Source organism: Shinella yambaruensis (genome assembly GCF_050859155.1).
In the GTDB taxonomy this organism is placed as follows: domain Bacteria; phylum Pseudomonadota; class Alphaproteobacteria; order Rhizobiales; family Rhizobiaceae; genus Shinella; species Shinella yambaruensis.
In genome coordinates, this window is record NZ_CP150638.1 from 332,641 (window position 1) to 388,504 (window position 55,864).

Annotated in this window: 56 protein-coding genes (2 of these 56 running past the window's edge); 45 read left to right on the top strand and 11 right to left on the bottom strand. The window is 65.0% G+C overall.

Annotated features, from left to right (window positions below; translation table 11 throughout):
* The 20 genes from rhaS to visN all read left to right on the top strand — a co-directional run.
* Positions 1-201 carry the 3' end of a rhamnose ABC transporter substrate-binding protein gene (gene rhaS, locus WMC41_RS01660; protein WP_244767500.1) on the top strand. It extends 789 nt beyond the left edge of the window, so 201 of the gene's 990 nt are visible here — the last part of the coding sequence; the start codon falls outside the window, past its left edge; the stop codon is at positions 199-201.
* 220 nt (positions 202-421) lie between these two features.
* Complete coding sequence (locus WMC41_RS01665) at positions 422-1,918, top strand: sugar ABC transporter ATP-binding protein (RefSeq protein ID WP_244767630.1); 1,497 nt, start codon at positions 422-424, stop codon at positions 1,916-1,918.
* Positions 1,915-2,901, top strand: a complete 987-nt coding sequence (locus tag WMC41_RS01670) for an ABC transporter permease (protein ID WP_432348228.1) — start codon at positions 1,915-1,917, stop codon at positions 2,899-2,901. Before WMC41_RS01665 ends, WMC41_RS01670 begins: the two co-directional genes overlap by 4 nt.
* Positions 2,894-3,892, top strand: coding sequence for an ABC transporter permease (locus tag WMC41_RS01675; protein ID WP_288078107.1), 999 nt, complete (start codon positions 2,894-2,896; stop codon positions 3,890-3,892). Before WMC41_RS01670 ends, WMC41_RS01675 begins: the two co-directional genes overlap by 8 nt.
* Positions 3,893-3,895: 3 nt before the next feature.
* Positions 3,896-4,210 (top strand): L-rhamnose mutarotase, encoded by a 315-nt coding sequence (gene rhaM / locus WMC41_RS01680; protein WP_432346850.1) that lies wholly within the window; start codon positions 3,896-3,898, stop codon positions 4,208-4,210.
* A 4-nt stretch (positions 4,211-4,214) separates the two neighbouring features.
* Positions 4,215-5,576 carry an FGGY-family carbohydrate kinase gene (locus WMC41_RS01685; RefSeq protein ID WP_432346851.1) on the top strand — a complete coding sequence of 454 codons (1,362 nt, stop codon included), beginning with the start codon at positions 4,215-4,217 and terminating at the stop codon, positions 5,574-5,576.
* A 514-nt stretch (positions 5,577-6,090) separates the two neighbouring features.
* Positions 6,091-7,692 carry a globin-coupled sensor protein gene (locus WMC41_RS01690; RefSeq protein WP_432346852.1) on the top strand — a complete coding sequence of 534 codons (1,602 nt, stop codon included), beginning with the start codon at positions 6,091-6,093 and terminating at the stop codon, positions 7,690-7,692.
* Between the two features lie 141 nt (positions 7,693-7,833).
* On the top strand, positions 7,834-8,133 hold the full coding sequence (locus WMC41_RS01695) for an STAS domain-containing protein (RefSeq protein ID WP_432346853.1): 300 nt from the start codon (positions 7,834-7,836) through the stop codon (positions 8,131-8,133).
* Positions 8,130-8,495, top strand: a complete 366-nt coding sequence (gene cheY1, locus WMC41_RS01700; RefSeq protein ID WP_024270516.1) for a chemotaxis response regulator CheY1 — start codon at positions 8,130-8,132, stop codon at positions 8,493-8,495. Before WMC41_RS01695 ends, cheY1 begins: the two co-directional genes overlap by 4 nt.
* Positions 8,496-8,520: 25 nt before the next feature.
* On the top strand, positions 8,521-10,791 hold the full coding sequence (locus WMC41_RS01705; protein WP_432346854.1) for a chemotaxis protein CheA: 2,271 nt from the start codon (positions 8,521-8,523) through the stop codon (positions 10,789-10,791).
* Positions 10,792-10,797: 6 nt separating this feature from the next.
* Positions 10,798-11,265: a chemotaxis protein CheW gene (locus WMC41_RS01710; RefSeq protein WP_244767507.1), complete on the top strand. Its 468-nt coding sequence runs from the start codon at positions 10,798-10,800 to the stop codon at positions 11,263-11,265.
* Complete coding sequence (gene cheR, locus WMC41_RS01715) at positions 11,262-12,167, top strand: protein-glutamate O-methyltransferase CheR (RefSeq protein WP_432346855.1); 906 nt, start codon at positions 11,262-11,264, stop codon at positions 12,165-12,167. The genes WMC41_RS01710 and cheR overlap by 4 nt, the downstream gene beginning before the upstream one ends.
* Positions 12,164-13,222 carry a protein-glutamate O-methylesterase CheB gene (gene cheB / locus WMC41_RS01720; protein ID WP_432346856.1) on the top strand — a complete coding sequence of 353 codons (1,059 nt, stop codon included), beginning with the start codon at positions 12,164-12,166 and terminating at the stop codon, positions 13,220-13,222. Before cheR ends, cheB begins: the two co-directional genes overlap by 4 nt.
* Positions 13,222-13,611 (top strand): response regulator, encoded by a 390-nt coding sequence (locus WMC41_RS01725; RefSeq protein ID WP_023514236.1) that lies wholly within the window; start codon positions 13,222-13,224, stop codon positions 13,609-13,611. Before cheB ends, WMC41_RS01725 begins: the two co-directional genes overlap by 1 nt.
* A complete protein-coding gene (gene cheD / locus WMC41_RS01730; protein WP_244767510.1) occupies positions 13,608-14,162 on the top strand; it encodes a chemoreceptor glutamine deamidase CheD in 555 nt (184 codons plus the stop codon). Before WMC41_RS01725 ends, cheD begins: the two co-directional genes overlap by 4 nt.
* Before the next feature lie 98 nt (positions 14,163-14,260).
* Positions 14,261-14,650, top strand: a complete 390-nt coding sequence (cheT, locus tag WMC41_RS01735; RefSeq protein ID WP_244767511.1) for a chemotaxis protein CheT — start codon at positions 14,261-14,263, stop codon at positions 14,648-14,650.
* Positions 14,651-14,819: 169 nt separating this feature from the next.
* Positions 14,820-15,254 carry an IS200/IS605 family transposase gene (gene tnpA, locus WMC41_RS01740; protein WP_432346857.1) on the top strand — a complete coding sequence of 145 codons (435 nt, stop codon included), beginning with the start codon at positions 14,820-14,822 and terminating at the stop codon, positions 15,252-15,254.
* A 279-nt stretch (positions 15,255-15,533) separates the two neighbouring features.
* Positions 15,534-17,228: a flagellar basal-body MS-ring/collar protein FliF gene (fliF, locus tag WMC41_RS01745; protein WP_432346858.1), complete on the top strand. Its 1,695-nt coding sequence runs from the start codon at positions 15,534-15,536 to the stop codon at positions 17,226-17,228.
* A 73-nt stretch (positions 17,229-17,301) separates the two neighbouring features.
* The gene (locus WMC41_RS01750; RefSeq protein ID WP_432346859.1) at positions 17,302-17,487 is read left to right on the top strand and encodes a hypothetical protein; all 186 of its coding nucleotides are present in this window, start codon (positions 17,302-17,304) and stop codon (positions 17,485-17,487) included.
* Positions 17,488-17,794: 307 nt separating this feature from the next.
* Positions 17,795-18,538 carry a transcriptional regulator VisN gene (gene visN, locus WMC41_RS01755; protein ID WP_432346860.1) on the top strand — a complete coding sequence of 248 codons (744 nt, stop codon included), beginning with the start codon at positions 17,795-17,797 and terminating at the stop codon, positions 18,536-18,538.
* Here visN and WMC41_RS01760 read toward each other — a convergent pair.
* Complete coding sequence (locus tag WMC41_RS01760) at positions 18,535-18,726, bottom strand: hypothetical protein (protein WP_432346861.1); 192 nt, start codon at positions 18,724-18,726, stop codon at positions 18,535-18,537. The two genes, visN and WMC41_RS01760, sit on opposite strands and share 4 nt — an antisense overlap.
* Between WMC41_RS01760 and visR the strand changes: the two genes are divergently transcribed.
* Complete coding sequence (gene visR / locus WMC41_RS01765; RefSeq protein WP_272804403.1) at positions 18,725-19,468, top strand: transcriptional regulator VisR; 744 nt, start codon at positions 18,725-18,727, stop codon at positions 19,466-19,468. The two genes, WMC41_RS01760 and visR, sit on opposite strands and share 2 nt — an antisense overlap.
* Before the next feature lie 151 nt (positions 19,469-19,619).
* On the opposite strand, the gene WMC41_RS01770 is transcribed toward visR, so the two are convergent.
* The 6 genes from WMC41_RS01770 to motA all read right to left on the bottom strand — a co-directional run bounded on the left by WMC41_RS01770 (position 19,620) and on the right by motA (position 24,794).
* Entirely contained in the window at positions 19,620-20,063 is a 444-nt protein-coding gene (locus WMC41_RS01770; protein WP_244767517.1) for a hypothetical protein, read from the bottom strand.
* 5 nt (positions 20,064-20,068) lie between these two features.
* A complete protein-coding gene (gene flhB, locus WMC41_RS01775) occupies positions 20,069-21,202 on the bottom strand; it encodes a flagellar biosynthesis protein FlhB (protein ID WP_272804404.1) in 1,134 nt (377 codons plus the stop codon).
* 57 nt (positions 21,203-21,259) lie between these two features.
* Positions 21,260-22,300 (bottom strand): flagellar motor switch protein FliG, encoded by a 1,041-nt coding sequence (fliG, locus tag WMC41_RS01780; protein ID WP_244767519.1) that lies wholly within the window; start codon positions 22,298-22,300, stop codon positions 21,260-21,262.
* Between the two features lie 29 nt (positions 22,301-22,329).
* The gene (fliN, locus tag WMC41_RS01785; protein ID WP_244767520.1) at positions 22,330-22,908 is read right to left on the bottom strand and encodes a flagellar motor switch protein FliN; all 579 of its coding nucleotides are present in this window, start codon (positions 22,906-22,908) and stop codon (positions 22,330-22,332) included.
* 62 nt (positions 22,909-22,970) lie between these two features.
* Positions 22,971-23,918 carry a FliM/FliN family flagellar motor switch protein gene (locus WMC41_RS01790; protein ID WP_432346862.1) on the bottom strand — a complete coding sequence of 316 codons (948 nt, stop codon included), beginning with the start codon at positions 23,916-23,918 and terminating at the stop codon, positions 22,971-22,973.
* A 3-nt stretch (positions 23,919-23,921) separates the two neighbouring features.
* Positions 23,922-24,794, bottom strand: coding sequence for a flagellar motor stator protein MotA (gene motA, locus WMC41_RS01795; RefSeq protein ID WP_244767521.1), 873 nt, complete (start codon positions 24,792-24,794; stop codon positions 23,922-23,924).
* A 172-nt stretch (positions 24,795-24,966) separates the two neighbouring features.
* On the opposite strand from motA, the gene WMC41_RS01800 reads away from it, so the two are divergent.
* From WMC41_RS01800 to WMC41_RS01875, 16 genes are all read left to right on the top strand, one after another.
* Positions 24,967-25,746 (top strand): DUF1217 domain-containing protein, encoded by a 780-nt coding sequence (locus tag WMC41_RS01800; protein ID WP_272804406.1) that lies wholly within the window; start codon positions 24,967-24,969, stop codon positions 25,744-25,746.
* A gap of 1 nt (position 25,747) precedes the next feature.
* Complete coding sequence (flgF, locus tag WMC41_RS01805) at positions 25,748-26,473, top strand: flagellar basal-body rod protein FlgF (RefSeq protein WP_244767523.1); 726 nt, start codon at positions 25,748-25,750, stop codon at positions 26,471-26,473.
* 69 nt (positions 26,474-26,542) lie between these two features.
* Positions 26,543-27,886, top strand: a complete 1,344-nt coding sequence (gene fliI, locus WMC41_RS01810) for a flagellar protein export ATPase FliI (protein WP_398430410.1) — start codon at positions 26,543-26,545, stop codon at positions 27,884-27,886.
* Positions 27,883-28,449, top strand: a complete 567-nt coding sequence (locus WMC41_RS01815) for a flagellar protein (protein WP_244767525.1) — start codon at positions 27,883-27,885, stop codon at positions 28,447-28,449. Before fliI ends, WMC41_RS01815 begins: the two co-directional genes overlap by 4 nt.
* Positions 28,450-28,764: 315 nt before the next feature.
* A complete protein-coding gene (flgB, locus tag WMC41_RS01820) occupies positions 28,765-29,148 on the top strand; it encodes a flagellar basal body rod protein FlgB (protein ID WP_244767526.1) in 384 nt (127 codons plus the stop codon).
* 3 nt (positions 29,149-29,151) lie between these two features.
* A complete protein-coding gene (flgC, locus tag WMC41_RS01825) occupies positions 29,152-29,571 on the top strand; it encodes a flagellar basal body rod protein FlgC (protein ID WP_244767527.1) in 420 nt (139 codons plus the stop codon).
* Positions 29,568-29,906, top strand: a complete 339-nt coding sequence (locus WMC41_RS01830; protein ID WP_244767528.1) for a flagellar hook-basal body complex protein FliE — start codon at positions 29,568-29,570, stop codon at positions 29,904-29,906. Before flgC ends, WMC41_RS01830 begins: the two co-directional genes overlap by 4 nt.
* Positions 29,907-29,915: 9 nt before the next feature.
* A complete protein-coding gene (gene flgG, locus WMC41_RS01835; RefSeq protein ID WP_244767529.1) occupies positions 29,916-30,698 on the top strand; it encodes a flagellar basal-body rod protein FlgG in 783 nt (260 codons plus the stop codon).
* Positions 30,699-30,717: 19 nt separating this feature from the next.
* On the top strand, positions 30,718-31,227 hold the full coding sequence (gene flgA / locus WMC41_RS01840; RefSeq protein ID WP_244767530.1) for a flagellar basal body P-ring formation chaperone FlgA: 510 nt from the start codon (positions 30,718-30,720) through the stop codon (positions 31,225-31,227).
* Complete coding sequence (locus WMC41_RS01845) at positions 31,227-32,339, top strand: flagellar basal body P-ring protein FlgI (RefSeq protein ID WP_432348231.1); 1,113 nt, start codon at positions 31,227-31,229, stop codon at positions 32,337-32,339. The genes flgA and WMC41_RS01845 overlap by 1 nt, the downstream gene beginning before the upstream one ends.
* Positions 32,336-32,884, top strand: coding sequence for a MotE family protein (locus WMC41_RS01850; protein WP_244767531.1), 549 nt, complete (start codon positions 32,336-32,338; stop codon positions 32,882-32,884). Before WMC41_RS01845 ends, WMC41_RS01850 begins: the two co-directional genes overlap by 4 nt.
* The gene (gene flgH / locus WMC41_RS01855; RefSeq protein WP_244767532.1) at positions 32,881-33,591 is read left to right on the top strand and encodes a flagellar basal body L-ring protein FlgH; all 711 of its coding nucleotides are present in this window, start codon (positions 32,881-32,883) and stop codon (positions 33,589-33,591) included. Before WMC41_RS01850 ends, flgH begins: the two co-directional genes overlap by 4 nt.
* Positions 33,592-33,620: 29 nt before the next feature.
* Positions 33,621-34,124: a flagellar basal body-associated FliL family protein gene (locus WMC41_RS01860; RefSeq protein WP_244767533.1), complete on the top strand. Its 504-nt coding sequence runs from the start codon at positions 33,621-33,623 to the stop codon at positions 34,122-34,124.
* Positions 34,121-34,867 (top strand): flagellar type III secretion system pore protein FliP, encoded by a 747-nt coding sequence (fliP, locus tag WMC41_RS01865; RefSeq protein ID WP_244767534.1) that lies wholly within the window; start codon positions 34,121-34,123, stop codon positions 34,865-34,867. The genes WMC41_RS01860 and fliP overlap by 4 nt, the downstream gene beginning before the upstream one ends.
* A gap of 292 nt (positions 34,868-35,159) precedes the next feature.
* On the top strand, positions 35,160-36,347 hold the full coding sequence (locus WMC41_RS01870; RefSeq protein WP_244767535.1) for a flagellin: 1,188 nt from the start codon (positions 35,160-35,162) through the stop codon (positions 36,345-36,347).
* Positions 36,348-36,676: 329 nt separating this feature from the next.
* Positions 36,677-37,873, top strand: a complete 1,197-nt coding sequence (locus WMC41_RS01875) for a flagellin (protein ID WP_432346863.1) — start codon at positions 36,677-36,679, stop codon at positions 37,871-37,873.
* A gap of 78 nt (positions 37,874-37,951) precedes the next feature.
* Here the strand turns inward: WMC41_RS01875 and glf are convergent, their stop codons facing one another.
* The 4 genes from glf to WMC41_RS01895 all read right to left on the bottom strand — a co-directional run bounded on the left by glf (position 37,952) and on the right by WMC41_RS01895 (position 46,789).
* On the bottom strand, positions 37,952-39,109 hold the full coding sequence (glf, locus tag WMC41_RS01880; RefSeq protein ID WP_432346864.1) for a UDP-galactopyranose mutase: 1,158 nt from the start codon (positions 39,107-39,109) through the stop codon (positions 37,952-37,954).
* 12 nt (positions 39,110-39,121) lie between these two features.
* Positions 39,122-40,414 (bottom strand): hypothetical protein, encoded by a 1,293-nt coding sequence (locus WMC41_RS01885; protein WP_432346865.1) that lies wholly within the window; start codon positions 40,412-40,414, stop codon positions 39,122-39,124.
* Between the two features lie 47 nt (positions 40,415-40,461).
* Entirely contained in the window at positions 40,462-42,510 is a 2,049-nt protein-coding gene (locus tag WMC41_RS01890; protein WP_432346866.1) for a glycosyl transferase, read from the bottom strand.
* 199 nt (positions 42,511-42,709) lie between these two features.
* The gene (locus WMC41_RS01895; RefSeq protein ID WP_432346867.1) at positions 42,710-46,789 is read right to left on the bottom strand and encodes a beta strand repeat-containing protein; all 4,080 of its coding nucleotides are present in this window, start codon (positions 46,787-46,789) and stop codon (positions 42,710-42,712) included.
* A gap of 772 nt (positions 46,790-47,561) precedes the next feature.
* Between WMC41_RS01895 and WMC41_RS01900 the strand changes: the two genes are divergently transcribed.
* The 8 genes from WMC41_RS01900 to WMC41_RS01935 form a co-directional block, all read left to right on the top strand.
* Positions 47,562-48,746 carry a flagellin gene (locus tag WMC41_RS01900; RefSeq protein WP_244767541.1) on the top strand — a complete coding sequence of 395 codons (1,185 nt, stop codon included), beginning with the start codon at positions 47,562-47,564 and terminating at the stop codon, positions 48,744-48,746.
* Between the two features lie 312 nt (positions 48,747-49,058).
* Positions 49,059-49,712: a hypothetical protein gene (locus WMC41_RS01905; protein ID WP_432346868.1), complete on the top strand. Its 654-nt coding sequence runs from the start codon at positions 49,059-49,061 to the stop codon at positions 49,710-49,712.
* Complete coding sequence (locus tag WMC41_RS01910; RefSeq protein WP_432346869.1) at positions 49,709-50,932, top strand: MotB family protein; 1,224 nt, start codon at positions 49,709-49,711, stop codon at positions 50,930-50,932. The genes WMC41_RS01905 and WMC41_RS01910 overlap by 4 nt, the downstream gene beginning before the upstream one ends.
* Positions 50,933-50,936: 4 nt before the next feature.
* Positions 50,937-52,250, top strand: coding sequence for a chemotaxis protein MotC (gene motC, locus WMC41_RS01915; protein ID WP_432346870.1), 1,314 nt, complete (start codon positions 50,937-50,939; stop codon positions 52,248-52,250).
* Positions 52,247-53,668, top strand: a complete 1,422-nt coding sequence (locus tag WMC41_RS01920; protein ID WP_432346871.1) for a flagellar hook-length control protein FliK — start codon at positions 52,247-52,249, stop codon at positions 53,666-53,668. Before motC ends, WMC41_RS01920 begins: the two co-directional genes overlap by 4 nt.
* A complete protein-coding gene (locus WMC41_RS01925; RefSeq protein ID WP_272804421.1) occupies positions 53,592-54,170 on the top strand; it encodes a transglycosylase SLT domain-containing protein in 579 nt (192 codons plus the stop codon). The genes WMC41_RS01920 and WMC41_RS01925 overlap by 77 nt, the downstream gene beginning before the upstream one ends.
* 281 nt (positions 54,171-54,451) lie before the next feature.
* Positions 54,452-55,126, top strand: a complete 675-nt coding sequence (gene rem, locus WMC41_RS01930) for a transcriptional activator Rem (protein ID WP_244767547.1) — start codon at positions 54,452-54,454, stop codon at positions 55,124-55,126.
* A gap of 111 nt (positions 55,127-55,237) precedes the next feature.
* Positions 55,238-55,864: the 5' portion of a flagellar hook protein FlgE gene (locus WMC41_RS01935; protein WP_432346872.1), read on the top strand. The gene runs 573 nt beyond the window's last position; only the first 627 of its 1,200 coding nucleotides appear in the window; it begins with the start codon at positions 55,238-55,240; its stop codon lies off the right edge, out of view.

A 55,864-nucleotide genomic window follows, 5' to 3' on the forward strand; every position in this document is an offset into this window, starting at 1 on the left:
ATCTGGAACCCGATCGATCTTGGCTATTCGGCGACGATGATCGCCTATGACCTGATCGGCGGTGCGGAAGCCAAGCCCGGCGCGGAGCTGAAGATGGGCCGCATGGGCACGGTGAAGCTCGACGACAACAACGAAGGCGCGATGGCCGATCCGTTCGTCTATGATGCCTCGAATGTCGAGGAATTCGCCAAGATCTTCTGATCTGGCGTTGCTGAGCGGAACGAAGCCCCTCATCCGGCCCGCCGGCCACCTTCTCCCCGCAAGCGGGGAGAAGGAGACGTGCCGCAACGCCTCCGTTCCCTCTCCCCGCTTGCGGGGAGAGGGCCAGGGTGAGGGGCGGCCGAGCCCGCATTGCCCGCTATCGAGCTCATGAACCCAACCGGTGGACGACGACTTGCTGCAGGACACGACCACATCGCGGATGAAGCCCGCCATCGCGCTCGAAGGGATCTCGAAAACCTTCCCCGGCGTGCGCGCGCTCAGCGAGGTTTCGCTCGCGCTCTATCCGGGCTCGGTGACGGCGCTGGTCGGCGAGAACGGGGCCGGCAAGTCGACGCTGGTGAAGATCCTCACCGGCATCTACCAGCCGGACGAGGGCAGCATCCGCGTCGACGGCGCGGAGACCCATTTCCCCACCGCCAATGCGGCGGCGAAAGCCGGCGTCACCGCGATCCATCAGGAAACCGTGCTCTTCGACGAACTGTCCGTTGCTGAGAACATCTTTCTCGGCCACGCCCCGCGCACCCGCCTCGGCCTCATCGACTGGCGACGAATGAACGCCGACGCCCGAGCGCTGCTCGCCCGCGTCGGGGCCGATCTCGACCCGTCGATCCGCTTGCGCGACCTCGGCATCGCCAGCAAGCACCTCGTCGCCATCGCCCGCGCGCTTTCCATCGACGCCCGCGTCGTCATCATGGACGAGCCGACGGCGGCTTTGTCGCACAAGGAAATCCACGAGCTTTACGAGCTGGTCGACCGGCTGAAGGCGGACGGCAAGGCGATCCTCTTCATCTCCCACAAGTTCGACGAGATTTTCCGCATCGCCGACCGCTACACCGTCTTCCGCGACGGGCGCATGGTAGGCGAGGGGCTGATTTCTGAGACGACGCAGGACGATCTCGTGCGCCTCATGGTCGGCCGCGATGTCGGCCAGGTTTTCCCGAAGCAGGATGTCGCCATCGGCGAGCCTGTTCTCACCGTCTCCGGCTATCGCCACCCGACGGAATTCGAGGACATCCATTTCGAGCTGCGCCGCGGCGAGATTCTCGGCTTCTATGGCCTCGTCGGCGCGGGGCGCTCGGAATTCATGCAATCGCTGATCGGCATCACGAAACCATCGGCCGGCGCGATAAAGCTGCATGGCGAGATCAAGGTCATCCGCTCGCCGGCCGAGGCGATTGCGGCCGGCATCGTCTATGTGCCGGAGGAGCGCGGCCGGCAGGGCGCGATCATCGGCCTGCCGATCTTCCAGAACGTCACGCTGCCCTCGCTCTCGCGCACCTCGCGCGCCGGTTTCCTGCGCATGGCGGAGGAATTCGCGCTGGCGCGGGACTATACGTCGCGCCTCGATCTGCGCGCCGCCTCGCTCGACCAGGATGTCGGCACGCTTTCGGGCGGCAACCAGCAGAAGGTGGTGATCGCCAAGTGGCTGGCCACACGGCCGAAGGTCATCATCCTCGACGAGCCGACCAAGGGTATCGACATCGGCTCCAAGGCCGCGGTGCACGCCTTCATGAGCGAGCTTGCCGCCTCGGGCCTCAGCGTCATCATGGTGTCTTCGGAAATCCCCGAGATCATGGGCATGGCCGATCGGGTCATCGTCATGCGCGAAGGCCGCATCGCCGGCCGTTTCGAGCGGGCGGAGCTGACGGCGGAAAAGCTGGTGCGCGCCGCCGCCGGCATCGAGGAGGCCGCCTGATGAAGGTCCTGCTGAAGAACCGCGAAATGCTGCTGGTCGTGGCGATCGCCCTGCTGGTGGCGCTGATCGCCCTGCGCTTCCCGCCCTTCGTGACGCCGCGCAACCTCGCCAATGTCTATAATGACACGTCGATCCTGATCATCCTGGCGCTCGGCCAGATGGCCGTCATCCTGACGCGCTGCATCGACCTGTCCATGGCCGCGAACCTCGCGCTTTCCGGCATGGTCGCGGCCATGCTGAACGCCGCCATGCCCGGCCTGCCGATCCCGCTGATCATCCTCGTCGCGATGACGCTCGGAGCCGTGCTCGGCGCGATCAACGGCCTCCTCGTCTGGAAGCTCGATATCCCGCCCATCGTCGTCACGCTCGGCACGCTCACCATCTATCGCGGCCTGATCTTCCTTCTCTCCGGCGGCGCTTGGATCAACGCGCACCAGATGAGCGACGCGTTCAAGGCGCTGCCGCGCACCGCGTTCCTCGGCTTCCCGCTGCTCTCCTGGCTGTCGCTGGTCATCATCGCGCTGATGGTGGTGGTGATGCGCCTGACGCCGCCCGGCCGCGCCTTCTTCGCCGTCGGCGGCAATCCGCATGCCGCCGTCTATACCGGCATCGATGTCGGCCGCACGCGCTTCTTCGCTTATTGCCTGTCCGGCACGCTGGCCGGGCTTTCCGGCTATCTCTGGGTCTCGCGCTATGCGGTCGCCTATGTCGATATCGCGGCCGGCTTCGAGCTCGATATCATCGCGGCCTGCGTCATCGGCGGCGTGTCGATCGCCGGCGGCATCGGCTCGGTCGGCGGGGCAGTGCTCGGCGCGCTCTTCCTCGGCGTCATCAAGAATGCGCTGCCGGTCGTCAACATCTCGCCCTTCGCCCAGATGGCGATTTCCGGCACGGTCATCATCATCGCCGTCGCCGTGAATGCCAGAGCCGAAAAGCGCAAGGGCCGGGTGATCCTCAGGAAAGCGGAGACGGCCCATGGCTGAGACCCAGATGGTTGCACGCCATATCCCCGATCGGCTGGAAGGGCGCGGCGCGCGCTTGGTGAAGAGCTGGGAGACGCTGCTCGTCGCCGTGGCGCTGGCGATCTTCCTCGTCAATTCCTTCGCCTCGCCCTATTTCCTCGATCCGTGGAACCTGTCCGACGCCACCTTCAATTTCACCGAAAAGGCGATGATCGCCTTCGCTATGGCGCTGGTCATCATCTCCGGCGAGATCGACCTTTCCGTCGCCTCGGTCATCGCGCTCACCTCCACGGTGATGGGCTATGCCGTGCAGCTCGGCTTCGATACACCCGCATTGGTTCTGATCGGCCTTGCCACCGGCCTCCTCTGCGGCGCCTTCAATGGCCTGCTCGTCACCGGCCTCGGCCTGCCGTCCATCGTCGTCACCATCGGCACGATGAGCCTTTTCCGCGGCCTCTCCTTCGTCATCCTCGGCGACCAGGCGTTTACCGGCTATCCGGCCAGTTTTTCCTGGTTCGGGCAGGGCTATGTCTGGTGGGTGTTCTCCTTCGAATTCTGCCTGTTCCTGGCGTTGGCCATCATCTACGGCGTCGTCCTCCACAAGACGAATTTCGGCCGCGCCGTCTATGCCATCGGCAACAACCAGACCGCCGCGCTCTTCTCCGGTGTCCGCGTCGGCCGGGTGAAGTTCGTGCTCTTCCTGCTGACCGGCCTGATGGCGGCGGTCGCCTCGATCTGCCTCACCGCACGCCTCGGCTCGACACGCCCCTCCATCGCGCTCGGCTGGGAGCTGGAGGTGGTGACGATGGTCGTGCTCGGCGGCGTCAATATCCTCGGCGGTTCGGGCACCATCCCCGGCGTGGTGCTGGCGGCGTTGATCATGGGCATGGTCACCTTCGGCTTCGGCCTCCTGAATGTGCCCGGCATCGTCATGTCGATCTTCATCGGCCTGCTCTTGATCTCCGTCATCGCCCTGCCGATCCTCTACCGGCGCTTCCGCGGGAGCCGTTGAGCCATGGAGAAATACGTCTTCCGCATGCGGCTGAACCCCGGCATGGCGGCCGAATACAGGGCGCGGCACGATGCGATCTGGCCGGAACTCTCGGCGCTTCTGGGGGAGGCCGGCGTTTCCGACTATTCCATCCATCTCGACGAGGAAACGAACCTGCTCTTCGGCGTGCTCCGGCGGCGGGAGGACCACACGATGGCGGACCTGCCGAACCATCCCGTCATGCAGCGCTGGTGGGCCCATATGGCCGATATCATGGAGACGAAGCCGGACAACGAGCCCGTCGCCGTGCCGCTCCTCACCGTCTTCCATATGGAATGAGCCGATGAACACCATCGCCGTCATCGATATCGGCAAGACGAACGCCAAGGTCGTGCTCGTCGATGGCGGGGATTTTCGTGAGGTCGCCGCCCGCACCATGCCGAACGGCGTGGTGAACGCCGCACCCTATCCGCATTTCGACACGGAGAAACTCTGGACCTTCATTCTGGAAAGCCTCGCCGCGCTCAGCCGGGAGCGCCCGGTCGACGCCATCTCCGTCACCACGCACGGGGCCACGGCTGCCCTGGTCGGCGAAGACGGCGATCTCGTCCTGCCGGTGCTCGACTATGAGCATGACGGCCCGCAGGCGCTGGCGGAGGCGTACGGGACCATCCGGCCGCGTTTCGAAGACAGCGGCACGCCCGTCCTGCCCGTCGGGCTCAATGCGGGCCTGCAAGTCTACTGGCAGTCGAAGACGTTTCCGGATGCGTTCGGCAAGGTTCGCTGGCTGCTGATGTACGCGCAATACTGGTCCTTCCGCCTCACCGGCGTCGCCGCCAGCGAGGTGACGTCGCTCGGCTGTCATGCCGATCTCTGGGAACCGCGCAACGGCCGCTTCTCCAGCCTGGTCGAAAAAGAGGGCTGGACGAGGCTGATGCCTCCGGTGCGCAAGTCCGGCGACGTGCTCGGCCCGGTCCGGCCGAATATCGCGACGGCGACGGGCCTGCGGCCGGATGTGCCGGTCCATTGCGGCATTCACGATTCCAACGCGTCGCTGCTCCCCTATGTGCTGACGCGCGCCGCGCCCTATGCCGTCGTGTCTACCGGCACCTGGGTCGTGGTGATGGCGATGGGCGCACGGTCCGTCCTGCTGGACGAGGCACGGGACACGCTGGTCAACGTCAACGCGCTCGGCGAGCCGGTGCCGTCTGCACGGTTCATGGGCGGCCGTGCCTTTTCCACGCTCGGCGGCCGGTCCGGCGACCTGCCGGCCTCTGCCGTCGGGGAAGTGTTTCGGCGCGGCGCCATGCTGTTGCCGTCGCTGCCGCAGGAGTCCGGTCCGTTCCCCGGCCGCAGGGCGACTTGGACCGTGCCGCGCGAGGAACTGAGCGAAGAGGCGGCGCAGGCCGTCATCGCCTTCCACCTCGCCCTGATGACGGCGACCTGCCTCGACCTGATCGGCGCGGCCGGACCCGTCATCGTCGAGGGGCCGTTCGCCGCCAACCGGGCCTTCCTGGTGATGCTGAAGGTCGCGACGGGGCGTGCGGTGCTCGCCGGCGGCAGCGCGACCGGCACGAGCATCGGCGCCGCCTGCCTTGCTGCCGGAAGGGCACCGGAGCCGGCGCTGGTTTCGGTGGACGGCGATCTGCCCGAGGGCGCGGCGGATTACGCGGCGCGCTGGCGAAGGCTTGCGGCCGAGGGCTGAAGGTCGCTCAGAACACCCGGGCCTTGGCCGGGGTGCGCTCCGCATCGATGTCGAGAAGTAGGTAGATGGCGGCGAGCGTCGCTGCTGCGATCATCGTCGCGCCCAGTGCCAGAACAATCATTGCCCGTTCCTCCTGACATCATTGTCAGTCAACGGTCGCATCCTGCGCGCGCGAGCTTGCGCGAGGCTGACGCTACGTCGGATCGTTTTAATTTTAGCGATACCACAAGCAAGCCGTGAACCATTAACCTTCAGGCAAGGAATTAACCATAAACATTGGACTACACGTCGGAATGGGAAATTCGCCGTTTCTCACCCAGGCATGATGCCGAACCGCCGTACCGGATCCGAGCCGGTATTCGAGTTTCACAGAATTTGATCATGGATCGACGGGTGGCGCCGCGCGCCGCCTCGCGAGCGCGGCTTGGGCCGCCAGCTTCTCTCCATGCGAGAATTCGGCGGCCGCCCGAAAGGCGGCCGGGCATCATGGTTTGGGAGCATACGGGTGCAGGAAATGCCGGCAGAACAGGCTCGAACGGGACAGGCGGCCAGCCTGCGCGACCGTTTGCGCTTTGCCGGCGTAGACGCTGCCCAGGGCGAGGTGCTCCGCCGCCACCGCCAGACGCTCGAACGGCATGTCGAGACGGCGCTGCGCGATCTCTTCCAGCGTTTCCAGACCTTCCCGGATGCCGCCCGCCATTTCCAGAGCGAGCGCCAGATCGACCGCCTGCACGACCTCCAGAGCTCCCATTGGAGCGTCCTGACCGACGCGCGGTTCGACGGCCTCTATGCGGAGCGGGTGAAGGTGCTCGCCGACAGCGAGAGCCAGATGGGCCTCGACCCGCGCTGGCGCATCGCCGGCCATTCGGTCGTCGTCGAGACGGTCGTCAGCGGCCTCATCGAGGAATATTGGCCGAAATCCCTCCTGCCCGGCGCGGGCAAGGCTCGCCGGCAGGAACTGACCGACCTCATCTCCGCCTTCCTGCGCACGGCGATGGTGGACGCCGAGATCGGCGTTTCGCTGCGCTTCAACGAATTGCGCCACGCCCACCACCGGGCGCTCGGCGAGCAGCGGCGGGAAGACCGCGCCGAGCTCGACCGCGTCTTCGGCGAGACGATCCGCAGCCTGGCACAGCTCGATTTCTCCGCCCGCGTTTCCGGCGAGATGCCGGAGGCCTGGCGTGACATGGCCGAGACGCTGAACGGCGCGCTCGACGAGATCCAGTCCCGCCTCACCGCCGCCGCGGACCGCGCGAGCGAAGGCGATCGTCTCGTCGGCACGCTCGCCTCCGGCGCCGGCGCGCTGTCGATCCGCTCGGCCGAGCAGTCGGCGAACCTGATAGAAACGGCCAATGCGCTCGGCGCGATCGTCGAGCGCGTACGCCAGACGCTCGGCGAGACGCGCAAGGCGCAGTCCGCGGCCGCCTCCACGCAGGCCTCGGTCGCGCTCTCGGGCAACATCGTCGGCGAAGCGATGTCGGCCATGGCGGATATCGAGGCTTCGGCGGAAAAGATCGGCCAGATCATCGGCGTGATCGACGAGATCGCCTTCCAGACCAATCTGCTGGCCCTCAACGCCGGCATCGAGGCCGCCCGCGCCGGCGACAGCGGCCGCGGCTTTGCGGTCGTCGCGCAGGAAGTGCGCGCGCTCGCCCAGCGTTCGGCGGATGCGGCACGCGAGATCAAGCAGCTCGTGACGAGCACCAAGGCGCAGGTCGAGGCCGGTGTCGAGCACGTCCACCGCACCCAGGACGCGATCGGCAACATCGTGCGCCAGGTCGAGGGCATCAACGAGGCGATCACCGGCATTGCGCATGAGAGCGCGGTCGACGCGGAAGGGCTCGACGGCGTGACGGCCGATATCGGCCGCACCGGCCGTGCGCTCGAAGCGGACGCGGCGGATGCCGCTCGTGTCGGCGAGGCGGGCAGCGACCTCCATACCGTCATCCTCGAACTCGGCCGCACGATCCGGGAATTCCATGTTTCCGCGCAGCGCGACCTGCGCCGCCCGGCACGGCCCGCGCCGGCGGAAGTACGCGCGACCCCCGAACGCACCGAACCCCAGGCTTCTCCCCTCGATTTCCTGACGGCCCGCGCCGCCGGCTTTGGAGGCTGAGATGGCGGCAAGACGGCCACGGCACTGGTTTTCGACGGCCCGCAGCCGGCTTTCGGAAGGAAGTCACCCGCCTGCCGCTCCGACGGGCGGGACGGCGATTTTGGACAGACGCAGACACGGTTTCAAACAAGGAACACGGTAATGGCGAGCAAGAAAGCCGCTCAGAAAGATTTAAGCCTTGCCCCCGTTCTCGATCTCAACGAGGCGACGGTCCTGCACAAGCAGCTCATGGGTCTCAAGGGCAACCCGCTCGTCATCGACGCCTCGGCGGTCGAACGGGTCGGCGCGCTCTGCGCCCAGGTGCTGATGGCCGGTGCCAGGAGCTGGGAAGAGGACAAGCAGCCTTTCACCTTCGGCAAGGTTTCCGATCCTTTCATGAAGACAATGCAACTTATCGGTGTGAATATTGATCACTTGCTGGCACAGGAGGCTAGGCAATGAAGAAAAAGGTCCTGACCGTGGATGATTCCCGGACCATCCGGAACATGCTTCTGGTCACGCTCAACAATGCGGGCTTCGAGACCATCCAGGCCGAAGACGGCGTGGAAGGGCTGGAAGTTCTGGAAAACGCCAACCCGGACGTCATCGTCACCGACATCAACATGCCGCGCCTCGACGGTTTCGGCTTCATCGAGGGCGTGCGCCGCAACGAGAAGTACCGGGCGATCCCGATCCTCGTGCTGACGACCGAAAGCGACGCGGAGAAGAAGAACCGCGCCCGCCAGGCCGGCGCGACGGGCTGGATCGTCAAGCCTTTCGATCCGACCAAGCTGATCGATGCAATCGAGCGCGTAACCGCCTAAAATCACTAGTCCAGGATTACTCCCGATGGATATGAACGAAATCAAGGAGATCTTCTTCCAGGAGTGCGAGGAGCAGCTCGCCGAACTGGAATCCGGTCTCTTGAAGCTGAACGACGGTGATCGCGACCCGGAAACGGTCAATGCCGTGTTCCGCGCCGTGCACTCGATCAAGGGCGGTGCCGGTGCCTTCGGCCTCGACGATCTCGTCTCCTTCGCCCATGTGTTCGAGACGACACTGGATTGCGTTCGATCCAACAAGCTGGAGCCCACCCAGGACGTCCTCAAGGTCATGCTGAAATCCGCCGACGTTCTGGCGGACCTGACCAATGCGGCGCGCGACGGTGGCAGCGTCGACGAGGGCCGCAGCCGCACCCTCATCCGCGAGCTGGAAGCACTCGCCCACGGCGAGGTGCCGGCCGCCGCCGAGGCGCCCGCGCCAAAGCCCGCTCCCAAGGCGGCCGCGCCGGCGCCGGTGATCGAGAAGCCGCCGGTCAACGATGAAGGCTTCCAGCCGATCCCCTTCTCCTTCGGCGATTTCGACGAGGAGCCGGCCGGCCACTATGTGCCGACCGTCCAGATCGACTTCAAGCCGAAGAAGGATCTCTACGCCAAGGGCAACGAGGCGGTGCTCCTCCTGCGCGACGTCTCGCGTCTCGGCGAGATGAGCGTCTATTGCGACATGGACAGCCTGCCACCGCTCGACAAGATGGACCCGGAGGAAGCCTATTTCTCCTGGAAGATCTCGGTCACCACCGACAAGGGCGAGGACGGCGTGCGCTCCGTCTTCGAATTCGCCGAGTGGGATTGCGATCTCGACATCCGCACCATCGAGGAGGACGTCGTCGGCGAAGTGACGGACGACGAGGAACTGCCGATGCAGCCCGTGCCGTTCGACCTGTCGATGCTCGACGAAAGCGGTTCCGCCGCCGGCGGGGAAGACGAGCCGGCGGTCGTTGAAAGCGATGCCGCCGCTGCCGTCGCTGCCGCCGAAACCGCCACCAAGGTTTCCCAGGCCGCCGGCCGCGCCGCCGAGAATGCCAAGGCCGCCGCTTCGGCCGCCAGCGCCGCCCAGGCCAGCCAGACCGCCGCCGGACAGACGATCCGCGTCGATCTCGACCGCGTCGATCGCCTGATCAACCTTGTCGGCGAGTTGGTGATCAACCAGGCGATGCTCTCGCAGAGCGTCGTCGAGAACGATACGAACGGCACGTCCTCCATCAATATGGGCCTGGAGGAGCTGCAGCAGCTCACCCGCGAGATCCAGGATTCGGTGATGGCGATCCGCGCGCAGCCGGTGAAGCCGGTCTTCCAGCGCATGGCCCGCACCGTCCGCGAAATCGCCGACATCACCGGCAAGTCGGTCCGCCTCATCACGGAAGGCGAGAACACCGAAGTCGACAAGACCGTCATCGACAAGCTCGCCGAGCCGCTGACGCACATGATCCGCAATGCGGTCGACCATGGCCTGGAAATGCCGGAGAAGCGCGAAGCCCTCGGCAAGAACCCGGAAGGCACGGTCCGCCTCACGGCGAAGCACCGCTCGGGCCGCATCGTCATCGAGCTGGCCGACGACGGCGCCGGCATCAACCGCGAGAAGGTGCGCCAGAAGGCGATCGACAACGACCTCATCGCGGCGGACGCGAACCTCTCGGACGAGGAAATCGACAACCTGATCTTCCACGCCGGCTTCTCCACCGCCGACAAGGTGTCGGACCTGTCCGGCCGCGGCGTCGGCATGGACGTCGTCAAGCGCTCCATCCAGGCGCTCGGCGGCCGCATCTCGATTTCCTCGAAGCCGGGGCAGGGCTCCGTCTTCACCATGAGCCTGCCGCTCACCCTTGCCGTGCTCGACGGCATGGTGGTCACGGTCGCCGGCCAGACGCTCGTCGTGCCGCTGACGGCCATCGTCGAGACGCTGCAGCCGGAAGCCTCGGCCATCCATTCCTTCGGCGCCTCGCAGCGGCTCATCTCGATCCGCAACTCCTTCTGCCCGCTGGTGGATGTCGGCCGGATCCTCAATTTCCGCGCCACCCAGGCCAATCCGATCGAGGGCGTCGCGCTGCTCGTCGAATCGGAAGGCGGCGGCCAGCGCGCCCTCATGGTCGATGCCATCCAGGGCCAGCGCCAGGTCGTCATCAAGAGCCTGGAAGCGAACTATACCCACGTGCCCGGCATCGCCGCGGCGACCATTCTCGGTGATGGCCGCGTCGCCCTCATCCTGGACGTCGATGCGGTGGTCGCCGCTTCGCGCGGCCAGTCCCTGAAACAAGACATCTCGCTTGCTGCCACCGGTTAAGAAGCCATGACGACGTATGCGGTAAAGAATCTCACGCACGGACGTGAACTGATCGCCTTTAGGATCGGCGAGCAGGAGTTCTGTGTGAACATCATGTCGGTCCGGGAGATCCGTGGATGGACCCCGGCGACGTCGATGCCGCACGCGCCGCCCTATGTGCTTGGCGTCATCAACCTGCGCGGCGCCGTGCTGCCGATCGTCGACCTGTCGCTGCGCCTCGGCATGAAGCCGGCCGAACCGACCGTGCGCCATGTCATCATCGTCGCCCAGGTCGGGCCGAAGGTGGTGGGCCTGCTGGTGGATGCGGTCTCCGACATCCTGACCGTGACGAATGAAAACATCCAGCCGACCCCGGACATCGCCAACGAGACGGAGAAAGCCTATGCCCGCGGCATCCTCGCCATCGAGGGGCGCATGATCTGCCTCATCGAGCTCGATTCCCTGTTCCCGCATACCGAAAGCGAAGCCGCATGACCTATTCTTCGGCCATCGACACGCGGCAGCCGCCCGACGAGTGCCTGGCGAGCGGCGAATATCCGCTGACGCGCAAGGATCTCTCCGAGATTGCGGCGATGATCTATGCGGATGCCGGCATCTACCTCAACGAGACCAAGGCCTCGCTGGTCTATTCGCGCCTGTCGAAGCACATTCGCCAGCTCGGCCTGAAGGGCTTCAAGGAATATTGCGCGCTGGTTTCCTCGCCGGCCGGCGCATCGGCGCGCAAGGAGATGCTGTCGCACCTGACGACGAACTTCACGCGTTTCTTCCGCGAGAACCATCATTTCGAGCACCTGAAGAACGAGGTCCTGCCGGAGCTTCTCGCCCGCGCCCGCAACGGCGGCCGCGTGCGCATCTGGTCGGCCGCCTGTTCGGATGGCCAGGAGCCCTATTCGGTCGCGCTTACCGTGCTCTCGCTGATGCCGAACGTCGCCGACTACGACTTCCGGATTCTCGCGACCGACATCGACCCGAAGATCCTCGCCGTCGCCCGCGCCGGCGCCTACGACGCCAATGCACTCGAAACGGTCAGCCCCGCCATGCGCAAGCAGTTCTTCCGGGAGACGGATGCGGGCGGGCGGCAGAAATGGCAGATCGACGACCGGGTGAAACGGCTCATCACCTTCAACGAACTGAACCTGATGGCGCAATGGCCGTTCAAGGGGCCGTTCGACGTCATCTTCTGCCGCAACGTCGTCATCTACTTCGACGAGCCGACGCAGATGAAGATCTGGTCGCGCTTCGCCGGCATGCTGGGCGACAACGGCCACCTCTATATCGGCCATTCCGAGCGCGTCTCGGGCGAGGCGAAGAACCAGTTCGACAATATCGGCATCACAACCTACCGCTACACCGGCAAGCACAGGAGGAGCGCATGATGGCACCCGCGCGCGTACTCGTCGTCGATGATTCGCCGACCATGCGCGGCCTGATCACGGCCGTGCTCAACGCCGACCCGGACGTCAATGTCATCGGGCAGGCCGGCGACGCCATGGAAGCCCGCAACGCGATCAAGCAGCTCAATCCCGACGTCGTGACGCTGGATATCGAGATGCCGAACATGAACGGGCTCGAATTCCTCGACAAGATCATGAAGCTGAGGCCGATGCCGGTCATCATGGTCTCGACGCTGACGCACCGCGGCGCGGAAGCCTCGCTGATGGCGCTGGAGATCGGCGCCTTCGATTGCGTGGGAAAACCGCAGCCGGGCGATGCCCGCCCGTTTGGCGACCTCGCGGAGAAAGTGAAGGCCGCCGCCAGATCGCAGCGCCGCCAGCTCCGCACGGACGTGCCGCCGCTGGCGCCGACCGCGGCCAACGTCAATCCGGCCGCCACCTACAGGCCCGGCCGCCGGGTGATCGCCATCGGCGCCTCGACGGGGGGCGTGGAGGCGCTGATCGCGGTCCTGCAGAAATTCCCGGTCAACTGCCCGCCGACGGTCATCACGCAGCACATGCCGCCGACCTTCACCAAGAGCTTCGCCGACCGGCTGAACCGGCTCTGCGCCCCTGTGGTGCAGGAGGCGACGGACGGCGCGCGGCTCGAGATCGGCAAGATCTACCTGGCCCCCGGCGGCGAACGCCATCTTCAGATATCCAACTCGCATGCGCCCTGCTGCCGGCTGGTCGAGCGGGATCCGGTCAACGGCCATCGCCCGTCGGTGGATGTGCTGTTCGATTCGGTGGCCGAGCTTGCCGGCCGGAACGCCGTCGGCGTCATCCTCACCGGCATGGGGCGGGACGGGGCGAGCGGCCTGTTGAAAATGCGTCACGCAGGGGCGCGGACCATCGGTCAGAACGAGAAAACCTGCGTCGTATATGGAATGCCGAGAGTGGCTTTCGAGCTTGGCGCCGTAGAACACCAGTTTCCGCTCTCCTCCATCGGGGAGGAAATCTTGAAAATCACTGCGGCCCGTAGAGAAGGGAGCGAATAATGTCTATCGCTGAAAAAATCAAAGTCCTCATCGTCGACGATCAGGTGACGAGCCGCCTCTTGCTGGGCGATGCCCTGCAGCAGCTCGGCTTCAAGCAGATCACGGCGGCCGGCGACGGCGCGCAGGGCATGGCCATCATGTCCCAGCAGCCGCACCACCTCGTCATCTCCGATTTCAACATGCCGAAGATGGACGGCATCGAGTTCCTCCAGGCGGTGCGGTCCAACCCCACCACCAAGAAGGCGGCCTTCATCATCCTGACGGCGCAGGGCGACCGCGCGCTGGTGCAGAAGGCGGCGGCGCTGGGCGCGAACAACGTTCTCGCCAAGCCGTTCACCATCGAGAAGATGAAGGCGGCCATCGAAGCCGTGTTCGGGGCATTGAAATGATCTCAGACGCCGGGGCGCGCCGCGTCCATGTCATTCAGGGCGAATACAAGGTCTTCAACGATCCGAGCGTGGTGCTCACCACCATTCTCGGCTCGTGCGTGGCCGCCTGCATGCGCGACCCGGTCATTGGCGTCGGCGGCATGAACCACTTCTTGCTGCCGGGCTCGGCCGAGGCCATGGCCTCGGGCGGCGACGCCACGCGCTACGGCGTGCATCTGATGGAGCTTCTGATCAACGGCCTACTGAAGCAGGGCGCGCGGCGCGACCGGCTGGAGGCGAAGATCTTCGGCGGTGCCAGGACGATCGCGCGCTTCTCCAATGTCGGCGAGCAGAACGCGCGCTTCGCGCGGCAGTTCCTGATGGACGAAGGCATCAAGGTCGTCGGCGAGAGCACCGGCGGCGAGCATGGCCGCAAGCTGGAATACTGGCCGTCGAGCGGCCGGGCCCGGCAATATGCGCTGACGGGCGTCGAGACGCAGAAGACGGTGGCGCTGGAACAGCGGCCCGCACCCGCCGCCAAGCCCGTCGAAAGCTCGATCGAATTCTTCTGAGCGGGCGTTGCGCCGCAAGGAAGCAGAAGTAAAAGCGTATGTACGTTGCCGGTTGCGACATCGGGTCCGCCGGCCCCGTACGGGGAAGAGGGTAACCCATGCAAGCCGAGTATCTGAGTGCAGCCACTGCCATGGAGGAAGCCCTTCCGGATGTCCTGATGCGGATCGTGTCCGAACTGCACGATGTCGCCTATCTGATCGAGCGCATCGAACCGCAGCTTGCCGGCGTTCACGGCGATGCCGTGCTGGATGCCGCCGAACGCATGATGGTGCTCCAGGGCATCGATCTTGCCGTGCAGAAGACGCGAGGGCTCGCCGAGTTCATCGACACCATCACCGCAAGCATTCCCGACAACTGGATCGTCGATGTCACGACGGCGCTCAATCTGGTGAAACTCGCGGACATGCAGAAGGCGCTGGGCAACGGGATGCGTCATGGCCACTCCCAGCCGCTCGGCAAGGCAGCCGGCGATTTCGAGGCCTTTTAGGAAATTCCAAGTGTAATCAACCTGTTCGGCGGCGCCTTCCCGGCGCCGTCTTTCGTTATGAAGGAAGTAAACCTCCACCTACGGTGGAGGACTGGGCGAGTTTTACATCGTAGTGGAGAGACCTCCGGCTTGGACCGTTAGATTGGCCGAGACGTTAAACGGAGGTTTGATGGAAGAACGATCGCAATCACACGCGACGTGGGACTGCAAATATCATGTAGTTTTCGCGAGCAAGTACCGCACGAAGCGCCTGTACGGGGACGTGCGTCGTGAACTGGGTGAGCTTTTGCATAGGCTTGCTCGACAAAAGGAATGTGAGATTCATGAAGGGCACCTTATGCCCGACCATGTGCATATGCTGATCTCGATCCCGCCGAAGTATTCTGTTGCGCACGTAGTTGGCTTTTTGAAGGGCAAGACAGCGCTCTATATTGCCAACAAATACGCGCGCAAACGGCGCTACAAGGGGTATCACTTTTGGGCGCGAGGGTACTTCGTGTCTACGGCTGGGCACGATGAGCAGGTCGTCAGACGTTATATCCGTAATCAAGAAAAGGTCGACAAAGCTTCCGACTTTGCCGACCTCTTTAATCGCAGCTACTAACTGATAGCAAAACCGCTTCTAGCGGTTCAAGCGCAGCGTTTCAAACCTCCACCTCCGGTGGAGGTCATGACTGCTGCTTTTGCCGCGCGCGCGGCAACGAAATGCTCGCGCAAGTTTCACGGTCTAGTCTCCAGCCCGGATCAGTCAGATCCGCGTATTCCATGGGGCAGGTCGGTGCGTGCGGAAATGTGCCGGTCCCGTTCCACGAGATTGAAAATGCGTCTGATCGCGCCGGCATGGTAGGCCGGAGTCCAGGCGACTAGTCCGTACGGGAACAGAATGAATCTGTTGGAACAGTTGACGAAAGTCTACAAGAACCTGGCTTCGCTGGGGCAGGCGAAACTCGCGATGCTGGCCGGCGCCGCCGTCGTTTCGATCGGTCTCGTGCTTGCCGCAGGGATCATGGTCAACAAACCCGCTTACGAGACGCTCTATGTCGGTCTGGAGAAGACCGACGTGAACCAGATCAGCCTGGCGCTCGCCGAGGCCAACATCGATTTCAACACCGGCACGGACGGATCGAGCATCGAGGTCCCGGTCGGCCAGACGGGCAAGGCGCGGCTCTATCTCGCCGAGCGCGGCCTGCCGAGCAGTGCGAATTCGGGCTACGAACTTTTCGACAAGGTCGGCTCGCTCGGCCTTACCTCCTTCATGCAGGAGGTGACGCGCGTCCGGGCGCTCGAGGGCGAGATCGCCCGCACCATCCAGCAGATCAGCGGCATCGCTGCCGCCCGCGTGCATATCGTCATGCCGGAACGCGGCAATTTCCGCAAAGCCGAACAGGTGCCGACCGCTTCCGTCATGATTCGCGCGAGCGCGCAGGCCGGCCGTGAATCGGCCGCCGCGATCCGCCACCTCGTCGCCGCCTCTGTTCCCGGCCTCGAGGTCGATGGCGTCACGATCCTCGATTCCGCCGGCCAGCTGCTTGCGTCCGGCGATGATGCCGAGAACGGTGCGATCAACCGCTCGCTGACGGCCGTGCAGACCGTCCAGGGCGAAGTGGAGCGCAATATCGAAAAGGCGCTCGCGCCCTTCCTCGGCATGGAGAATTTCCGCGCCAGCGTCACCGCCGCGCTTAACATGGATACCCAGCAGATCCAGGAGACGGTCTACGACCCGGAATCGCGCGTCGAGCGCTCGATCCGCGTGACGCGCGAAAGCCAGAAGTCGCAGCAGCAGGCCGACAACAAGGCGGCGACCGTCGAGCAGAACATCCCGCAGGGCGGCCCGGAAGGCCAGGCCAACGGGCCGCAGTCGAGCGACGAGGCCGACAAGAAGGAAGAGCAGACCAACTACGAGATCAACAGCAAGACCGTCGCCACCATGCGCAACAGTTACACGGTGGAGAAGCTGTCGGTCGCCGTTGTGGTCAACCGCGCCCGCGTGGCGGCCATGGTCGGCGAGCCGGCGGACCAGGCAAAGGTCGACGCCTATATCGCCGAGATGCAGAAGATCGTCTCGTCCGCCGCCGGCCTCAACAGCGAGCGCGGCGACGTCGCCACCATCACCGCGATGGAATTCCTCGACCATCAGCTTCTCGACGAGGCGGTGGCAGGTCCGGGCGTGATGGAGGTGCTGACGCGCAATCTCGGCGGCATCATCAATGCCCTCGCCTTCCTCGGCGTCGCCTTCGTGGTGGTCTGGTTCGGCCTTCGCCCGGCGGTTCGCTCGGTTACCGGCGGCGGCGCCTCCGCCAATGCGCTCGAAAGCGACATGGCAGGCCTCGAACTGCCCGACTTCTCGCCTGCCGCCGGCGTCGGCGGCCCCGGTGCCACCCTCATGGACGGCTTCGGCGCGGATTTCGGCTTCGACAGCACGGACGACCTGCTCAATGCGGGCGACGATGGCGAGGGTGGCTTCAACCGCCGCGTCAAGGAGGGCCCGGAACGTCGCCTTGGCCGCATGGTCGAGATCAGCGAGGAACGCGCTGCGAAGATCCTGCGCAAATGGTCGGCCGAAAAGGAAGCCGCCTGACCGCGCAACACCCGGAGAAAGTCAGCGACGCGGCCGGAACCGGCCGCGTTTTCGTTTGCGCGGAAAAAATGCGATGTCCGTTTTTGACTTCTGCCTGTCGCTTTTCGGCAACGCTCGTTCGGCCCGTTTGAAGAAATTTCGTCGTATTCGCATCCCGGCTGCCGGTGCGCGCGTTCACGGGCCCGTGATCGGTGAAAAAATTTTATCGCCGCTGCGGTTGAGTGAGGCGGCCAAGGCTCACAATTTTTCCACGAATTAGCAGTGTCTTTTGCGGCCGCACCGACACCAAGTCGGCAATAATTCATGGTTAACAATGGCTTAACCTGTCGTTTCGCGTCGGCGGCCGGCAAGCAAATCACCCTGCACAGGCCGACTCACAGAAGCCGGCAAAAGTAAATCCCGAGAAGATGGCGGTGGTTTTTAGCGATAGCCGATGTACACTTTAGTTACTGATTCGCTTGGTGATTCTTGCCGATGCGGCCTGACCGGGAAGGGTTCGGACGGTTCCGAACGCTTGGCGGGAAGGAGGCATGGACCGCCGTTCGGAATCGGAACAGGGGGCTATCATGGAAACGATCCGGTCGGATGTCGCGGCCTGGGAATCCTATGGATTCTCCGCCGAGGCGGGTGAGCGTAAGAGTGCGCGTGAACTTCTGGTTCAACACCTGGGACGCTGTGCAGATCGCGCCGGCCTCTCCAGCGGCCTGAGGGCGCTGACCGATTATGTCAGCGCCTCCCATTATCTCCTCGTCCGCCACGACGTCTCGCCCGAAGCGGGGATGGAAACCGTCGTCGCCTCGGATTGGCCTTTCGACATGGTGCGCAGCATCGCCGGCGCCGTCGTTGCCAGCCAGTCCCGGATGAGCGAGGTCGACAAGTGCCTTGGCCTGCTGAAGCCCTGCTTCAATCATCTCGACGACGGCATCCCCATGCCGAAGGGCGTCAGCCGCGAATATTGCGTCATTGCCTTCCATGTCGGCCGGGTGCGCATGTCGCTGCTGCTGCTCTTCCCGGAGCACTTCATCCTCTCGCAGAGCAAGCTGCGGGACGTGGGCGTCATGACCGGTTATTTCGCCAGCGTCTGCTGCCAGGGCGCGATCCTGCGGCAGGATCGGGAAATGGACCTGACAGAGCGCGAGATCGAGTGCCTCTACTGGATCGCCGAAGGAAAGACGAGCGACGAGATCGCCGTCATCCTCGGCATCTCGCGCAACACGATCAACAACTACATCACCAGCGTGATGCGCAAGACCGCGACGAAGACGCGGTCGGAGGCGATCGCCTGGGCCGTGCGCAACAGCCTCGTCTAGAGCAATTCCAGTAAAAGCGCGTAGCGGTTTTGCGTAAAAATAAACAGATAGAGCATTGCCCGTCGAAGCGGCGCTGCTTCGGCATCGGACAATGCGGCAGAAACACCATGCCGGAGCAATTGCAGCAAAGTGCTTGAGCGGTCGAGCGTCCGGAACGGCGCAAGACGAACAGACAGGAGAACTGCCATGGACATCCAGCTCTCAGCCCCTGCCGCCCTGGAGACGGAAATCCGGCTCGCGCGGCCGCCGAAAGCAGCACGGGCGTCCGATTTCGTGTCCCGCCTGCAGGTGATGCAGACGGTCATCGGCGCCGAGCACTTCGCGGTGCTGCGCCTCAGCGGGCACGGCCTGCCGGCAGCCCGCAAGCTGACGCTTTCGCTGCACAACTGGGCGCAGGACGTCGACGGCAATGCCCGCGCCCTGCTCGAAGCCTACGGCGCCGCCATGCTGGCCCATCTCGAGGCGTCCATGCTTCCGCTGATCTGGGAGGGGGCGGGTGACAACCAGTTCGCCGAATCGGGGGCCGAACCCTTCACGATGCGCCTTCCCGCGCGGCTGCTGCCCTGGTCGGGCATCGCCTTTCCCATCCGCCTCGGCGCGCACGGCAATGGGTATGTCGTCTTCACCGGCAGCTTCATCGCCCCGTCCAGCGATCTCATCGTCGACATGCACATGAAGGGCTGCCAGGTGCTCATCGACATGCTGGCCGGTGAGGAACGCAAGCTGGCGCCCTCCGAAGCGCTCAGCGAGCGTGAGATCGCCTGCCTCCAGATGGCCGGCGACGGTTGCATCTCCGAGGTGATCGCCGAGCAGATGGGGCTTTCCGTCCACACCGTGAACGCCTATCTCGGCACGGCCACGACGAAGCTCGACGCGGTCAACCGCATCCAGGCGATCGCCAAGGCCATCCGGCTCGGGTATATTACCTGACAAGGACGCGAGATGAGGCGGCCGGAGCCGCCAATGAAATTCCCACTCACCCCACCCTCTGCGTCATCCCCGGCTCAAGGACGAGGATGACGCAGAGGGTGGGGTGAGGGCATTTTCGCAATTCGAGGAAAAGCGGAAATATTCTGAACGCTCAATGCGCGTGCTGCGACTCCGGTCCGGACTTCACATACTTCGCTTCCGCAAGGCTCCTGCGCAGGAAATCCGTGTTGTCGTCGGGATCGGCGGACGGATTGTTGAAGGCGACGTGCGTGACTTCGACACCCGCCTTGTCCTTCTGCAGCAGGAGCTTCGCATAGACCGTCACGCCCTGCGGGCGCAACTCCATGTCGAGCGTCACTTCCGGTTCCGTGTCCCAGTCGAGACGGTAGTCGCCGCCGGCGCCGAAATTGACCGTGCCGGGCAGGAAGTAGAGTTCGGCCGCCGAGGAGACTAGGTCGGCGAGGTTGCCGTAGCACTCGAAACGCAACAACGAGACGAGATCGGCGGCATCGAGCAGACGAAGCTCAGTGGCGACCGGGCAGATTGCTTCTGCAACAATCTTCTCGCGCTCGGCGGAGTAGGTGCATTTTCTCATCGGATCTAGTTTACCCGTCTGGTCTGGGGCGAGGCTGCGTAAACCCGGTGAATCAGCTCCGCCACGGCTTTGTAGAACACCGGCGGGATGACACTATCCACCGAGACTTGCGCAAACATTGAGCGGGCGAGCGGCGGGTCCTCGAAAACGGGTATGCCATTGTCCTCGGCGATCTCGCGGATTTTCAGCGCGACGAGGTCCTGCCCCTTGGCGACGACGACCGGCGCATCGCCCTCCTCGCGCACATAACGCAGCGCGACGGCGAAGTGGGTTGGGTTGGCGATGACCAGCGTTGCGCGCGGAACGGCCGTCATCATGCGGCGGCGGGCGCGGTCGCGCTGGATCGAGCGCATGCGGGCCTTCACGATCGGGTCGCCCTGCGCCTGCTTCATCTCCTCCTTCACCTCCTGCTTCGTCATCATCAGCTCGGAGAACCAGTGATGGCGCGTCCAGGCAAAGTCGATGCCGGCGATCAGCGCCGTGGCGAAGAGGATGATCAGGAGCACCTTGTTGACGTCCGAGCTCATCATGTAGATGAGCGCCGCCGGCTCGGAGAACATCGTGTCGAGCGAGGCGAAGTAGTCGCCGCGCATGGCGAATGCCACGACCAGCGACACGATGAGGATCTTGATCAGCGACTTGCCGAACTCGACGAGGCCCTGCTTGCCGAAGAGGCGCCCGAGGCCCTTCATCGGGTTGAGGCGGGAGATCTGCGGGCGCACCCGCTCCATCACCGGGCTCGGCAGGTTCTGCAGGACCGAGGAGGCGACGCCGAAGAGCATCATCATGGCGAGGATCGGCAGGAGCAGCGCGCCGGCCTCCCAGCCGAGATGGCGGAAGATGGCGATGACGTCGGTGCCGGACTTGAGGTTCCAGGCCTCCGGCTGCTCGAAGAAATCGCGCAGCGTCTCGTTCATGCGGGAAACGCCCCCCGGCATGAAGAAGACGAGGAAGAGATAGATCGCGAGCGTCGAGGCGAAGATGGTGATTTCGCGCGAGAAGGGGGTGTTGCCCTTCTCCATCGCATCGTGGATCTTCTTCTCGGTCGGAAGTTCTGTCTTGCTGTCCTTGTCGTCGTCCGACACGTCGCGCTCCCCGGCGGCCAGCGCCAGCCAAAAACAAACGGCCCGAACCCCCATTCCGGAGATTCGGGCCGCAGATACGCTCCGCCTGTGGCGTTACCGTGTCAAGCTGGATCAGGCCGCCGCGCGCTCCTCGGCCTTCTCCTTCAACTGGATTTGCCCGGCCGCGGCCAGGCGGATGGCCTCCTGCGTGATCGAGCGGCGGGCGATCGCCACTTCGCGCGGATTGACGCCCTGGTCGCCGGCCGCAAGGTCGGATTCGATCATGCGGCGCTGGCGTGCGCCGATCGACGAGAGGACCGATTCGCGCAGCTCCATCGAGGCGCCGCGCAGCGCCGCCGTGATGATGTCGCCCGAGACATCGTTGAACAGCGACACGCGGCTTCTCTGCGGCATGTAGAGCACGTCCTCGAAGAGGAAGATCTTCGGGCGGACCTTCTTGGCCGATTCGGTGGAGACCGTTTCGAGCGAGGCGAGCATCTCGTCGACCTGCGACTTCTCCAGTTCGTTCATGAGGTCGGCGACCTTGTTGGAGCCGATCGAATTGCGCTCGGCATCCAGCGCGTTGATCATCTCGATGACGCGTGCCTCGACGATCGCGGTCGCCTTCGGGCTCGCATCCTTCAGGTTGACGGTACGGTTGATGATGTCGGCGCGGTGGTCGTCCGGGATCTCCAGCAGCACCTTGGCGCCGAAGGCCGACGGCATCATGGAGAGGATATAGGCGATGGTCTGCGGGTGCTCGTTGAGCAGGAACCTTGCCACGAAGACCGGGTCGGCGTCCTGCAGACGGTCCCAGATCGTCGTCTCGTAGGCCTGGAAGGCGGCGCGGCGGCCGAGCAGGCCGTCCACCTCGTCCGGCGTCAGGCCCTCTTCGAGAATGCCTTCCATCATCTTGGCGTTGTCCATCAGACCCGCGCCCTCGGTGAAGAGGTCCTCGAACTCGTTGACGAGCTCGATCAGTTCATGCGGCGGGATGGCGCGCAGGTTCTGCGCGGCGGCGATGATCGCCTGGAGCTCGCTCTGGGTGAAATACTTCAAGAGCTTGCCGGCAACGCCCTTGCCCATGGCAAGAAGCACGGCTGCCGCCTTCTCGACCTGCGTCAGCGGCGCGCCGACCGCCGTGGAGGTACCGAAATTTTCGAAATCCATCATGGATCATCCCCCTGAGACCTCAACCGGTATCAGACTTTGCGTGTACTCTTCACTTCGATGAGCTTGACCCCGAAGCGGGTGTCGTCGTTTTCAAGGACGGTGATTTCGCCGCGGCCGATGACGCGGCCGTTGACCATGACCTCGACGGGCTCGCCGATGCGGCGGTCGAGCGCGATCGTTGCGCCCTCGGAAAGGTTCATGAGGCTGGAGACCTGCATCTGCGAGGAGCCCAGGACGATCTGCAGATCGATCGGGATGTCCATGATGAGGTCGAGGTTGGACTGGAGCGCGCTGCCGGGCCGCGGGGCCTCGCCGAGTTCGGCGCTGAAGTCGCTGCCGCCGCTGAAGTCGCCGCCGCCGAAATCGGATCCGCCGAAGCCGGCGCCGGCGCCGAAATCCGTCGTGGCCGCGCCGCCGCCGAAATCCGAGCCGCCGAAGGCGGCAAGCGGATCATTGTCGACGGTCGCCGGCAGGTCGGCGCCGAAGCTGCCGGAGGAATCTTTCTGAAGAACGCCGCGCAGGTCATCGATCGCCTGCTCCAGTTCCTGGTCGCCCGCATTGAGGGAAGACGTCATGTCGTCAGCGATGGGTGTTTTCTTCGGTGCCATAAGACCACTATTCCATTCGAAACTTGCCCGAGGCGTGCCGCCAGGCAGGCATCATGCCTAAACTATCCTATGAGGTGCTGGAGGATGTCCTCCTCCGAACCGTACGTATCCTTGACGCGAACCGTGTAGCGGGCACCCGAGCGGCCGAACTCGCAGACATAGAGGTTGCGGCCGTTCGCGTTCACCTCCACGCGCACGTCCCCCGCTTCGTTGAAGGGAATGATGTCGCCGGCCTGCAAGCGGCTGATCGTGTTGAGCGTCTGCGCCTCCAGGCGGATGCGCGCCTCGAGGGAGACCTTGGAGCGACGGACCTGCTCGCCGAGCTGCTCGCTCCACTCGACGCGGGTCTTCGGCGCGTTGGCGGGTTTCGGCGTGGTGATGGTCGACTTCAGGAGAACGGCCTGCGGCACGATGACGTGGAAGGTGGAGAGCACCGGGCCTATGCCGACGGCCATGTTGACCATGGCGACGAAGGTCTCGTCCGAGCCGTCCTCGGTCGCCTTGCGGGTTTCCGCATTGTGCGCCGGGCCAAGCAGCGGCTCGAAGCCGTTGGCGCCCATGACGGCGGTCTTCAGCACGCCGGAGATCCGGTCGAACATCATGGCGGCAAGGTCGAGCTCGATCTTGGAGAGCGGGCGCGGCTCCGGATCGTCGATCGCATCGCTGACGGCGCCGAGCATGTTCTCGACGAGCGTGATGATCATCGGGCTGTCGCAGATCAGCGTGAAGCGGTCGCACCAGTCGCGCAGCGACGCATCGCAGCAGGCCATGGCGCCGCCGAGGCCTTCGACCAGCGGGCCGTATCTGCCGGTCGAGAAGCCTGCATAGGAGACCGCGACCTCGAAGCCGAGTTCGCTTTCCAGCATGTCCGGCAGGAATTCGGCGAAGACGTCGCCAAGGCTGGCGCAGAGCCTGGAGATCGTCGCCTGGTCGCCGAGCCGGCCGGTGAGGCGGGCGAGCACGATCGGGTCCATGGCGGAAGGGGCTTCGGTCACGCGGGCTTCCTTCATCTCTTAGGCCGCCTTCGAACCGCCGCCGGGATTCATCATCTCCTGCTCCACCGCGTCGATGGAGGGGCGTTCGTAGGAGGAGATGGTCTTGCGGCCGTATTCCAGCGCCACCTGCGGCACGGAGCCGTTCATGTAGGCGAGCAGCGTCTGCTTGACGATGATGTAGAGGCGGTTCTGCTTCTCGCGCACGACCTTGATGTTGGTGGTGATGGGCGTGACGATCGAATAGGACAGGAACACGCCGAGGAGCGTGCCGACGAGGGCGGCGGCGATCTTGCCGCCGAGGATTTCCGGGCTCTCGTTGATCGCGCCCATGGCCTTGATGACCCCAAGAACGGCCGCGACGATGCCGATGGCCGGGAAGGCGTCGCCCATGGTGTTGAGCGCGTTGTAGGGCTTCATCTTGTCGCGCGTGATCGTCTGGATCTCCTCGTCCATCAGCGCCTCGATCTCGTGGCTGCGGGCATTGCCGATGATGATGAGACGGACATAGTCGCAGATGAAGGCGGTCAGCTCCTTGTTGGCGAGCACCGTCGGGGCGGACTGGAAGATCGCGGATTCGGCCGGGTTGTCGATATGCGCCTCGATCTCGTTGCGCGATTTCGTGCGCAGATCCCGCATCAGGCTGTAGAGCACGCCCAGCGTATCGAGATAGTGGCGCTCCTTCGGAACCTTGTGCTTGAAGGCCTCGCCCAGCGCCTTGCCGGTCTCCTTGATCACCTTCATCGTGTTGGCGACAATGAAGCCGCCGATGCCGGCGCCGCCGATGATCAGCAGCTCGAAGGGCTGGTTCAGCACCTCCAGGTGCCCGCCCATGGCCATGTAGCCGCCAAGGACGCAGCCGAAGGTAACGATTAGACCGATAACGATGTTCATGAGCGCAGGTGTCCCGACACAATTCTGACCGCTCCGGGAATACGGTTCCAGCCTTGCGTGAAGCTGTACCTAACGGCAGGTTCACCGATCAGGTTCGCGCAAGCAAAAGCCGCGAGGATCATGGTTCAAAACGGGCATTCATGCCCTCCCGAACCTTGATCGGCGGCCCATCGTGACGACCACCTATACGAGCTACAAGCTGATTACCGCGGACCTCCAGACGTCGCTGAAGCGCGTTTCGGAGCAGCCGGACGTCAAGCGCGAGACGGAATACTACCTCGCCAGGATCGGCAGCGTGAAATCGATCGACGACTTCTTCGCCGACAGCAGGCTCTACAACTACGCGATGAAGGCGCACGGCCTGGAGGACATGGCCTATGCCAAGGCCTTCATGCGCAAGGTGCTGACCGAGGGCGTGGACGACAAGGCGGCCTTCGCCAACCAGCTTTCCGATACGCGCTACAAGGAACTGGCGGAATCGCTGAACTTCGCCAGGCACGGCGAGGTCGCCACCACCTTCGAGCGCGCCCAGAAGGGCGTCGTCGACAAATACACCCGCCAGACGCTGGAGGTCAGTGCCGGCGAGGACAATACCGGCGTGCGCCTCGCGCTCTATTTCGAGCGCATGGCGCCCTCCATCACCTCGGGCTATTCGATCATCGCCGACGACGCGCTGGCGCAGGTCGTGCGCACCGCGCTGCAGCTTCCCGCGGAATTTGCCGCCACCGATATCGACCGGCAGGCGGAATTCTACGCGGACGTGCTCAACCTCGACGACTTCAAGGATACCTCGAAGGTCGGCAAGTTCCTCGAGCGCTTCACCGCCATGTGGGAGCTGGAGAACCCGTCCGGCAGCTACGATCCGATGACCGTCTTCCAGCCGTCGAGCCTCACCGGCATTTCGACGGACCTGCTCATTTCCATCAACAATCTGAAACTCGGAGGTCGCTGACATGCAGACCGGGCTCTATGTATCGCTTTCGTCCCAGCTTGCGCTCGACCGCCGCCTGACGACGCTGGCCGACAACGTCGCGAATTCGACGACGGTCGGCTTCCGCGCCGCGGAGGTGAAGTTCAATCAGGTGGTCAGCGACCAGAAGGTCGCCGACGTCGCCTTCGTGTCGCCGGGCAACGAGTTCCTGTCCACCCGCAGCGGCGGCATGACCGAGACCGGCGGCACGCTCGATTTCGCCATCAAGGGCGACGCCTGGTTCCAGGTGGAGACGCCGTCCGGCCCGACGCTGACGCGTGACGGCCGCTTCACGGTGACCGATGCCGGCGAGCTGGTCTCCCTCAACGGCTATCCCGTGCTCGACGCCGGCGGCGGGCCGATCCAGCTCGATCTCGCCAACGGTCCGATCCTGCTCAGCGCCGACGGCCAGCTCAACCAGAACGGCCAGCCCGTCGCCGCGCTCGGCCTGTTCCAGGCCGATCTGTCCGGCGGCTTCATGCGCGCCGGCAACAGCGGCATCATCACCAATGTCCCGCCGGAGCCGGTCGTCGACCGCGTCGATGCGGGCGTGGTGCAGGGCTACATCGAGGAATCCAACGTCAACGCCATCAGCGAGATGACGCAGCTGATCCAGGTCACGCGCGCCTTCGAGAGCGTCGCTTCGCTGATGCGCGACAGCGAGGAGTCGCTGAAGGAAGCCATCCGCACCTTCGGCGGAAACCGGTAAGCGCCCATGAGTTCGGCACAGGGCGGCATGGGCAACGAAACGGGCAGGGCTGGCGGCAAGCTGCGCGCGATGGCAGGCCTCGTCAAACGTTATTCCTCGCCGGAGTTCTCCGTGGCGCATGGCGGTCATGTCCAGACCATCGCGGCCGGGAACTATACGGTGAGCGGCCTGTCGCGCCATGTGCGGCTCGGCGAGTTCGTGGCGCATCGCAGCCCGACCGGCATCCACCTCGGCGAGGTCGTCCGCGTCGAGCCGGACACCGTCGTCGTCTGCCCGATCGAGCCGGGCGAGCCGATCGGCATCCACGACGTGGTCATCCGCAAGGGCGCCTTCCGCGTGGCGCCGACATCGGCCTGGTGCGGCCGCACGATCAACGCGCTCGGCGAACCGATCGACGGGCGCGGCCCGCTCGTGCAGGGCGGCGTGCGCCGCTCGATCTCCAATTCCGCCCCGCCCTCGATGACGCGCAAGCGTGTCGAGACGGGCTTTTCCACCGGCGTGCGCGCGGTCGATATCTTCGCGCCGCTCTGCCTTGGCCAGCGCCTCGGCATCTTCGCCGGTTCGGGCGTCGGCAAGTCGACGCTGCTTTCCATGCTGGCGCGGGCCGATGCGTTCGACAAGGTGGTGATCGCGCTCGTCGGCGAGCGCGGCCGTGAAGTGCGTGAATTCATCGAGGATACGCTCGGCGACAACCTCGCAAAGTCGGTCGCCGTCGTCGCGACCAGCGACGAAAGCCCGATGCTGCGCAAGATGGCGCCGCTGACCGCCGTGACGATCGCCGAGCACTACCGCGACCAGGGCGACAACGTGCTGCTGATCATCGACAGCGTGACGCGTTTTGCCCATGCCATCCGCGAGGTGGCGACCGCCTCCGGCGAGCCGCCGATCGCCCGCGGCTATCCGGCCTCCGTCTTCACCGAGCTGCCGCGTCTCCTGGAGCGCGCGGGGCCGGGCGCCGAAGGGGCAGGCACGATCACGGCGATCATCTCGATCCTCGTCGACGGCGACAACCACAACGACCCGATCGCCGACTCGACGCGCGGCATCCTCGACGGTCATATCGTGCTGGAGCGCAGCCTCGCCGAAGAGGGGCGGTATCCGCCGATCAACCCGCTTGCCTCCATCTCGCGCCTTGCCCGCAAGGCCTGGACGCCGGATCAGGAGCGGCTGGTGGCGCGGCTGAAGGCCCTCATCCACCGCTTCGAGGAAACACGGGACCTGCGCCTCATCGGCGGCTATCGCCCGGGTGCCGATCCCGACCTCGACATGGCGATCAAGCAGGTGCCGATCATCTATGAGGTTCTGAAACAGACGCCGGGCGAACCGCCCGCCGGCGATGCATTCTCCGATCTTGCCATGGCGCTGAAGAACGCGGCCGGGCAGGGCGGTGCGCCGGCAACGAGAAGGGGATGACAGTGACGGATTTCGATGCGGACCAGGCCATTCAGCCGATGAAGCGCTCGAACAGCGGGCGTTATTCGACGGGCGACAAGCTGCTGGTGGGCACGGGCGTGCTGCTCGCCGCCATGGCCGCCTTCTTCCCATGGTATGTCTTCCTGAACCCGGAAAAGTTCTCCGTGCCGGCGCTGTGGGAAGGCACGACCCGCGACCTGCCGGAAACGGCGGCCAAGGACGTGATGAGCGTTTCGCCCGCCGCCATGGTGGACGACGACAACGATCCGGGGCTCGAAAGCCTCGACCCCGTTTCGACCGCCACCGCGCCCAGCGTCGGCGAGAAGGAGAAGTCACTCGGCGCGCCGGTCGAAACCGGCCTCGACCAGCCGCTGCCGGCCTCGTCCGGCTTCCGGCTGATGCATGTGGCCAACGGCCGGGCGCTGATCGAGGATGCCACCGGCATGTATATCGTGCGCGTCGGCTCGATCCTGCCGGACAACAGCCGCCTTGCGACCCTCGAGCAGCGCGACGGCGCCTGGGTCATCGTCACCTCGAACGGCGACATCATCAAGCGTAACTGATCGGGGCAAGACCCCAAAGGCATGGCGCTCGCTTGTGGCGTGCCCCTCACCCTAACCCTCTCTCCGCAGGCGGGGAGAGGGGACCTGCCTCACGAAACCGTACTGGCCGGAGAAGCCGGCGCGGCATATCCCTTCGCCCCGCTTGCGGGGAGAAGGTGGCCGACAGGCCGGATGAGGGACCAGTCCCCGTGCCCTGCCAAAGCCGCCGACACTTATTCCCTTGCAAATCCAGCCGGTTGCAGACAAACCGCCGCGCAGCAAGTCTGACGCAAGATTGGCTCCGTAGGTTCGCCGTGAACAAGGATGGAGCTTGTCATGCAACCGATACAACTGTTTGAACTGGCCTCGAAACAAGCCGAATGGCTATCCGTCCGCCAGAGTGTGGTTGCAGGCAACATCGCCAACGCAAACACCCCCGGATTCAGGGCGAAGGACGTCACCCCCTTTCAGGCGGTGCTCGAAACGACGGGCATCCGCATGGCGGCGACGCAGCCGGGCCATCTCACCGATGGCGGCGAAATGGCGAGCCGCGTCGTCGAGACAAAACCCACCGACGGGATCGGCGTGCAGGAGTCCGGCAACACGGTCGGCCTTGCCGAGGAGCTCATGAAGGAGGGCCAGGTCAAGCGGGAGTTCGAGTTGAATGCCGGCCTCGTCAAGGCCTTTCATCGCATGATGCTGATGACAGTCAGAAGGTAAGAAATGGATCCGCTCATTGCTTCAATGAAAGTCGCGGCCTCGGGTCTGGAAGCACAGTCCACCCGTATCCGCATCGTTTCGGAAAACCTGGCGAACGCCCGCTCGACAGGCGACACCCCCGGTGCCGATCCTTTCCGCCGCAAGACCGTGACCTTCGCGGCCGAGCTTGACCGGGTGAGCGGCGCGTCGCTCGTCGAGGTCGAGCGCCTCGGCTTCGACGAAGGCGAGTTCGCGACGGAATACGACCCCGGCAACCCGGCGGCGAATGCCGACGGCATCGTCAAGATGCCGAACGTCAACATGCTGGTGGAAATGGCCGACATGCGGGAAGCCAACCGCTCCTATGAAGCCAACCTGCAGAGCATCAAGCAGTCGCGCGACCTGATCAGCGCGACCATCGATCTCCTGAGGGCCTCGCAATGATCGAAAGCGTAAAGGGCGTCAATTCGCTCTTCTCCACCAACGCCCTCTCGGGCGTCACCACCGAGACGTCCAATTCGGTTTCCGCCTCCGCTGCGGCCGTGCAGGGCACGGGAACCCAGATGAGCTTCGCCCAGGTGATGGGCGACGTGGCGACGGACATGGTGGACAGGCTGAAGCTCAGCGAGACCAAATCCTTCGAAGCCATCCAGGGCAAGGCGACGACCCGCGAAGTCGTCGATGCCGTCATGAGCGCCGAGCAGACGCTGCAGACCGCCATCGCCATACGCGACAAGATCGTCACCGCCTATCTTGAAGTCGCAAGAATGCAGATCTGAGGACCGGACATGAAAGCCCTTGCCATCGCCGCCACCGGCATGAACGCGCAGCAGACCAACCTTGAAGTCATCGCGAACAACATCGCGAACATCAACACGACCGGCTTCAAGCGCGCCCGCGCCGAATTCTCGGACCTGCTCTACCAGACCGAGCGCGCCGCCGGCGTGCCGAACCGCGCCAACCAGGCGGTCGTGCCGGAGGGGGCCATCATCGGCCTCGGCGTGAAGACGGCCGCCATCCGCAACCTGCATCTCCAGGGCGGCCTGACGAGCACCGGCAACTCCTTCGACCTCGCGCTCATCGGCCGTGGCTGGTTCCAGATCGAGGCGGCGGACGGCTCCACGCTCTACACCCGAGCCGGCGCCTTCAACACGAATGCCGAAGGCCAGCTCGTGACGCTCGACGGCTACACCGTCGTGCCGGGCATCAACGTGCCGCAGGATGCGACGGAGATCACGGTCAGCAAGTCCGGCCAGGTCTATGCGACCGTCGGCGGCCAGCAGCAGGAACTCGGCCAGATCACGCTGGCGAACTTCGTCAACGAGGCCGGCCTGGAGCCGCTCGGCGAAAACCTCTTCCGCGAGACCGCGGCCTCGGGCCCGGCCAATGTCGGCGCGCCGGACGAGGCGGGCTTCGCCTATATCCAGCAGAACTACCTCGAGGCGTCGAACGTCGATCCGGTCAAGGAAATCACCGACCTGATCTCCGCCCAGCGCGCCTATGAGATGAACTCCAAGATCATCCAGGCGGCGGACGAAATGGCGGCCGTGGTCAGCAAGAACCTGAGATAGAAACCAACATGCGGGGAACATGATGTTTCGCCTGAAAGCAGCACTTCGGAATGGAAAGACCCTGTCAGCCCGGTGGCGCGCGGCCCTCGTCGCGCCTGCCGCGCTTGCCGGTCTTCTCGTGGCCGACGCGGCTCTGGCCGATATGCGCACCGCCGTCGTGCCCAAGCGCATCATCTATCCCGGCGAGGAGATCCAGGCGGGGCAGCTCGAAGTGGTCGAGGTGACCAACCCGAACATCGTCAAGGGATTTGCCGAAAGCATTTCCGACGTCAGCGGGCTCGTCACCAAGCGCACCCTGCTGCCCGGCCGCGTCATCCTCGTCTCGGCCCTGCGCGAGCCCTTCCTCGTGAACCGCGGTTCCACCGTGCAGATGGTCTTCGACAACGGTTCACTCGTCATCCGCGCCAGCGGCACGCCTCTGCAGGATGCCGCCGTCGGCGAACTCATCCGGATCCGCAACAAGGACACGGGCGTGATCGTCTCCGGCACGGTCATGGCCGACGGAACCGTGCATGTGGTGGCGAAATGATGCGTGACTTCCTCTCCCGCGCCCTTGCCGTTCTCGCCTGCCTCGTGCTGGCGGCCGGACCGGCGCTGCCGGCGGCCCGCATCAAGGACGTCGCCTCGCTGCAGGCCGGCCGCGACAACCAGCTGATCGGCTACGGCCTCGTCGTCGGCCTCCAGGGCACGGGCGACAGCATGCGTTCCTCGCCCTTCACCGAGCAGTCCATGCGGGCGATGCTGCAGAATCTCGGCATCTCCATGGTGGGCACGCAGACGCGCGCCAAGAACATCGCGGCCGTGCTCGTCACCGCCAACCTGCCGCCCTTCGCCAGCCCCGGCAGCCGCATCGACGTGACCGTCGGTTCGCTCGGCGATGCCTCGTCGCTGCGCGGCGGCACGCTCGTCATGACCTCGCTCTCGGGCGCCGACGGCCAGATCTACGCGGTCGCGCAGGGCTCGATCGTCGTCACCGGCGTCAGCGCCGGCGGCGAGGCGGCGACCGTGCAGCAGGGCATCACCACCGCCGGCCGCGTGCCGAACGGCGCCATCATCGAGCGGGAATTGCCCTCGCGCTTCAAGGATTCCTCCGACCTGGTGCTGCAACTGCGCAATCCCGACTTTTCCACCTCCGTCGGCATGGCGGACGCGATCAACCGCTACGCGTCCGCGCAGTACGGCGGGGCGATCGCCGAATCGCGCGATTCGCAGTCGGTCTACATCGCCAAGCCGAAGGCGGCCGACCTTGCCCGCCTGATGGCCGATATCGAGAACCTCGTCATCGAGACCGATGCGCCCGCGCGCGTCGTCGTCAACGAGCGCACGGGGACGATCGTCATCGGCCAGGACGTGCGCATCTCGCCCGTCGCCGTCAGCTACGGAACGCTCACCGTGCAGATCAACGAAATGCCCAAGGTCATACAGCCCGAACCGTTCTCCAAGGGCGTGACGGCGGTCGAGCCGAACACGGACATCCTCGTCCAGCAGGATGGCGGCACCGTCGCCCTGCTCGACGGATCGAGCCTGCGCTCGCTGGTCACCGGTCTCAACAGCATCGGCGTCAAGCCGGATGGCATCATCTCCATCCTGCAGAGCATCAAGACCGCAGGCGCCCTCCAGGCAGAACTGGTGCTGCAATGACGACAGTCACGACCCTCATCGCCGTCAGGACGCTGGCGCGCAAGCTCGCGCTGCCGATCGCCGGCTTCGTGCTGATGGCCATTCCCGGCGCCTTCGCCGAGGAACGCCCGGTCATCATGACGACCAAGGCGACCGCCGACGAGATCCGCGAATTCTGCACCAATATCGCGGACGCGGCGCGCGACCAGCGCTATCTCCTCCAGAAGCAGGAGCTGGAAAGCCTCCAGAAGGATATCGACGCACGCATCAAGACGCTGGAGACCCGCCGCGCCGAATACGAGGACTGGCTCAACCGCCGCAACAACTTCCTCAAGACGGCCGAGGCGGGGCTCGTCGAGATCTATCGCAAGATGAAGCCCGATGCGGCGGCCGCGCAGCTTGCCGAGATCAACCCGGAGATCGCCTCGGCGATCGTCATGAAGCTGCCGCCGCGCCAGTCGAGCACGATCCTGGCGGAAATGCCGGCCGACAAGGCCGCGCTGCTCACGCGGCTCATCGCCATCGTGGGCGATCCGAATACGTCAAAGTCAAAGGACCCGTCATGAAGAAGACCGCCTCCGCACTCGCCGTCGCGCTGGCGCTTTCGGGCTGCACGAGCCAGGCCATCAACGAGATCGGCCGCGCGCCTGCGATGAGCCCGATCGGCAGCGGCCTCAACTATGCGGAAACGCCGCAGATGGCGATGTATCCCAAGCAGCCGCGCACGGCGGTTGCCGGCTATTCGATCTGGAGCGACCAGCAGTCGGCGCTCTTCAAGGATTCGCGCGCCTTCAAGGTCGGCGATATCCTAACGGTCAACATCCGCGTCAACGACCGGGCGAGCTTCGACAACAAGACCGACCGCTCGCGCACCAACAAGAGCGGCATGAATTTCGGCTTCGGCGGCTCGGGCAACAACTTCAAGGTCGATACGGAAGCCGACCTCAACTACGGCTCCTCGACCAGCACCAAGGGCGACGGCTCGACGGAGCGTTCCGAGCGGCTGAACCTGCTCGTTGCCGCCGTGGTGACGGGCGTCATCGAGAACGGCAACCTCCTGATCAGCGGTTCGCAGGAAGTGCGCGTCAACCACGAGCTTCGCATCCTCAACGTCGCCGGCATCGTGCGCCCGCAGGATGTCGACGCCGACAACCAGATCGCCTACGAGCGCATCGCGGAGGCGCGCATCTCCTATGGCGGCCGCGGCCGCCTGACCGAGGTGCAGCAGCCGCCATGGGGCCAGCAGGCGGTGGACCTGCTCTCGCCGATCTGACGCAGCCCTGACAATACGGGAAGACGAACATGGCGGACGAAGAAGAGGTCGTCGAGAAGAAGAAGCCCACGCTGGTCATCACCATCGCGGCTATTGCCGGGCTGACGCTGCTGGCGGCCGGCGGCGGCTGGTTCCTGGGCAACATGCTCGCCCCGCCGCCCGCCGAAAAGCCGGCGGAAGAGGTGGTGAAGGCGGAGGGCGGCACGGAAGGCGAGGCGGCCGAGGTCGTGCCGCATATCTCCACCGAGGCGAACGGCGTCGTGCTGCTCGATCCGATCACCAGCAACCTTGCCTATCCTTCGGACAACCGTGTCCGTCTCGAAGTCGCGCTGATGTTCAAGGGCGTGCCGGACGTCAAGCTCGCCGAGGAGATCCACCAGGACATCCTCGCCTATATGCGCACGGTCTCGCTCCAGCAGGTGCAGGGCCCGCGCGGGTTCCAATATCTCCGGGAAGACCTGCAGGAGCGGGTTGACCTCAGGTCCGAAGGGCGCGTAACCAACGTCATGTTCCGGACCTTTGTGATCGAATGATTCGAGCCTTTCTGACCTTCATCGCCATGATGGCGATGACCGGCATGGCCTATGCCCAGCAGCAGTTGCAGCTGCCGGGGGATTTGCTCAATGCCCAGGTCGACGGATCGGTCGCCTCCTGGATCATCCGCACCTTCGGGCTGCTCACCGTGCTGTCGGTGGCGCCCGGCATCCTCATCATGGTGACGAGCTTTCCGCGCTTCGTCATCGCCTTCTCGATCCTTCGTTCCGGCATGGGCCTTGCCACGACGCCGTCGAACATGATCCTCGTCTCGCTCGCCCTCTTCATGACCTTCTACGTCATGGCGCCCACCTTCGACCGGGCCTGGCAGAATGGCGTCGAGCCGCTGATCGCCAACCAGATCGACGAGACGGAAGCGGCCAGGCGCATCGCCGAGCCGTTCCGCGAGTTCATGGTGGCCAATACCCGGGACAAGGACCTCGAACTCTTCATCTCGCTGGCGGAAGAGCGCGGCCAGACGGTCGTGCAGAACAACGTCGCGGACCTGCGCGTCGTCATCCCGGCCTTCATGATCTCGGAAATCCGCCGCGGCTTCGAGATCGGCTTCCTCGTCGTCCTTCCCTTCCTCGTCATCGACATGATCGTCGCCACCATCACTATGGCCATGGGCATGATGATGCTGCCGCCGACCTCGATCTCGCTGCCCTTCAAGATCCTGTTCTTCGTGCTCATCGACGGCTGGAACCTGCTCGTCGGCAGCCTGGTGCGCTCCTTCAGCTAGGGTATTGCGGCAGCGGCGCGACGCGGCCATTCCGGCATTGCTCAAGAGCTTCGGATTTTCTCAATCGTGAAATTTTACCTGCGGTTAACCATACTTCGCGATCGCTCGAAGGCACTTTGCCCATTTAAGGAGTTGGCAAGGATTGGCTGCGAGTTTTGCTCAGACACGACGGGTTTGGTATCCCTTCAGATCCCTGGAGAAACCGAGTTGGCATGATGCCGAACCGCCGTAACCGGTAAGTTCCCAGTCCGGTATGTCCCCCACCAGTATTATGTTCAAAGGGACAACGATAATGACGAGCATTCTCACCAACGCAGCCGCCATGTCTGCTCTCCAGACGCTGCGCTCCATCAACAACGGCATGGAAGATACGCAGGCGCGCGTTTCCTCGGGTCTGCGCGTCGGTAACGCGTCTGACAACGCCGCCTACTGGTCGATCGCGACCACGATGCGTTCCGACAACATGGCGCTCTCCGCCGTCCAGGACGCTCTCGGCCTCGGCGCCGCCAAGGTCGACACGGCCTATTCCGGCATGGACTCCGCCATCGAAGTCGTCAAGGAGATCAAGGCCAAGCTGGTCACGGCAACCGAAGACGGCGTCGACAAGGCGAAGGTCCAGGAAGAAATCAAGCAGCTTCAGGATCAGCTGAGAGGGATCGGCGACGCGGCCTCCTTCTCGGGTGAAAACTGGCTGAAGGCCGACATCACCACCGCCCAGGTCAAGAACGTCGTCGGCTCCTTCGTGCGCGACGACAGCGGCAATGTCTCTGTCAAGAAGATCGACTACACCCTCGACACCAACACGGTTCTGTTCGACACCGGCGGCGACACGGGCATTCTCGATCAGACCCGGGACATCAGCGGCCCCTCCGTCACGCTGAACATCAACGTCGGCGGCGTCACCACCGCGGAAACCGTCAAGGCGTTCACGACGGATGACATCATCGCGTCGGGTGCTGGCGCCTCCGCCTTCGATGGCAACTATGCCAACGACGGTGCAGCGAGCTACGTCAAGGTCGCGGACAACACCTGGGTTCTGGCGGTCGACCAGTCGACGGTTCCCGATCAGGAAGTTGCCTACACGGACTCGAGCAGCGCCCTTTGGGCAGTCGATATCGCTGGCGGCGCTGCCGCTCTGGCGGCCACCGCGGTCCAGCAGTCGGTCGACAATCTCGACATCACGACGATCACGACGGATGCACAGCTCAGCAATCTCATCCAGATGGTCGACGATGCACTGACGACCATGACCAGTGCTGCCGCCTCGCTCGGTTCGATCTCTTCGCGCATCGACCTGCAGTCCGAGTTCGTCTCCAAGCTCACCGAATCGATCGACAAGGGCGTCGGTCGCCTGGTCGATGCGGACATGAACGAGGAATCGACCCGCCTGAAGGCACTGCAGACCCAGCAGCAGCTCGCCATCCAGTCGCTGTCGATCGCCAACTCGGCTTCGCAGAACGTCCTGTCGCTGTTCCGTTAATACGGGATCCCGGGAACAAGGGCGGGCGGTGGCTGACCGCACGCCTGACCCAACTGAGCCGCGCTTCCGAAAGGGGCGCGGCTTTAGTTTTTTCTTAACCTTGCTGTGTTACGCGCGCACGCGCAAGGGTTGTGATATTGCGCGGCCGGTGCAGCGATTTTTCCGCCGCTTAGCAGTTCGTTAACCATGATCACGTTAGCTAAAGCCATCGAAGCGGCGGGCTGACTTCCTGGGGAAGATGGAGCTTGGCAGGCATGACGCCGACCGTTGTTTCCCCGGTGTGACCGGAATGTCCCTTCTCTTTCAGCCAATCAAGGGGCACCCAATTAATGACGAGCATTCTCACCAACGTCGCGGCCATGTCCGCGCTCCAGACCCTGCGCTCCATCGGCTCCAATATGGAAGAAACGCAGGGACGCGTCTCCTCCGGCATGCGCGTCGGCACTGCCTCTGACAACGCTGCCTACTGGTCGATCGCCACCACGATGCGCTCCGACAACATGGCGCTTTCCGCCGTTCAGGACGCCCTCGGCCTCGGCGCCGCCAAGGTCGACACCGCCTATGCCGGCATGGAGTCCGCCATCGAAGTCGTCAAGGAAATCAAGGCCAAGCTCGTTGCCGCGACTGAAGACGGCGTCGACAAGGCGAAGATCCAGGAAGAAATCGACCAGCTCCAGGACCAGCTTGTCAGCATTTCCCAGGCGGCTTCCTTCTCGGGCGAAAACTGGCTTCAGACAGACCTGACGGCCGCTTCCGGTTCCGAAATGAAGAGCATCGTGGGTTCCTTCGTGCGCGACGAAGCGGGCAACGTTTCGGTCAAGAAGGTCGACTACGAGCTCAGCACCTCCACGGTTCTGTTCGACACCGGCGGCGATACGGGCATCCTCGATCAGGTCAGGGACATCAGCGGTCCTTCCGCCACCTTGAACATCAATGTCGGCGGTGTCACCTCTCCGGTAACCGTCAAGTCGTTCACGACGGATGACATCATCGCGTCGGGTCTCGGCGCATCCACCTTCGATGGCAGCTATGCCAACGACGGTGCGGACAACTACGTCAAGGTTGCGGACAATACCTGGGTTCTGGCGGTCGACCAGTCGACGGTTCCCGATCAGGAAGTTGTCTACACGGACTCGAGCGCCGGCCTGTGGGCGGTCGACATCCCCGGCGGTCAGGCCGCTCTGGCGGCGACTGCGGTCGAACAGTCTGTCGACAATCTCGATATCACGGCAATCACGACGGCCGAACAGCTCGGCAATCTCATCCAGATGGTCGACGATGCCTTAACGATGATGACCAGCGCGGCTGCCGACCTTGGTTCGATCACCATGCGCATCGACCTGCAGGGAGATTTCGTCAAGAAGCTGACGGAATCCATCGACAAGGGCGTCGGCCGCCTGGTCGATGCCGACATGAACGAAGAATCGACCCGCCTGAAGGCATTGCAGACCCAGCAGCAGCTCGCTATCCAGTCGCTGTCGATCGCCAACTCGGCTTCGGAAAGCATCCTCACGCTCTTCCGTTGATCGGAAGACGGCCGGATCTTTCAAGGTTCTCGGAAGGCCCCGGTTTACCGGGGCCTTCTTTCGTTTCGTCCGGGCGCCTCAGAGCGGCGGGTGCAGGAAGGTGGCCATCGCCGCATTCTCTGCCCGGCGGGAAAGGTAGAGCCGGGCGGTGTCGAGCGCCTCGCGGATCGTCACGTCCATGTCGAGGTAGCGGTAGGTGCCGAGCCGGCCGACGAAGGTGACGCCGGCCTCCTGCTCCGCGCGGGCGACATAGTCGGCGAGCTGTGCCTTTTCCTCCACGAGGCGGATCGGGTAGTAGGGGATGTCGTCCGGCCCGCAGGCGCGCGAGAATTCGCGGTAGCAGACCGAGCCCGCGGGCTCCTCCCAGGGCGAAAAATGCTTGTGCTCGGTGATGCGGGTATAGGGGACGGCGACGTCGCCGTAGTTCATCACCGCGCAGCCCTGATAGTCGCCCTCATAGGTGAAGCGCTCGAAATCGAGCGTGCGGTAGCCGAGCCGGCCGAGTTCGTAATCGAAATAGCCGTCGAGCGGGCCGGAATAGAAGAGATGGCTGTAGCCTGCCTTCTCGCCGCGCCGGAAGCTGGTTTCCAGTCGGACCGTGATGTTCGGATGATCGAGGATGCGCGCGATCATCTCGGTATAGCCGGTCTCCGGCATGCCCTGGTATTTGTGGAAGAAGTAATTGTCCTCGTAGTTGAAGCGCACTGGCAGGCGCTTCAGGATCGAGGCCGGCAGCTCGGTCGGCGAGCAGCCCCATTGCTTTTGCGTATAGCCCTTGAAGAAGGCCTCGTAGAGGTCGCGACCGACGAAGCGCAGCGCCTGTTCCTCGAAGGTCTGCGGATCGGTGATCGTCTTGTCCGCCTGCGTGTCCAGGAAGGCGCGCGCCTCGTCCGGGCGAAAGCTCTTGCCGAAGAACTGGTTGATCGTGTGGAGGTTGATCGGCAGCGAATAGACCTGCCCGCCGCTCGTCGCCTTCACGCGGTTCTTGTAGGGCATGAAGGTCATGAAGCCGTTCACATAGTCCCACACTTCCTTGTCGTCGGTGTGGAAGATATGCGGCCCATAGACATGCACCATCACGCCGGTCGCCTCGTCCCGCTCCGTATGGCAGTTGCCGCCGATATGGTTCCGCGTGTCGACGATCTCGATCGCATGGCCCGCCTCGGCAAGCGCACGGCCGATGACAGCGCCGGAAAGGCCGGCGCCGACGATGAGGATTTTTTCCTTTGCCCGCATGGATTCCGATCCTCAGCCTGCTGCGCGCAGGGCGAGCTGCGGCTTCTCGTCGGCCGGGAAGAGACGCTCGCGCATGAGCGCCTCATAGGCGGCGACAAGCGGGCTCGGATCCCAGCCGCGCTCCTGCGGGCCGAAGCTCAGGTGGCTGACGGTGAAGTCCGAATAGATCGCCGTCGGCCGTTGCAGGAGCGTCGGAACGCCGATGGTCAGCGCGTGTTCGTCGTCGCCCTGGGGCAGGGCCATGTGCACGAGGTCGCGGCCGAGCCAGGCGATGAAGTTGATCGACTGCCGCTCCGTCCAGTCGACGACCCTGGCGGGAAGGGCGAGGGTCCTGCCGCCCTGGCCGAGGAAGAAGTCGTGCAGCTTCACGGCCCGCTCGGCGCTCTCCCAGAGGCTGCCGCCGAAGCCGCCCGGCGGCAGCTCGAAATGGCCGACGCCCGGCGGAATGGAACCGGCCGCCTGCTGGAAATAGGCGCAGACGCCGTTGTTCACCACATTGGCCGAGACGACGAAGTAATGCGGATTGTTCCGGCGGAACTGGATGAAGCCGTCCAGCTCGTCGATGTCGAGATAGACGATGTCGTCGTCGCATTTCAGGAACACCGCGTCGGAAAAGGCCGCGAGCTGCGTGGCGTAGTAGTCGTAGGCCTGCCAGTAGGGCATCTGCTCGTTCGGATTGCCGATATAGCGCCGCGTGGCCGCACCGGCGTCGCAAAGCTCGAGATCCGCGCCCCAGCCGCCGCGCATCTGCACGCTTGCGCCGGCGGAAAAGTCGAGTTCCGGCCAACTGCCGATGGTGACGTTGTTGACGCGCAGCGTCGGCACGCCGGCCGCGTCGAGCGACAGCACGACATCGTTCGCTCGGCCGGGCGAGAGCACGCCGGGCGTCGGCGCGCTCCACAGGTTGGTGTCGTCGCCGCGCTCGGGGTTGTGCAGCTTTTCGCGCGGGATCTTGCGCATCGCCGAATGGGTGTTCTTCCAGCCGCCGACCACGAATTCATAGTGCTCGTTCGGGCGGTCGTGCGGGGTGAGGGTGATGTGCAGGTCGTGCCTTATGCGCGCGCTGGTGCGGAACGAGGCCTGGTGCGAGACGCTGCCGACCGGCTGGTAGGGCACCTTCGCACCCATGTAGCGCACCGGGCCGAACTCCCGGCTCACCCAGGCGTGGTCCTCGGCCGAGCGGGTGAAGTCCCAGATGTGCCACTCGTCGATGATGCCGAGGTCCATCGCCCGGCGGACATATTGGGTGAGGATTTCCATCCGCTTCTGCCGTCCGGCAAAGGTCACCAGGATTACGGGGGTCATGCTGTCCTCGTCATTCAGAACTTCGGGTTGCGGGTTGAGCCGGGCGGTCAGGCGGCTGGCACCGGCCAGAGGCGGGCGTCGGGCGAGAGCGGGGCGTGTTCGTCGAGGCTGGCAAGCGCTGCGCGATAGCGCTGCCGGTAGGCCTCGTCCTCCTCGAATTCGATGCCGGCAGCGGCAAGCTCGGCGCCGACCTCGTAATAGACGTCGAGGTTGCGCAGGTCGGGCACGGGCGTTTCGCCGTGTTCGGCATCGCCCTGCATCTGCCAGTAGAGCTCCTCAAGCCGGCGGGCGAGGCCGGGCATGTCGCGCAGTGCACAGGTCTCGCGCTGGCGCTGGAGCGAGAGCTTCACCGCCGCAAGGCTCGCCGGGTTCCGGGCGAAGGCGACGGCCTTGTGCACGTAGTCGTCCGGGCCCGAGCAGATCATCTCGGGAATGCCGGCCGCCGCGACGATGCTGGCGCAGAAGCGCGAGGCGAAGCTCTTGCCCGCGATGGTCAATACCGGCAGGCCCTGCGTGATGGCATCGGCCGCGGTGGAATGGGCGCCGTAGGGGAAGGTGTCGAGGAAGAGATCGGCAAGGCCGATGCGGGCGAGATGGTCGGGGTTCTGCGTCTTGCCGGCGAAGATGATGCGCTCCGGCGCAACGCCGTTCTGCCCCGCGATCTGCTTCAGGCGCTCGTTGACGCTGTCGTCGCCGGCGAGCAGCCACAGCACGCTGCCGGGCGTTGCCAGCAGGATCGCCATCCAGCGGCCGAAGCAGGCCGCGGTGATCTTCTGCATGCCGTTGAAGCTTGCGAAGACGAAGGCGTTTTCCGGCAGGCCGACGCTGGCGCGCGTCGGGCGCGGCGAGACCGCGCGCTTGCGGTCCACCGGCTGGTTGCAGGCGATGCGCAGGACCTTCTCGGTGTAGTAGATCTCGTTTTCCGCCGGCACGATGTGTTCGTCGGCGATCATGTACTGGTGGTAAGGGCTCGCCATGGTGCCCGGATAGCCGCAGAAGTTCACGATCACGGGCGCCGGCCGGTAGGCGAAGATCTTGGTGCGGGCATGCTTGGTGTAGCCGTTGACGTCGACGAGCACGTCGATCTCGTCGGCGGCGATCTGGCGGGCGGCGTCGATGTCGCTGAGCGCGGCGATGTCGCGCCAATGGTCGACCGCCAGCTTGATGCGGGCCTGCGTCTGGTCGAGCGGTGCGGGATCGCCGCAATAATAGGCGAAGATCTCGACGCTCGTCTTGTCATGCAGTTCGAGCACTTCGCTGAGCGCGAAGCCCACGGCGTGCTGGCGCAGGTCCGAGGAGACGTAACCGACGCGCAGCCGCTGCCCGGTCCCCGATTTCTGCCGCACCGGACTGCGCGTGAAGTCCTGAAGATCGGCCGGTCGGCCGACATTCGTGCGGCAGTAGCGATGGGCCTTGGCCAGGTGGAACAGGGGATCGTCCGCATAGCAGGCGATCGTCATGGACGAGGTCGCGTCCATGAAATGGCGCGGCGTGACGTGAAGGGAGGGTGTGAAGACCGGCCATTTGCACTGGCGCATGCGCAGCGAGATCCAGTGCTGCGCCGCCTCGGTGCGCGACGGCTGCAGCTCCATGGCCTGCCAGAGGGCGGCTTCGGCCTCCTCCAGGTGCCCGGTGCCTTCCAGCACGCGGCCGATATGCTGGAGGCTGAGCAGGCGGTTGCTGATCCTGTCCGGCGTGACGTCGGCGGTCGCATCGGCATAGACGCGCCATTGCTGGACGGCCTGGCCCGTCAGGCCGCAATCCTCCAGCGTCCTGCCGAGATTGATATGGGCCTGGCCGAACTGCGGGTTGATGCGCACGGCGGCGCGAAGCGCGTGCAGCGCGCCGGCAGCATCGCCGGCCTTCGACAGCGAGACCGCATAGTTGAAATAGGCAAGATGCAGCAGCGGGTTATTGTCGTTGAAGGCGATCCAGATCTTGTAGAGTTCGCCTGCCTGTGCCGTCGCTCCGGCCGCCGTCAGGCTTTCCGTCGTCTGGAACAGGTCGGCCAGCGAGAGCTGCTGGTTGCGGGCCCGCCCGAGCAGATTGAGGAACGCCGTGGCGGGATCGGCAAGAATGGGAGTGCTGACGGTCATGACATCCTGCGGCAAGGGGGCCTGCTGGCCGGGCTGTTGAACGGCTCGGAAGGAGCTCGTCTGCCTTGCTATCGGAGTTGACTTGCGTCGGGCTGGTCGTTTTGCGCGAAGGGAAGGCGGCCGTGTCCCGCGGATTGCAGCGCCGGGCGGGCGGAAGATGGCGGCGGCGCGGTTTCGGCCGCGCCGCCGGATGTCAATATTAGATCGCGGCGTAAGCCTGGATCACGGCTTCGACCTGTGCCGAGTTCATGGCGGCGATCTGCTCGGCCTTGAGGGCCATGATCTGGGCGGAGTCGAGGGCTGCGATGTCCTCGGTGGCCAGACCCTGCAGGGCCTTCAGGCCGATTGCAGCGATCTCTTCGGTCGTGAACGTCTTGATGTCGTCCGAGCTCATCGCCTGCAGGGCGGCGGCGCTGAGGCCGGCGATCTGCGTGCTGGTGAGGGCGGCAACCTGCGTCGTCGACAGGGCCTCGATCTGGCCGCTGGTCAGGGCTGCGATCTGCTTGGTGTCGAGAGCTGCGATCTGGCCGGTGCTGAGGGCCGCGATCTGCGTGCTGTTGACCGAAGCGATCTGCTTGGCGCTCAGGCCGGCGATCTGGCCGGTGCTGAGGGCTGCAAGCTGGCCGGTGGACAGGGCATTCAGCTGGGTGCTGGTGAGGGCACCGACCTGCTTGCTGTCGAGGGCCGCGATGGCCGCTGTCGTGATGCCGGCGAGCGCCGCGGTTTCGAGGCCGGCCAGGGCCTTGACGTTGATGGCCGCGAGCTCATCCGTGCTGAACAGGGCCAGTTCCGCCGAGTCGATGGTCTTCAGGGCGGCGGCGCTGAGGGCTGCGACCTGCGAGCTCGTCAGGGCGGCGACCTGTGCCGTCGACAGGGCTGCTGCCTGGCTGCTCGTCAGGGCCGCGATCTGCTTGGAGTCGAGAGCTGTGATCTGGCCGGTGCTGAGGGCCGCGATCTGCGTGCTGCTGACCGAAGCGATCTGCTTGGCGCTCAGGCCGGCGAGCTGGCCGGTCGTGAGGGCCGCGAGCTGGCCGGTGGACAGGGCATTGAACTGGGCGCTCGAGAGGGCACCGATCTGCTTGCTGTCGAGGGCCGCGATGGCCGCCGTCGTGATGCCGGCGAGCGCCGCGGTTTCGAGGCCGGCCAGCGCCTTGACGTTGATGGCCGCCAGTTCATCTGTGCTGAAGAGAGCCAGTTCCGCCGAGTCGATGGTCTTCAGGGCGGCGGCGCTGAGGGCTGCGACCTGCGAGCTCGTCAGGGCGGCGACCTGCGCCGTCGACAGGGCTGCTGCCTGGCCGCTGGTCAGGGCACCGACCTGGGCGCTCGACAGGCCGGCAATCTGGCCGGTGCTGAGGGCTGCGATCTGCGTGCTGTTGATCGAAGCGATCTGCTTGGCGCTCAGGCCGGCGATCTGGCCGGTCGCGAGGGCCGCGAGCTGGTCGGTGGACAGGGCATTCAGCTGGGTGCTGGTGAGGGCACCGACCTGCTTGCTGCCGAGGGCGCCGATGGCCGCCGTCGTGATGCCGGCGAGTGCCGAGGCTTCGAGACCGGCAAGGGCCTTGACGTTGATGGCCGCCAGCTCATCCGTGCTGAACAGGCCGAGCTCCGCGGCATCGATGGTCTTGAGCGTTGCCGCGCTGAGGGCAGCGACCTGCGAGCTCGTCAGGGCGGCGACCTGCGCCGTCGACAGGGCTGCCGCCTGACTGCTGGTCAGGGCGCCGACCTGGGCGCTCGACAGGCCGGCGATCTGGCCGGTGCTGAGGGCTGCGATCTGCGTCGAGCCGATCGTGGCGACCTGCTTTGCACTCAGGCCGGCGATCTGACCGGTCGTGAGGGCCGCGAGCTGGTCGGTCGACAGGGCATTCAGCTGGGTGCTGGTGAGGGCACCGACCTGCTTGCTGCCGAGGGCGGCGATGGCCGCCGTCGTGATGCCGGCAAGCGCCGAGGCCTCGAGGCCGGCGAGGGCCTTGACGTTGATGGCCGCCAGTTCATCCGTGCTGAAGAGGGCCAGTTCCGCCGAATCGACCGTCTTGAGGGCGGCGGCGCTGAGGGCCGCGACCTGCGAGCTCGTCAGGGCTGCGACCTGTGCCGTCGACAGGGCTGCTGCCTGGCCGCTGGTCAGCGCGCCGATCTGGGCGCTGCCCAGCGAGGCGATCTGGCCGGTGCTGAGGGCTGCGATCTGGGTCGAGCTGATCGTTGCGACCTGCTTGGCGCTCAGGCCGGCAAGCTGACCGGTGCTGAGGGCCGCGATCTGGCCGGTGGACAGGGCATTGAACTGGGCGCTGGTGAGGGCACCGATCTGCTTGCTGTCGAGGGCGCCGATGGCTGCCGTCGTGATGCCGGCGAGTGCCGCGGCGTCGAGGCCGGCGAGGGCCTTGACGTTGATGGCCGCGAGCTCATCCGTGCTGAAGAGGGCGAGTTCCGCCGAATCGATGGTCTTGAGGGCGGCGGCGCTGAGCGCTGCGGCCTGCGAGCTGGTGAGCGCGGCAATCTGCGCCGTCGACAGGGCCGCTGCCTGGCCGCTGGTCAGCGCACCGATCTGGGCGCTGCCCAGCGAGGCGATCTGGCCGGTGCTGAGAGCGGCGATCTGGGTCGAGCTGATCGTTGCGACCTGCTTGGCGCTCAGGCCGGCGATCTGGCCGGTCGTGAGGGCTGCGAGCTGGTCGGTGGACAGGGCGTTGAGCTGGCCGCTGGAGAGCGCGGCGATCTGGCCGGTGCCGAGGGCGCCGATGGCCGCCGTCGTGATGCCGGCAAGAGCCCCGGTGCTGAGGCCGGCGAGGGCCTTGACGTTGATGGCCGCAAGCTCATCCGTGCTGAACAGGGCGAGTTCCGCCGAATCGATGGTCTTCAGGGCGGCGGCGCTGAGCGCTGCGACCTGCGAGCTCGTCAGGGCGGCGACCTGCGCCGTCGACAGGGCTGCTGCCTGGCCGCTGGTCAGGGCACCGATCTGGGCGCTCGACAGGCCGGCGATCTGGCCGGTGCCGAGAGCGGCAACCTGGGTCGAGCTGAGCGTTGCAACCTGCTTGGCGCTCAGGCCGGCGATCTGGCCGGTGCCGAGCGCTGCGACCTGGCCGGTGGACAGGGCATTGAGCTGGGTGCTGGAGAGAGCGGCGATCTGGCCGGTGCCGAGGGCGCCGATGGCCGCCGTCGTGATGCCGGCAAGGGCTCCGGTGCTGAGGCCGGCGATGGCCTTGGCGTTGATGGCGGCCAGTTCGTCGGTGCTGAAGAGGGCGAGTTCCGCCGAATCGATGGTCTTGAGGGCCGCGGCGCTGAGGGCTGCGACCTGCGAGCTGGTGAGCGCCGCGATCTGATCCGTCGACAGGGCAGCGGCCTGGCCGCTGGTCAGGGCCGCGATATGGGCGCTGTTGAGGCTGGCGATGCTGGCCGATGCGATGCCGGCGAGGGCGGCCGCATCGAGGCTGGCGAAGGCCTTGGCGTTGATGGCGGCCAGTTCGCCCGTGCTGAACAGGGCAAGTTCCGCCGAATCGATCGTCTTGAGGGCGGCAGCGCTGAGGCCGGCAACCTGCGTGGAGGTGAGGGCCGCGATCTGGTCCGTGGACAGGGCTGCAGCCTGGCCGCTGGTGAGTGCGCCGATCTGCGCGCTGGACAGCGACGCGATCTGGGCCGTGCTGAGGGCGGCGACCTGCGTGGAGCTCAGCGTGCCGACCTGCTTTGCCGTCAGACCGGCGAGCTGGCCGGTGCCGAGGGCGCCGAGCTGGCCGGTGGAAAGCGCGTTGAGCTGGGCGCTGGAGAGGGCTGCGATCTGGCCAGTGCCGAGGGCGGCGATGCTGGCGGTTGCGATGCCGGCGAGGGCTGCTGTGCTGATGCCGGCGATGGCCTTGGCGTTGATGGCGCCGAGCTCGTCGGTGGTGAACAGCGCCAGTTCGGCGGAATCGATGGTGGTGAGGACCTGGTAGCCGAGGGCCGCGATCTGCGCGGAGTTCAGCACGGCGATTTCATCCGTGGTGAAGGTGGCGACCTGGGCGCTGGTCAGGGCCGCTGCCTGCGTGGCCTTGAGGCCCGCGATGTGGCCTGAGGTGAGCGACGAGATCTGGCTGGCGCTGAGGCCGGCGATGGACTTGACGGCGATCGAGCCGATCTGCTCCGAGGTGAAGGAGAGCAGGCTGCTCGACGTGAAGGCGTTGAGCTGGGCGGCGCTGAGCGCCGCGACCTTTTCCGAGGTCAGTGCCGCGACGTCCGCGCTGTTGAGAAGCTGGATCGCACTCGTGGAAAGGTTCCGGATCTGGCTGGGAGTCAGATTGGTAATGATTGAAGTCATGGACGCGCGCCCTTGTGTTAGCGGATGACAAACGTCGTTTTCGTTCCACCGACCGTGCGGGAAGAGATTCGATCTTCTCCTCGGGTCCCAGGCGCGCAAGGCACCCGCCGTGTACCGCTCGGTCGAGCGCCATCCACGGCGCTAACGGTCCGGACGTCCGGTTGGACGAAAACAATGTCACTTGAAACATGGCTCGAACGAGCCAGCGCATCGGAAGGGCATCATGCGCGGAACTGACACCAGCTCCGATCCCTACGCCATTTGGTCGCAAACGCCGTGCATTGGCTATGCTGTTCCGGGGCCGACTGAACAAGGCAGCAAAATTGCCCCAGCGGCCCTTTTCGACCATGCTAAGTTCTAAATCGGTAGCGTTTAATTTTGGGTTAACAGGCGCGCAGCTCCGGTTGTATCCTGTCCCGCTCTGTCTCCCGGCAAGCGCGGCCTCGCCGCAGAGGTGCGCAGGTTGTGCCAGGACAGGCCAGAATGCCGGGCGGCGCCGGCGGCACCCATGAAGCAGATGTCGCCTTTCGTCGCCTTTGCCGCGAACCGTGAAATCTGGCTCCGGACGATAAACGCAATCTTCATCTTTCTTTGATCGTGCGCCAAGCCGTTAACCATTTGTTAACCACTCGCTGTTAACCCTTTCTTAAGAGCGATGAACCGGCGCCCAGGGCAAACGAGCGGCGCCGGATGCATGAAGCCCCTTCGTCGTTACCGGTCCCGCCTCACTCCGGCATGCTCCCCGACAATTCCTTTCCCAGGGCAAATGCCAATGACCAGCATATTGACCAACTCCGCCGCCATGGCGGCGCTGCAGACCCTTCGTTCCATCGACAACGGGCTTGAAACCGCGCAGAGCCGCGTCTCCTCCGGCATGCGCGTCGAAACTGCCGCCGACAACGCCGCCTACTGGTCGATCGCGACCACCATGCGCTCCGACAACCGCGCCCTCGCCACGGTCCAGGATGCTCTCGGCCTCGGTGCCGCCAAGGTCGATACGGCCTATGCCGGTCTGGAATCGGCCATCGAGGTCGTGACGGAAATCCGCGCGAAGCTTGTCGCCGCGACGGAAGAGGGTGTCGACAAGGCAAAGATCCAGGAAGAGATCACCCAGCTCCAGGCACAGCTCGTCAGCATCGCGGAAGGCGCCTCCTTCTCCGGCGAGAACTGGCTGCAGGCCGACCTGACGACGGCCGGCGGTTCCGTGAAAAAGAGCGTCGTCGCCTCCTTCGTCCGCAATGCGACGGGCGCCGTCTCCGTCAAGACGGTCGATTACATGCTCGATGACAGAACCGTCCTCTTCGACGAAGGCGGCAATCTCGGCATTCTCGACAAGGCGGCCGTGATCGAAGGACCAGCCGTTGCGCTCAATATCAACGTGGGCGGCACAGTTACCCAACATACCGTCGAGGCATTTACCACGGACGAGGTCATTGCCGCCGGCGCCGGTTCCTCCACCTTCGACGGCCGCTATGCCACCGATGGCGTGAACAACTACGTGAAGGTCGCCGACGACACCTGGGTGATCGCCGTGAACCAGACCACCGTCCCCAACCAGGAGGCTGCCTACCAGGACTCGCTCGGCCGCCTCTGGGCCGTCGATACGGCGAATGTCGTGGCCGCGACGACATCCTCGGTCGACACGATGGTCATCGACAATTCGACGACGACCGGCCAGATCGATGGCCTGCTGAAGATGGTGGATACGGCCCTGGAGGCGATGACCAGCGCTGCGGCCGACCTCGGGGCGATTTCGACCCGCATCGAGATGCAGGAGAGTTTCGTGGCCAGCCTCAACGACGTGATCGACAAGGGCATCGGCCGCCTGGTCGATGCGGACATGAACGAGGAATCGACCCGCCTGAAGGCGCTTCAGACCCAGCAGCAGCTCGGCATCCAGTCGCTGTCGATCGCCAATTCGAGCGCCGAGAACATCCTGCAGCTCTTCCGCCAGTAAGGGCGGCAGGTTCTCTTCCGCCCCGGCCGTTGGTCATCGGCCGAGGCGGGCGGTTGGGCCGCGTTATTTGCCCTGGCGCGGCCCAACACCTTTTATCTTCATCCTCGCACAAGTTTGAAACCCTAGGCTCGATGGCACGATCAGGAAGATTGTGTGCCTTTCGCCTCGCGGAAGGCGCGGTGTCTAAGGAGACAGGTCAGCGGTGGTGTCAGGTTCCAGTGTTTTCGAGAGCGAGCGTCGAAGCGGTCCGCGGGGTTCCCGTCGGGCCTTTCTCGCGTTCGTCCGGCACGCGGCAGGGCAGGAGGGCGCGCGATGAGCGTGCAGCTTGCCCGCTACCTCAAGGATTTCGGCGCTCCGCCGCGCCCCAGGGCCCCCGCCTTCCAGCCGCCGTCCTTCGGCGATGACGGGGGTGGCGCTGCGGCCCAGGCCTTCGTCATGCCATCGGCCGAGCCGCCGGTGGATCTTGCCGCCGAGCGTGCCGAGGCCTTCGCGGATGGCAGGGCGGAAGCCGAGACGGAGCTTCGTGCCAGGCACGAGGCCGAGATCGCGGCCCTGAAGGAGGCGCACCAGGCCGAGCTCGACAACCTGAAGGCGCGCTACGAGAAGGACTACGCCCGTGACCTCGCCGAGCGGTTTTCCACGCTCACGGGCGAGGTGGCCGAGCGCGTCGCCGCCGATACCGCCGAGGTCCTGGCGCCGGTGATGAACGACGTGCTGGCGAGGGGCGCGATCGCCGACCTTGCCCGCATGATCGCCGAGGGCCTGCAGGGTGATGAAGGCATGGCGATAACGGTGAAGGGGCCGGCAAACCTCTTCCAGCAACTGGAATCGCATTTCGACGAACCCGCGCCGGTCTTCCGGCATGTCGAGATGCAGGATGTCGATTTGACGGTAGAGTTCGGCGACACCGTCCTCGTAACGCGGATGGCGGCCTGGGCTGACACCGTACGCAAGGTGCTTGCATGAGCGAAGGCGAAAATCACCACCACGGCAAGAACGAGATCATCATCGTCAAGCGTCATGGCGATCACGAGGGCGACCATCATTCGGCTGCCTGGAAGATCGCCTATGCCGACTTCATGACCGCGATGATGGCCTTCTTCCTCGTGATGTGGCTGGTCAATGCCGCCAACGAGAAGACCCAGGCCTCGGTCGCTTCCTATTTCAATCCGATCAAGCTGACCGACGACAAGCCGGCCGACAGATCGGTGAAGAAGCCGGCCAACAGCGCCGAAGGCGAGGCGACGCAGGACAAGTCCAAGGAACAGGGCCAGCAGCAGGCGAGCGGCAACGGCGCGGAAAGCGGCAAGGACGAGAAGACGACGGCCGGCGAGGAAGTGCAGTATTCCGAGGCCAATTTCTTCGAGAATCCCTATTCCGTGCTCTCGGAGATCGCGCAGGAAGTCGGCCAGCAGGCGAATGTCAGCGCCAAGGGCGAGGGCGGTGCCGCCACTTCGGGGCCGGCGACCGGCGCCAATGGCGGCGAAGCCTACCGTGACCCGTTCGATCCTGATTTCTGGACGCAGCAGGTGCAGATCTCCGAGGCGACGGATGCCGGCAGCGAGGGCACGCCGGGCCAGCAGATGGCGGCTGCCAGCGACGACACCGTGAAGCAGGCGCTCGCCAAGGAGGAGGCGGAGAAGGCCGCGGCCGCGAAGGCCGAGGCGGAAAAGGCCGCTGCGGAGGCCGCCAAGGCCAGGGAAGACGAGAAGAAATCCGCCGAGGAGAAGAAGGCGGACGAATTGAGGAAGCAGCTGACCGCCGAGATCGGCAAGCTCGGCAAGCTGGCCGAGGGTCTCAGCGTGACGCCCGCCGAGGGGGGCCTGCTCGTCAGCCTCACCGACCAGCTCGACACGCCGATGTTCAACATCGGCTCGGCGGTGCCCAAGCGCGAGATGGTTCTGGCGATGGAGAAGATCGGCAAGGTGCTGGAAGGCCGCCCGGGCGCCATCGCCATCCGCGGCCATACCGACGCCCGTCCCTTCGCCGGCGGCAAGAACGACAACTGGCGCCTTTCCATGGACCGCGCGCAGAGCGCCTACTACATGCTGGTGCGCGGCGGCCTGGAGGAGAAGCGCGTGAGCCAGGTGACCGGCTTTGCCGATCGCCGCCTGAAGGTCCCGGCCGATCCGATGGCCGATGCCAACCGCCGCATCGAAATCCTCATCCAGGCCGAGGGCAGCTGACGCCATGGGCTTCTTGCGGCGCGTTTTCCTGACAGGCACGGTCTTGTGCACGGCGCTTTCTGCCGTGGCGCCCGCGCGTGGCGAGAACCTCGACGACCTTGCGCCCTACAAGATGATCCGCTCGCTGCAATATGTGCAGGACACGGTGGCGCTCGGCGACCATTCGGCGATGGAGATGCAGCGCTTCCTGCTGAGCACCATCGACGAGCGGCTGCGCACGGGAGAAGCCGCGCTCTTCGACGACCCGCGCAATGTGGATGCTGCGCTCGTCTATGCGATGAGCGGCGGCAATCCCGAGACGCTGGAAGTGCTCATCAGGAAGGATGTCGACGGGCATTTCGATTCCCGCCTGACCGACGCTCTGCGCAGTTACCTCAGCGGTCGCGGCACGCAGAGCGTCAAGTCGCTCGCGGAGATCTTCCCGGAATACAAGCACTCGCGTGTCGGCCCCTATCTGGCCCTCGTCTCGGCCAACTCGGTCATGCGCAAGGACCCGGCGCTGGCGCTCACCTATTTCGACTGGGCGCGGCTCGTCGCCCCCGGCACGATCGTCGAGGAGGCCGCGCTGCGCCGCTCGATCTACATCGCCAGCGAGGCGGGCTGGATCGACAAGAGCATGGTCTATGCCAACCGCTATGCGCGCCGCTACCTGCGCTCGCCCTATGCCAGCCAGTTCGCCGATCTCTTCGTCAAGCTGGCGGTCGACCACTACGGGGCCATCAAGGAAGATGATATCCTTGAACTCCTCTCCTTCATGGATGTGCCGCGCCGGCGCGAGGTCTATCTGCGCATGGCGCGCCTGGCCGCGATCTCTGGAAAGAACAAGCTCGCCTCGCTCGCCGCCGAGCGCGCCCAGGTGCTGTCCGGCGACGGGGAGAGCGTGCCGAAGGTATTGGCGGACCTTTATTCGGGCCTCGCCTCCGTTCCCTCCGGCGATGTGGCGGCGGCAATGGAATCGATCATCGCCATCCCCGATGACAAGCTCTCGGCGAAGGATCGCGCGCTGAAGGCCGCGGCCCGCGCCGTGGCCGAGGAGGTGCTGCGCGAACCGGCGGCGAAGGCGGAGGCGGACGTCGCCACGCCCATAGAGGCCGAGGACGCTGCCCGCGAAGGGTTGAGCGAAGCCGGGCTGGCCGACCGGGCGATGGATCCGCGGGCGGGCGGCGAGGAGACGCCGGTCGCCGCAATCGAGCCGGAACAGGAAAAGAAAGAGCAGCCAGAAAAGGCGGGCATCGATCCGGCCTTCGATACATTCGTTTCGAGCGGCAGGTCCAAGCTCGACGAAATCGACGCGCTGTTGAAGGGAGAAGGCAGTTGAGCACCATCGGTAGCGGGGTTTTGGGCATCGTGCAGGGGCAGGCGCCGGGCAAGGGCAAGGCCGGCCACGGCCATGCCGCAGGCGCTTCGGAAGAGGGCGGTTTTGCCAATGCGATTGCCAGCCTTTCCGGACGGGAGGGCGATGGCGGGCGCAAGGGCGGACGGCTGTCCGTCTCCGGCGCGGCCGGTCGCGGCCAGCGGGAAGGCGGCGAGGCTGACGAGGGGCGGGTGAAGCTTGCGCGCCGCGAGGCCGCGGCGCTGGCCGGTGCCGCCGGCAAGGCCGGCGTCGCTACGCCTGAAGGGGACAACCGTCCCTTTGACGAAAAGGCGGCGGCCCTGCTGGAGGCCGCAGGCCGCCAAGGCCGCAAGGCGCAGGGCGAGACGCACGAGGGCAGGACCGTCGCGCGTGATGCCGACGAGGCGGCCGTGGACGACGGCGCCACGGCGGCGGACGGAACGCAGGAAGCCGTGCCGAAAGCGGGAACGGATGTCGGCAATCTCCTTGAGATGCTGGCGACGCCGAATGCCGTGCCGCTCGATGCGGCTGCGAAGGCCGGCGTGCCCGACGCGGTGCCGGACGCAAAGCGGCAGGTCGGAGACAAGGCATCGGCCAAGGTCGATGCGCGCGCCGATGCCGCGGCCAGGGCCGATGGAACCCGTATGGCCGACACCGCGGATGCCGGCGACGTGCCCCAGTCGGATGCCGACCAGCTCTTCCGGCTGATCCGCGCCGACGGCAAGGGGCGGGATCTCGACATGAGCCTTTCGGACAAGGGCGAGCGGGCGACGTTCCGCGATGCGAACCCGACCGGGCCGAAGGGCGAGACGGTGACCGTGGTCGATGCACGCCGCTACATCGGCCTTGCGCAGGCCGGCAATGCGGGGGCCGTGACGACGGCGATCACGCAGGATCCGCAATGGGCAGCCTCGCTCAGCGCCACCGGCGGGCTCAGCCATTCGGAGGCCGCGGCCACCGGCAAGGTCGTCAACACGCTGAAGATCCAGATGCACCCGATCGAGCTCGGTCTCGTGACGGCGACGCTGCGCCTGCACGGCGACGACCTCGTCGTCTCGCTGCAGGTGGAGACGGGAGAGGCCTATCGCCAGCTCACCGATGATCAGGACGCGATCGTGCGCGCGCTGCGCGGTCAGGGCTTTGCCGTCGACCAGGTCAGCGTCCAGCTCGCGCCGGCCGACAGGAGCGCGAATGCGCAGCAGGGCGACAGCCAGAGCCAGCAGCAACAGCAGCAGTTCTCGAACCAGCCGCAGGCCCGCGAGGGCGGCAATGGCCGTCAGGGCGGCGGAGAGGGCACGGGCAATTTTATACGCGAGGGAGCCTCTCATGAGGGCAACACGTCGGACACCGCTCCTGGCTCTGCTGGCGGCCAGCCTCAGCGCTCTGGCGGCGTCTATCTCTGACGCCGGAGCCTCCGTTGGCGCCTGCGAGCGGGAAATCCTCGCCGCCGCTGCGAAATACGACATCCCGGCGGGCATCCTCTATTCCGTCGGTCTCACCGAGACCGGCCGGAAGGGATCGCTCCAGCCCTATGCCATGAACATCGAGGGCAAGGCCTTCTTCGGCCGTGACAGGAAGGACGCCCTGCGGGCATTCGAGACGGCGAGGGCACAGGGCGCCAAGCTGATCGACCTCGGCTGCATGCAGATCAATCATCACTTCCACGGCGACCAGTTCGCCTCGCCCGCGGAAATGTTCGACCCGCGCAAGAATGTCGAATATGCGGCGTCCTTCCTGGCGCGCCTGCACGCCCGGCACGAGACTTGGACGATGGCCGTCGCACGTTATCACGCAGGCCCCAACAACGACCCGGCGCAGAAGCGCTATGTCTGCCGGGTGATCGCGAACCTGGTCGCGACGGGCTATGGAAGCTGGACGGCGAACGCGAAGCAATTCTGCCGGTAATTCAACTAAAAGTTTAAATATTGACCCGATGACGGCCTGTGCCGCAATGTGGCAGGAATGCGCCCAGTTTTGGGACGGCAAGGCATGACGTTAACCTTTGTTAACTTTTCCACCGTAAAATTGTGGCGAAATCCGCCGAAAGCCACTATATGTAGATCAAATCGGCACGCAATTCTTAATCAACTGTTAATTCCACCCAGTCACTTTCTCTAGTTGCCGGTGATTCGCCCGATTCGTACCACTGCCTGAACGAGGCACCACACTGATTCGGAGGCGGACGAATGATCGTAGTGGTTGATGAGCGCGAGCTCGTTAAAGACGGCTATACTTCTCTTTTTGGTCGCGAGGGCGTGCCCTCGACGGGGTTCGATCCCCGTGAATTCGGCGAGTGGGTGAACACCGCGGCCGATTCGGACATCGATGCGGTCGAGGCTTTCCTGATCGGCCAGGGCCAGCTCTCCATGGAGCTGCCGCGGGCGATCCGTGATCGCTCGCAGGCCCCGGTGATCGCGGTCAGCGACACGCCCTCCCTGGAAACCACCCTTGCCCTCTTCGACAGCGGCGTCGACGACGTCGTGCGCAAGCCGGTGCATCCCCGTGAGATCCTGGCCCGTGCGGCGGCCATCCGGCGCCGCCTGAAGGCGCTGTCCAACTACACCGATATCGGCCCGATCCGTGTCTTCTCCGATGGTCGCGACCCGGAAATCGCCGGTGACGTCTTCCCCCTGCCGCGCCGCGAGCGCCGCATTCTCGAATATTTGGTCGCCAACCGCGGCCGCCGGCTTTCCAAGACCCAGATCTTCAACGCGATCTACGGCATCTTCGACGAGGACGTCGAGGAGAACGTCGTCGAAAGCCACATCAGCAAGCTGCGCAAGAAGCTGCGCAAGAAGCTCGGTTTCGACCCGATCGATTCCAAGCGCTTCCTTGGCTACTGCATCGACTGGCAGGGCTGAGCCGATGGAGCCGGCCGGCGGGGAGGCGGACCCTGCCAGGCGGCTCGGCAGCCAGCTTCACGCAAGGCCCGTCCCATAGGGTCCTGAGTATGAGACGAACGGGGAAATGACATGAGCCTCTACGGTACGATGAGAACGGGTGTTTCCGGCATGAATGCGCAGGCGAATCGCCTGAGCACCGTTGCCGACAACATCGCCAACGCGAACACGACGGGCTACAAGAAGGCCTCCACCCAGTTCTCCTCGCTGATCCTGCCCACCACCGGCGGTTCCTACAATTCCGGCGGCGTGAACACGGATGTGCGCTATTCCATCTCCGCGCAGGGCACCTTCACCTACACGACATCGGCGACGGACCTTGCCATCAACGGCAAGGGTTTCTTCATCGTCTCGGGCACGGACGGCCAGGAATACATGACCCGCGCCGGCGCCTTCACCGTCATGGACGACGGCTCGCTGCAGAATTCCTCCGGCTTCAAGCTGATGGGATACGAATATTCCTCCACCGAGGACCCGACGATCGTCGTCAACGGCTTCGATGGTCTCCAGGAGATCAACCTTGCCTCCGGCGCGCTCAATGCGACCGGCTCGACGGCAGGTGCGCTTGACGTCAACCTGCCGTCCAACGAAGTGGCGGGCTATTCGAAGTCGACCTCTCTCGTCGCCTATGACAGCCAGGGCAACACCCGGCTGATCGAATTCAACTACGTGAAGACGGGTGACAATGCCTGGACGGTC

What these genes read in the sequence shown, in the direction of transcription:
- WMC41_RS01665 (WP_244767630.1), top strand. Translation starts at nt 422, where the DNA reads ATGAAGCCCGCCATCGCGCTCGAAGGGATCTCGAAAACCTTCCCCGGC.
- WMC41_RS01675 (WP_288078107.1), top strand. Translation starts at nt 2,894, where the DNA reads ATGGCTGAGACCCAGATGGTTGCACGCCATATCCCCGATCGGCTGGAA.
- rhaM (WP_432346850.1), top strand. Translation starts at nt 3,896, where the DNA reads ATGGAGAAATACGTCTTCCGCATGCGGCTGAACCCCGGCATGGCGGCC.
- WMC41_RS01685 (WP_432346851.1), top strand. Translation starts at nt 4,215, where the DNA reads ATGAACACCATCGCCGTCATCGATATCGGCAAGACGAACGCCAAGGTC.
- WMC41_RS01690 (WP_432346852.1), top strand. Translation starts at nt 6,091, where the DNA reads ATGCCGGCAGAACAGGCTCGAACGGGACAGGCGGCCAGCCTGCGCGAC.
- WMC41_RS01695 (WP_432346853.1), top strand. Translation starts at nt 7,834, where the DNA reads ATGGCGAGCAAGAAAGCCGCTCAGAAAGATTTAAGCCTTGCCCCCGTT.
- cheY1 (WP_024270516.1), top strand. Translation starts at nt 8,130, where the DNA reads ATGAAGAAAAAGGTCCTGACCGTGGATGATTCCCGGACCATCCGGAAC.
- WMC41_RS01705 (WP_432346854.1), top strand. Translation starts at nt 8,521, where the DNA reads ATGGATATGAACGAAATCAAGGAGATCTTCTTCCAGGAGTGCGAGGAG.
- WMC41_RS01710 (WP_244767507.1), top strand. Translation starts at nt 10,798, where the DNA reads ATGACGACGTATGCGGTAAAGAATCTCACGCACGGACGTGAACTGATC.
- cheR (WP_432346855.1), top strand. Translation starts at nt 11,262, where the DNA reads ATGACCTATTCTTCGGCCATCGACACGCGGCAGCCGCCCGACGAGTGC.
- cheB (WP_432346856.1), top strand. Translation starts at nt 12,164, where the DNA reads ATGATGGCACCCGCGCGCGTACTCGTCGTCGATGATTCGCCGACCATG.
- WMC41_RS01725 (WP_023514236.1), top strand. Translation starts at nt 13,222, where the DNA reads ATGTCTATCGCTGAAAAAATCAAAGTCCTCATCGTCGACGATCAGGTG.
- cheD (WP_244767510.1), top strand. Translation starts at nt 13,608, where the DNA reads ATGATCTCAGACGCCGGGGCGCGCCGCGTCCATGTCATTCAGGGCGAA.
- cheT (WP_244767511.1), top strand. Translation starts at nt 14,261, where the DNA reads ATGCAAGCCGAGTATCTGAGTGCAGCCACTGCCATGGAGGAAGCCCTT.
- tnpA (WP_432346857.1), top strand. Translation starts at nt 14,820, where the DNA reads ATGGAAGAACGATCGCAATCACACGCGACGTGGGACTGCAAATATCAT.
- fliF (WP_432346858.1), top strand. Translation starts at nt 15,534, where the DNA reads ATGAATCTGTTGGAACAGTTGACGAAAGTCTACAAGAACCTGGCTTCG.
- WMC41_RS01750 (WP_432346859.1), top strand. Translation starts at nt 17,302, where the DNA reads ATGTCCGTTTTTGACTTCTGCCTGTCGCTTTTCGGCAACGCTCGTTCG.
- visN (WP_432346860.1), top strand. Translation starts at nt 17,795, where the DNA reads ATGGAAACGATCCGGTCGGATGTCGCGGCCTGGGAATCCTATGGATTC.
- visR (WP_272804403.1), top strand. Translation starts at nt 18,725, where the DNA reads ATGGACATCCAGCTCTCAGCCCCTGCCGCCCTGGAGACGGAAATCCGG.
- WMC41_RS01760 (WP_432346861.1), bottom strand. Translation starts at nt 18,726, where the DNA reads ATGGCAGTTCTCCTGTCTGTTCGTCTTGCGCCGTTCCGGACGCTCGAC.
- WMC41_RS01770 (WP_244767517.1), bottom strand. Translation starts at nt 20,063, where the DNA reads ATGAGAAAATGCACCTACTCCGCCGAGCGCGAGAAGATTGTTGCAGAA.
- flhB (WP_272804404.1), bottom strand. Translation starts at nt 21,202, where the DNA reads ATGGGGGTTCGGGCCGTTTGTTTTTGGCTGGCGCTGGCCGCCGGGGAG.
- fliG (WP_244767519.1), bottom strand. Translation starts at nt 22,300, where the DNA reads ATGATGGATTTCGAAAATTTCGGTACCTCCACGGCGGTCGGCGCGCCG.
- fliN (WP_244767520.1), bottom strand. Translation starts at nt 22,908, where the DNA reads ATGGCACCGAAGAAAACACCCATCGCTGACGACATGACGTCTTCCCTC.
- WMC41_RS01790 (WP_432346862.1), bottom strand. Translation starts at nt 23,918, where the DNA reads ATGAAGGAAGCCCGCGTGACCGAAGCCCCTTCCGCCATGGACCCGATC.
- motA (WP_244767521.1), bottom strand. Translation starts at nt 24,794, where the DNA reads ATGAACATCGTTATCGGTCTAATCGTTACCTTCGGCTGCGTCCTTGGC.
- flgF (WP_244767523.1), top strand. Translation starts at nt 25,748, where the DNA reads ATGCAGACCGGGCTCTATGTATCGCTTTCGTCCCAGCTTGCGCTCGAC.
- fliI (WP_398430410.1), top strand. Translation starts at nt 26,543, where the DNA reads ATGGCAGGCCTCGTCAAACGTTATTCCTCGCCGGAGTTCTCCGTGGCG.
- WMC41_RS01815 (WP_244767525.1), top strand. Translation starts at nt 27,883, where the DNA reads ATGACAGTGACGGATTTCGATGCGGACCAGGCCATTCAGCCGATGAAG.
- flgB (WP_244767526.1), top strand. Translation starts at nt 28,765, where the DNA reads ATGCAACCGATACAACTGTTTGAACTGGCCTCGAAACAAGCCGAATGG.
- flgC (WP_244767527.1), top strand. Translation starts at nt 29,152, where the DNA reads ATGGATCCGCTCATTGCTTCAATGAAAGTCGCGGCCTCGGGTCTGGAA.
- WMC41_RS01830 (WP_244767528.1), top strand. Translation starts at nt 29,568, where the DNA reads ATGATCGAAAGCGTAAAGGGCGTCAATTCGCTCTTCTCCACCAACGCC.
- flgG (WP_244767529.1), top strand. Translation starts at nt 29,916, where the DNA reads ATGAAAGCCCTTGCCATCGCCGCCACCGGCATGAACGCGCAGCAGACC.
- flgA (WP_244767530.1), top strand. Translation starts at nt 30,718, where the DNA reads ATGATGTTTCGCCTGAAAGCAGCACTTCGGAATGGAAAGACCCTGTCA.
- WMC41_RS01845 (WP_432348231.1), top strand. Translation starts at nt 31,227, where the DNA reads ATGCGTGACTTCCTCTCCCGCGCCCTTGCCGTTCTCGCCTGCCTCGTG.
- WMC41_RS01850 (WP_244767531.1), top strand. Translation starts at nt 32,336, where the DNA reads ATGACGACAGTCACGACCCTCATCGCCGTCAGGACGCTGGCGCGCAAG.
- flgH (WP_244767532.1), top strand. Translation starts at nt 32,881, where the DNA reads ATGAAGAAGACCGCCTCCGCACTCGCCGTCGCGCTGGCGCTTTCGGGC.
- WMC41_RS01860 (WP_244767533.1), top strand. Translation starts at nt 33,621, where the DNA reads ATGGCGGACGAAGAAGAGGTCGTCGAGAAGAAGAAGCCCACGCTGGTC.
- fliP (WP_244767534.1), top strand. Translation starts at nt 34,121, where the DNA reads ATGATTCGAGCCTTTCTGACCTTCATCGCCATGATGGCGATGACCGGC.
- WMC41_RS01870 (WP_244767535.1), top strand. Translation starts at nt 35,160, where the DNA reads ATGACGAGCATTCTCACCAACGCAGCCGCCATGTCTGCTCTCCAGACG.
- WMC41_RS01875 (WP_432346863.1), top strand. Translation starts at nt 36,677, where the DNA reads ATGACGAGCATTCTCACCAACGTCGCGGCCATGTCCGCGCTCCAGACC.
- glf (WP_432346864.1), bottom strand. Translation starts at nt 39,109, where the DNA reads ATGCGGGCAAAGGAAAAAATCCTCATCGTCGGCGCCGGCCTTTCCGGC.
- WMC41_RS01885 (WP_432346865.1), bottom strand. Translation starts at nt 40,414, where the DNA reads ATGACCCCCGTAATCCTGGTGACCTTTGCCGGACGGCAGAAGCGGATG.
- WMC41_RS01890 (WP_432346866.1), bottom strand. Translation starts at nt 42,510, where the DNA reads ATGACCGTCAGCACTCCCATTCTTGCCGATCCCGCCACGGCGTTCCTC.
- WMC41_RS01895 (WP_432346867.1), bottom strand. Translation starts at nt 46,789, where the DNA reads ATGACTTCAATCATTACCAATCTGACTCCCAGCCAGATCCGGAACCTT.
- WMC41_RS01900 (WP_244767541.1), top strand. Translation starts at nt 47,562, where the DNA reads ATGACCAGCATATTGACCAACTCCGCCGCCATGGCGGCGCTGCAGACC.
- WMC41_RS01905 (WP_432346868.1), top strand. Translation starts at nt 49,059, where the DNA reads ATGAGCGTGCAGCTTGCCCGCTACCTCAAGGATTTCGGCGCTCCGCCG.
- WMC41_RS01910 (WP_432346869.1), top strand. Translation starts at nt 49,709, where the DNA reads ATGAGCGAAGGCGAAAATCACCACCACGGCAAGAACGAGATCATCATC.
- motC (WP_432346870.1), top strand. Translation starts at nt 50,937, where the DNA reads ATGGGCTTCTTGCGGCGCGTTTTCCTGACAGGCACGGTCTTGTGCACG.
- WMC41_RS01925 (WP_272804421.1), top strand. Translation starts at nt 53,592, where the DNA reads ATGAGGGCAACACGTCGGACACCGCTCCTGGCTCTGCTGGCGGCCAGC.
- rem (WP_244767547.1), top strand. Translation starts at nt 54,452, where the DNA reads ATGATCGTAGTGGTTGATGAGCGCGAGCTCGTTAAAGACGGCTATACT.